This is a genomic window from Aquisphaera insulae, assembly GCF_011064615.1.
GTDB lineage: Bacteria > Planctomycetota > Planctomycetia > Isosphaerales > Isosphaeraceae > Aquisphaera > Aquisphaera insulae.
Genome location: NZ_JAALJH010000062.1, coordinates 1 through 55,590, shown reverse-complemented (window position 1 = coordinate 55,590; position 55,590 = coordinate 1). Strand labels below are relative to the sequence as shown.

The 55,590-nt window shown below is 67.2% G+C and carries 39 protein-coding genes; 28 read left to right on the top strand and 11 right to left on the bottom strand.

What is annotated here, in order from left to right; genetic code table 11:
• On the bottom strand, positions 1-225 hold a 225-nt coding region (locus tag G6O54_RS26130; RefSeq protein ID WP_165229847.1), incomplete at its 3' end, for a hypothetical protein.
• Between the two features lie 511 nt (positions 226-736).
• Here G6O54_RS26130 and G6O54_RS26125 point away from each other — a divergent pair.
• The 13 genes from G6O54_RS26125 to G6O54_RS26065 all read left to right on the top strand — a co-directional run bounded on the left by G6O54_RS26125 (position 737) and on the right by G6O54_RS26065 (position 15,859).
• Positions 737-1,357, top strand: coding sequence for a hypothetical protein (locus tag G6O54_RS26125; RefSeq protein WP_165229844.1), 621 nt, complete (start codon positions 737-739; stop codon positions 1,355-1,357).
• Between the two features lie 87 nt (positions 1,358-1,444).
• A complete protein-coding gene (locus G6O54_RS26120; RefSeq protein ID WP_165229841.1) occupies positions 1,445-2,146 on the top strand; it encodes a DUF1326 domain-containing protein in 702 nt (233 codons plus the stop codon).
• A 69-nt stretch (positions 2,147-2,215) separates the two neighbouring features.
• The gene (locus tag G6O54_RS26115; RefSeq protein WP_165229838.1) at positions 2,216-2,899 is read left to right on the top strand and encodes a hypothetical protein; all 684 of its coding nucleotides are present in this window, start codon (positions 2,216-2,218) and stop codon (positions 2,897-2,899) included.
• Between the two features lie 95 nt (positions 2,900-2,994).
• A complete protein-coding gene (locus G6O54_RS26110) occupies positions 2,995-4,476 on the top strand; it encodes a M48 family metallopeptidase (RefSeq protein WP_165229835.1) in 1,482 nt (493 codons plus the stop codon).
• A gap of 305 nt (positions 4,477-4,781) precedes the next feature.
• Positions 4,782-6,413, top strand: coding sequence for a sensor histidine kinase (locus G6O54_RS26105; protein ID WP_165229832.1), 1,632 nt, complete (start codon positions 4,782-4,784; stop codon positions 6,411-6,413).
• Between the two features lie 108 nt (positions 6,414-6,521).
• Complete coding sequence (locus G6O54_RS26100) at positions 6,522-7,961, top strand: sigma-54-dependent transcriptional regulator (RefSeq protein ID WP_250847091.1); 1,440 nt, start codon at positions 6,522-6,524, stop codon at positions 7,959-7,961.
• Positions 7,962-8,146: 185 nt separating this feature from the next.
• On the top strand, positions 8,147-10,681 hold the full coding sequence (locus G6O54_RS26095) for a serine/threonine-protein kinase (RefSeq protein WP_165229829.1): 2,535 nt from the start codon (positions 8,147-8,149) through the stop codon (positions 10,679-10,681).
• A gap of 87 nt (positions 10,682-10,768) precedes the next feature.
• Positions 10,769-11,389 carry a sigma-70 family RNA polymerase sigma factor gene (locus G6O54_RS26090; RefSeq protein ID WP_165229826.1) on the top strand — a complete coding sequence of 207 codons (621 nt, stop codon included), beginning with the start codon at positions 10,769-10,771 and terminating at the stop codon, positions 11,387-11,389.
• On the top strand, positions 11,386-11,640 hold the full coding sequence (locus tag G6O54_RS26085) for a hypothetical protein (protein WP_165229823.1): 255 nt from the start codon (positions 11,386-11,388) through the stop codon (positions 11,638-11,640). Before G6O54_RS26090 ends, G6O54_RS26085 begins: the two co-directional genes overlap by 4 nt.
• Positions 11,641-11,695: 55 nt before the next feature.
• Positions 11,696-11,923, top strand: a complete 228-nt coding sequence (locus G6O54_RS26080) for a hypothetical protein (RefSeq protein ID WP_165229819.1) — start codon at positions 11,696-11,698, stop codon at positions 11,921-11,923.
• A 97-nt stretch (positions 11,924-12,020) separates the two neighbouring features.
• Positions 12,021-13,073: a DUF1559 domain-containing protein gene (locus G6O54_RS26075; protein ID WP_165229862.1), complete on the top strand. Its 1,053-nt coding sequence runs from the start codon at positions 12,021-12,023 to the stop codon at positions 13,071-13,073.
• 39 nt (positions 13,074-13,112) lie between these two features.
• Positions 13,113-14,174 (top strand): TlpA disulfide reductase family protein, encoded by a 1,062-nt coding sequence (locus G6O54_RS26070; protein ID WP_165229816.1) that lies wholly within the window; start codon positions 13,113-13,115, stop codon positions 14,172-14,174.
• A gap of 146 nt (positions 14,175-14,320) precedes the next feature.
• Positions 14,321-15,859 (top strand): hypothetical protein, encoded by a 1,539-nt coding sequence (locus G6O54_RS26065; protein ID WP_165229813.1) that lies wholly within the window; start codon positions 14,321-14,323, stop codon positions 15,857-15,859.
• Positions 15,860-15,954: 95 nt separating this feature from the next.
• On the opposite strand, the gene rnhA is transcribed toward G6O54_RS26065, so the two are convergent.
• Both rnhA and lexA read right to left on the bottom strand, forming a co-directional pair.
• On the bottom strand, positions 15,955-16,440 hold the full coding sequence (rnhA, locus tag G6O54_RS26060; protein WP_165229810.1) for a ribonuclease HI: 486 nt from the start codon (positions 16,438-16,440) through the stop codon (positions 15,955-15,957).
• Between the two features lie 130 nt (positions 16,441-16,570).
• A complete protein-coding gene (gene lexA / locus G6O54_RS26055) occupies positions 16,571-17,179 on the bottom strand; it encodes a transcriptional repressor LexA (protein ID WP_165229807.1) in 609 nt (202 codons plus the stop codon).
• 287 nt (positions 17,180-17,466) lie between these two features.
• Between lexA and G6O54_RS26050 the strand changes: the two genes are divergently transcribed.
• Positions 17,467-18,249 (top strand): PIG-L deacetylase family protein, encoded by a 783-nt coding sequence (locus G6O54_RS26050; protein ID WP_165229804.1) that lies wholly within the window; start codon positions 17,467-17,469, stop codon positions 18,247-18,249.
• A gap of 20 nt (positions 18,250-18,269) precedes the next feature.
• Here the strand turns inward: G6O54_RS26050 and accD are convergent, their stop codons facing one another.
• Together accD and G6O54_RS26040 are read right to left on the bottom strand one after the other, a co-directional pair.
• Positions 18,270-19,115, bottom strand: coding sequence for an acetyl-CoA carboxylase, carboxyltransferase subunit beta (gene accD, locus G6O54_RS26045; RefSeq protein WP_165229801.1), 846 nt, complete (start codon positions 19,113-19,115; stop codon positions 18,270-18,272).
• Between the two features lie 88 nt (positions 19,116-19,203).
• Positions 19,204-19,800, bottom strand: coding sequence for a histidine phosphatase family protein (locus tag G6O54_RS26040; protein WP_165229798.1), 597 nt, complete (start codon positions 19,798-19,800; stop codon positions 19,204-19,206).
• 298 nt (positions 19,801-20,098) lie between these two features.
• Between G6O54_RS26040 and G6O54_RS26035 the strand changes: the two genes are divergently transcribed.
• Together G6O54_RS26035 and G6O54_RS26030 are read left to right on the top strand one after the other, a co-directional pair.
• The gene (locus G6O54_RS26035) at positions 20,099-21,898 is read left to right on the top strand and encodes a DUF885 domain-containing protein (protein WP_250847090.1); all 1,800 of its coding nucleotides are present in this window, start codon (positions 20,099-20,101) and stop codon (positions 21,896-21,898) included.
• A gap of 369 nt (positions 21,899-22,267) precedes the next feature.
• Complete coding sequence (locus tag G6O54_RS26030; protein ID WP_165229795.1) at positions 22,268-22,531, top strand: hypothetical protein; 264 nt, start codon at positions 22,268-22,270, stop codon at positions 22,529-22,531.
• 128 nt (positions 22,532-22,659) lie between these two features.
• Here G6O54_RS26030 and G6O54_RS26025 read toward each other — a convergent pair whose 3' ends face one another.
• From G6O54_RS26025 to G6O54_RS26000, 6 genes are all read right to left on the bottom strand, one after another.
• Positions 22,660-23,880 carry a hypothetical protein gene (locus tag G6O54_RS26025; protein ID WP_165229792.1) on the bottom strand — a complete coding sequence of 407 codons (1,221 nt, stop codon included), beginning with the start codon at positions 23,878-23,880 and terminating at the stop codon, positions 22,660-22,662.
• 167 nt (positions 23,881-24,047) lie between these two features.
• Entirely contained in the window at positions 24,048-24,410 is a 363-nt protein-coding gene (locus G6O54_RS26020) for an FHA domain-containing protein (protein WP_165229789.1), read from the bottom strand.
• Positions 24,407-25,015 carry an FHA domain-containing protein gene (locus tag G6O54_RS26015; protein WP_165229786.1) on the bottom strand — a complete coding sequence of 203 codons (609 nt, stop codon included), beginning with the start codon at positions 25,013-25,015 and terminating at the stop codon, positions 24,407-24,409. The genes G6O54_RS26020 and G6O54_RS26015 overlap by 4 nt, the downstream gene beginning before the upstream one ends.
• A 795-nt stretch (positions 25,016-25,810) precedes the next feature.
• A complete protein-coding gene (locus G6O54_RS26010) occupies positions 25,811-26,830 on the bottom strand; it encodes an NAD-dependent epimerase/dehydratase family protein (protein ID WP_165229783.1) in 1,020 nt (339 codons plus the stop codon).
• Positions 26,827-28,920: an ArnT family glycosyltransferase gene (locus G6O54_RS26005; RefSeq protein WP_165229780.1), complete on the bottom strand. Its 2,094-nt coding sequence runs from the start codon at positions 28,918-28,920 to the stop codon at positions 26,827-26,829. Before G6O54_RS26005 ends, G6O54_RS26010 begins: the two co-directional genes overlap by 4 nt.
• 14 nt (positions 28,921-28,934) lie before the next feature.
• Positions 28,935-30,509, bottom strand: a complete 1,575-nt coding sequence (locus G6O54_RS26000) for a UxaA family hydrolase (protein WP_165229778.1) — start codon at positions 30,507-30,509, stop codon at positions 28,935-28,937.
• A 446-nt stretch (positions 30,510-30,955) separates the two neighbouring features.
• On the opposite strand from G6O54_RS26000, the gene G6O54_RS25995 reads away from it, so the two are divergent.
• From G6O54_RS25995 to G6O54_RS25940, 12 genes are all read left to right on the top strand, one after another.
• The gene (locus G6O54_RS25995) at positions 30,956-32,707 is read left to right on the top strand and encodes a GspE/PulE family protein (RefSeq protein WP_165229775.1); all 1,752 of its coding nucleotides are present in this window, start codon (positions 30,956-30,958) and stop codon (positions 32,705-32,707) included.
• 319 nt (positions 32,708-33,026) lie between these two features.
• Positions 33,027-34,139: a type IV pilus twitching motility protein PilT gene (locus G6O54_RS25990; protein ID WP_165229772.1), complete on the top strand. Its 1,113-nt coding sequence runs from the start codon at positions 33,027-33,029 to the stop codon at positions 34,137-34,139.
• 284 nt (positions 34,140-34,423) lie between these two features.
• Positions 34,424-36,139 carry a GspE/PulE family protein gene (locus G6O54_RS25985; protein ID WP_165229769.1) on the top strand — a complete coding sequence of 572 codons (1,716 nt, stop codon included), beginning with the start codon at positions 34,424-34,426 and terminating at the stop codon, positions 36,137-36,139.
• Positions 36,140-36,299: 160 nt separating this feature from the next.
• A complete protein-coding gene (locus G6O54_RS25980; protein ID WP_165229766.1) occupies positions 36,300-37,544 on the top strand; it encodes a type II secretion system F family protein in 1,245 nt (414 codons plus the stop codon).
• Between the two features lie 178 nt (positions 37,545-37,722).
• Positions 37,723-38,877, top strand: coding sequence for a type II secretion system protein (locus tag G6O54_RS25975; RefSeq protein WP_165229763.1), 1,155 nt, complete (start codon positions 37,723-37,725; stop codon positions 38,875-38,877).
• 80 nt (positions 38,878-38,957) lie between these two features.
• On the top strand, positions 38,958-40,712 hold the full coding sequence (locus G6O54_RS25970; protein WP_165229760.1) for a type II secretion system protein: 1,755 nt from the start codon (positions 38,958-38,960) through the stop codon (positions 40,710-40,712).
• Positions 40,712-42,271 carry a prepilin-type N-terminal cleavage/methylation domain-containing protein gene (locus G6O54_RS25965; RefSeq protein ID WP_165229757.1) on the top strand — a complete coding sequence of 520 codons (1,560 nt, stop codon included), beginning with the start codon at positions 40,712-40,714 and terminating at the stop codon, positions 42,269-42,271. Before G6O54_RS25970 ends, G6O54_RS25965 begins: the two co-directional genes overlap by 1 nt.
• Before the next feature lie 98 nt (positions 42,272-42,369).
• Positions 42,370-43,806, top strand: coding sequence for a hypothetical protein (locus G6O54_RS25960; RefSeq protein ID WP_250847089.1), 1,437 nt, complete (start codon positions 42,370-42,372; stop codon positions 43,804-43,806).
• 56 nt (positions 43,807-43,862) lie between these two features.
• Entirely contained in the window at positions 43,863-46,013 is a 2,151-nt protein-coding gene (locus G6O54_RS25955) for a PulJ/GspJ family protein (RefSeq protein ID WP_250847088.1), read from the top strand.
• Positions 46,014-46,062: 49 nt separating this feature from the next.
• The gene (locus tag G6O54_RS25950) at positions 46,063-52,104 is read left to right on the top strand and encodes a ribosomal eL19 family protein (protein WP_165229754.1); all 6,042 of its coding nucleotides are present in this window, start codon (positions 46,063-46,065) and stop codon (positions 52,102-52,104) included.
• A gap of 184 nt (positions 52,105-52,288) precedes the next feature.
• Positions 52,289-53,563 carry a DUF1559 family PulG-like putative transporter gene (locus G6O54_RS25945; protein ID WP_165229751.1) on the top strand — a complete coding sequence of 425 codons (1,275 nt, stop codon included), beginning with the start codon at positions 52,289-52,291 and terminating at the stop codon, positions 53,561-53,563.
• A 355-nt stretch (positions 53,564-53,918) separates the two neighbouring features.
• Complete coding sequence (locus tag G6O54_RS25940; RefSeq protein WP_205679044.1) at positions 53,919-55,271, top strand: prepilin-type N-terminal cleavage/methylation domain-containing protein; 1,353 nt, start codon at positions 53,919-53,921, stop codon at positions 55,269-55,271.
• The last annotated feature ends 319 nt before the right edge of the window (positions 55,272-55,590 follow it).

Here is a 55,590-nt window from a genome sequence, read left to right as displayed (position 1 = left end):
TTGCGGGTCATCGACGACGAGCTCGGGCGGATCGAGGCCCTGGACGGTGATGCGGACGCGGCTGGCCGCGACGACGATGCGGCATTCCTGGCGGAGGCCGAGCTCGAAGGGCCGAGGCGCGAGGTCGCGGCGATGAGCCGGGAGCTGATGGAGGTCCTCGACGAGCTCTGCCGGCTCCGCAAGGGGAGGGGGGCTCCCTCGGTCGGAGCCGGCTCGGTCCGTCAACCGGGTGAGCCCGACCCGGAGTCGTCGCCGGGGGCCTACGGAAATGAGAATAATGGGACCACAAGCGTGCCGTCTGAGACGCCGCAAGTCGATTGCAGGGAAGGAAATCCGGGATGCATTCAAGAGCCTTTATGCGACGAACGAAGCCAAATCGACGGCGCGGGGGGATCACGTCGGGAGGTGGGCCTATGCCGACGAAGGGGAGCGGGAGAGACAGTTGAGGCTCCGCCCCGGCCGGAGGACGAATCCGGCGTCGGGACGGCTCCTCCCCGCGATGGCCGGGGCTGGATTGGTGGGGAAGGTGGTGGTCGATCCTGGTCCCGAGACTGGCCTTGCCCGAAGTCCGGTTCTGGGGTAGTGATGCCGTGGATCCTCGGACCGGGTCCGTCAACGCCCTTCCCGCCGGCCGTCGGCGTGGTGGTGCAGCCGACGTCATGTCTTTTCACGGTCCGGCCATCGCCCGATCACGGCGATCAAATCGCGATCGCCCGCGAAAGGAGCTCGGATAAGAGTGGCCCGCGCGCATGGACAACCGGGTTGGAGGCGGCTCGCCCTGGCGGCGTTGCTGGCCTCGCTCTCGGCCGCGCAGGCGGGCTGCTCGCTGGCGACGCGCTCGCAAGTCGCCGAATGCCGGCGGTTCAGCCAGGAGGTCCGGGCGGAGAATGCCCGGCTCAAGGACCAGGTGCTCGCGCTCCGGACCCAGAACGAGGACTATGCGGAGCGGGCCGTGGACGACGGCAAGCGGCTGGCCCGGCTCGAGGATGCCAACCGGGAGCTCGAGACCTCCGTCGTGGCCTTCCAGGAGGATCGGAGCCAGCTCGAGGCCGCCTACCAGGAGCTGCGGGCGAACCTCCCCGGCGCGCCGCAGACGCAGCTCTCGCTCCGGGACAACGAGAAGGACACGCCGCCCGAGGTCCGCCCGGTCCCCCGGTCGAAGCCGATACCGAGGTCGCCCACGCGGGTCGCCGATCGGGGGGAAGACCCCGGAACCGACCCCATCGCGCCGGAGGACGATCCACCCCGGCCGCGGGCGAAGGAGTCCTCCCGGGGAACCGACCGCTGGATCCCGTCCGGCCGGAGTCCGGCCCGGCCGATCCGCCAGGACGAGCCGGCCGACGTCGGCGCGCCTTGACTTGTCGGCGGCACGGCTCGGATAATTCGGACCAGGACAGCGTCGAGACTCGCCCAGCTCATCCTTCCCACCAAGGAGCCTTGCATCATGCGGTATTCGCCGGCAGCCCTTTGCGGTGCCTTGCTCCTCGCCTGCGCAACCGCCAGGGCCGAGGGGCTCGAGGGGGATTATGTCGAGGCGCGGACGGCCGACGTGTTCACCGGGCCGTGCATCTCCAATTCCGAGATCTTCACGACGGGGCACCAGGCGGTCCTCGCCTGGAAGGTGCGGGAAGGCGCGTGGAAGGGCGTGGACCTGACGGGCCTCTGCGTGGCCGCGGCCGTCGAGGGGACGACGACGTTCTCGAAGGACCGTCAGGAAGCGGCCTCCGCGATCCTGATCCTGGACCGGAAGGCCAGCCCCGAGCAGCGTGAGGCCCTGGCGGCGATGGCCCGAGAGCTCGGCGGCGCCCGCCTGAAGAACATCCGGGCCGTGAAGACGGCGTCGATGACGCTCAAGCTGGAGGAGCACGCCGCGTCCGAGGCCGACTCGGTGCACAAGGCCCACGGCATGCCCCAGGCCCCGCGGGCGTCGTTCTGGGCCGCCGGCCTGGCGCAGATCGTCACCCGGCCGCTGGACGAGACCGACCACTTCTGCGGCAACGAGGTCATCGCCTATCAGCCCCTGTCGCAGGGGGTCAAGGCGCAGCCGGCCTACACGCTGGGCCACGAGTTCAAGGGGGAGGGCCTCCCCTCTCGCTGGAGCGACCCGAATTGCCGCAGCAGCTTCGTGGGCCGCTTCGCCCTCTGAGGCGGCCCGGGCTGCGGCCGCCGCGTCAACCTGAAGATGACAGCGTAGAGGCGTTCAATGATGCGATCGATGCGAGCGGGTGCGTTCTGCGTGATCATGGCCCTGGGGGCGGGCGTGTCGATCGCCCAGGATGCCTTCAAGGTCGAGGAATCGACGGAGGCGGCGCCGGCGGGCCTGGCGCCCGACGTCGCCTCCGCCCTGAACCCGCGGGGCTACAAGGTCTCCGATCCGGAAGGGAAGCCGCTGGCCACGCTCTGGCTCCGCAAGGAGATCCCCGCCGCCACCAAGCCGGAGGCGCCGAAGGGGAACATCCAGTTCCCGTTCCTGGCCGAGAGCGAGCTGATCGGCGCGATCCGGTTCGACGGCGAGGGGCACGACTACCGCGACCAGGCGATCCCGAAGGGGCTGTACACGGTCCGCTACGGGCTCCAGCCGGTCAACGGCGACCACCTGGGGGTCAGCCCGTTCCGCGATTACTCGCTGCTCCTGCCGGCGGCCAAGGATCGATCGGTCGCCGTCCTGGCGAAGAAGCAGTTCGAGACCCAGAGCGCGGAGGCGGCCGGGACGAGCCATCCGGCGATCCTGTTCATGCTGTCGGCCGCGCCGGACGCCAAGGCGCCGGCCATGATCCACGACGACCAGAAGAACACCTGGCGCGTGGTCGTCCCCCTGAGCCTGGCCGTCAAGGGGGAGGCGAAGCCGGAGTCGTTCCCGGTCGCGATCGTGGTCGTCGGGGCCTCGGAGGGGGCTTGAAGACGGCGTAATGTTGCGCATGTGGGTGAACTGACCTTGATGGACTCCCTTCGGTTGCCGGCCCGCCGCGGGGCCGTCGCGAGCGAACACCAGACATGCCGATCTCCTTGCTGATCGCCCTGCTCATCGCCTTCGGGATCGACCTGCCCGGTCCCGAGGTCCCGGGCTCGCTCGTGCCGTTCCGCATCCTGGAGGCCGCCGGCGGGGTGCTCCTGATCGCGGTGATGTCGTTCGGGCTGGGGGGCTGGGTGGCGTCCCGCGTGGCCCACGCCGGCTACGCCTCGGGGCGGGTCTTCCGGCGATACATCCAGGGGTCGCGGCTCTTGACCATGGCGGGCCTGGGCATCTACGCCTGGATCATCCACGGCGTGGGCTGGTCGGGCCTGGTGCTCTCCAACTGGAAGCTCGAGGGCTCGATCCTGGTGGACGACCTGGCGATCTTCGCCCCGTTCCTGCTGATCCAGCTCGCGACCTGGAGCGGCCTCTACCTGGCGGAGCGGGCGCTTCACGGCGCCCGGAACTGCCCCCCCTGGCACACGTATTTGACGCTGAAGTCGCGACAGGCGATCGGGCTGACGCTCCCCGTGATCCTGATCTTCGTGCTCCGGCACGACGTCTTCGGCCGGCTCTGGCCCGGCTGGCACCGGCACCCGGCGGCCGAGCCCATCGAGCTGGCCTGCCTGGGGCTCTCGATCCTCTTCGCCTCGCCGCTGTTCATCCGGCTGGCCTGGCCGACGCGGAGCCTCCCCGACGGCCCGCTCCGCCGCCGCCTGGAGCGGGTGGCGAGGCGCGTGGGGTTCCGGTTCACCGACTTCCTGGTCTGGGACACAGGGGGGATGATGGTCAATGCCTGCGTGACCGGGGTCCTGCCGTGGTTCCGCTACGTGCTCCTGAGCGACGCGCTCCTGGACTCGCTCAGCCCGGCCGAGGTGGCCGCGGTCTTCGGCCACGAGGTCGGCCACGTGGCCCATCGCCATCTGCCCTACTTCGGCTTCTTCTTCATGGGGAGCCTGGCGTTGATCTCGCTGGCGGCCGGGGCGATCTCGATCCCCGAGGCGTGGGTCGCGGGGCTGCCGTGGATCGACCCTTCCGACGTCTCCCAGGCGACCGAGATCGCCGAGGCCGGGCTGCTGCTGGCGGCGGCCGGCGTGTTCTTCTGGCTGGTCTTCGGGCACCTCTCGCGACGGTTCGAGCGGCAGGCGGACGTCTTCGGCTGCAAGGTGGTCTCCTGCGGCGACCCCGACTGTCCCCCGCACTTCGACTTCGATGAGGAGGGCTCGCCGCCCGCGGAGGGACGGCCCCGCCCGCTGGACGGCCTTTGCCCCGTGGGGATCCAGGTCTTCACGGATGCCCTCTCCTGCGTGGCTCGCCACAACGGCCTGGACATCCGGGCCAGGTCGTGGCGGCACGGGAGCATCGCCAGCCGGATCGACTTCCTCCGCGGCCTCCAGGCCAACCCTCGCGGCGAGCCCGCCTTCCAGAGGAGGGTCCGCGCCCTCCGGGCGACGGTCGCGGCCCTCCTGATGGCGACGTTCGCCGTGGCCCTTTTCACGCATTCCTGGGAGCTGTTGCCCTAGGGCTTTGTCACGGCTCAACGGTGGGGATGACTACGTGACAGGCAAGAACGCCTACTACGTGACAGGCAAGAACGCCTACTACGTGACAGGCAAGAATGCCTGTCCTCCGGGGGGCAGACATTCCTGTCTGCCATTCCATCCTTTCCCTCGGACTCGAGCAGGAACCTGGCCGTGGAATCCCGCCGAGTCGGTTTGAGCCATCGGGCGACTTCTGGTATAAGCTCCGGCGGCCGCCCGGAGACACCCGTCCCGGGCACCCGCCCCAGCACCACACCGCAGCCCAACCGAACGACAGGGAGGTCGTCATGGTCCGATGGCCCATTCGCATCAAGCTCGTCGCCGGACTGAGCGTGGTGGTCGGGATGATGCTCATCCTCCTCGCGGGCTCCGCCTTCGGCCTCCATTCCTTCCACATTAGCTACCTGACCCAGTCGGATCAGCTCGTCGAGATGGGGGCCTCGGTGGACCTGATCGACCGCGTCTTCCGGCTCCAGCTCCACGGCGAGGGGACACCCGAGGAGCGAGCGGAGCTTGCCGGCCGGGTCCTGGAGGCACGCGAGGCCCTGCTGACGTACTTCCGGCTGCTCAAGCAGAACACGCTTCGGGGCAACCGTGCCAACAGCGGGCTCGACGAGCTCGGCCTGGCCTTCCGGATCGATGACGACCTGGCCGCGATCCTCGCCGAGCTTTCGCCGGAGAAGGCGGCCGGCCCGATCCTGCCCGGCACGACTTACTACGTGAAGGAACGACCCGACCTGCTCCCCCAGATCGAGCCGGCGACCGACCTGAAGTCTCGCCTGGCCCGCCTCAACCGCACGGTGATGCTCCTGCCCAAGGAGCTTTTCGGGGACTTCAACGACATCCTGGTCCTCTCCAAGGGGCAATACCTGACCAGCCGGGCGATCGTCTGGACGTCGGCCCTGATGGTGATGGCGATGCTCGCGGTCCTGATGCTGCTCTTCCACCACTGGGTGCTCTACCCGGTGCGGCTCCTCCAGCGCGGGGTGCGGCGGGTGGCGCGGGGCTCTTTCGACTACAAGATCGAGCTCAACACGGGCGACGAGATGCAGGACCTGGCCGAGGCCTTCAACGACATGACGGCGAAGATCAGCATGACCTACGCCGACCTGGAGCAGCAGGTCAACGAGCGGAGCCGGCAGCTCGTCCGCTCGGAGCGGCTGGCCGGGGTGGGGTTCCTGGCGGCGGGCGTCGCGCACGAGATCAACAACCCGCTGGCCTCGATCGCGTTCTGCTCCGAGGCGCTGGAGAACCGCGTGGGGGGGCTCCTCAGCGGCTCGGACCATCCTGATCACAGGGTGATCCAGAACTACCTGAAGATGATCCAGGAGGAGGCGTTCCGGTGCAAGAACATCACCGAGAAGCTCCTCGACTTCTCGCGCTGCAACGACATCCAGCGCGAGCGGACGGACATGGTGGGCCTGATCCAGGGGGTGGTGGACATGATCCGCCACATCGGCAAGTACCGGGGCAAGACGATCGCCTTCCAGCCCAAGGAGGCGGTGATGGCCCACGTGGACGGCCAGGAGATCAAGCAGGTGGTGCTGAACCTGGTCGTCAACGCGCTGGACTCCATGGAGACCGGCGGGGTGCTCCGGATCGAGGCGCGCTACGGCCACGGCATGGCCGAGATGGTGTTCGCGGACAGCGGCTGCGGGATGCCGGCGGACGTCCTGGAGAACATCTTCGAGCCGTTCTTCACCCGGCGGCGGGTGGGGAAGGGGACCGGCCTGGGCCTGTCGATCACCCATCGGATCGTCAGCCAGCACCACGGCGAGATCATGGCGAGCAGCCCCGGCGAGGGGCAGGGCTCGACCTTCAAGGTCCGGCTGCCGATCCACCCGTCCGAGGTCGACGAGGGGCGTCCCCCGCGCGAGTCGCCCGCGACCCGGGGCGCCGTGCTGGCGGCCGCCGGCTGAGGTCGATTCCGAACACGATATGATCATGATAGACTGCGAACGGATCGGGCGGCCGGGGCGCCGGGAAGGAAACCGGCGGGAGACGCGGGCCGATTCAGGGAGGGATCGATGATCGAGAAGTCACGCCAGGGGGGCCTGCGGATCCTGTTCGCCGACGACGAGGCGCACCTCCGGGACCTGATGCAGATGGAGCTGCCGCGGCTCGGCCACGAGGTCGTGGTCTGCCCCGACGGCGCCGCGGCGCTGAAGGCCCTGGAGCGGGGGTCGTTCGACGCCGCCCTGCTGGACATCCGCATGCCCGGCATCACCGGCATCGAGGTGCTCAACCAGGTCAAGCAGGTCAGCCCGGACACCCAGGTGATCATCCTCACCGGCCACGCCACGGTGGACACGGCGGTCCAGGCCCTGAGGCTGGGCGCGTTCGACTACCTGACCAAGCCGTGCAAGTGGGCGGAGCTGGAGGTCCTGCTCCAGCGGATCGTCGAGCGGCGGGACCTGACCAACAAGACCGCCGCGCTCGAGACCCGGCTGAAGATCGCCGAGGGGACGCCGATGCTGATCGGCGAGACGCCGTCCATGCAGCAGGTCCATCGGCTGATCGACACGATCGCGCCGACCGAGGCCACGGTGATGATCCTGGGCGACACCGGCACCGGCAAGGAGCTCGTCGCCCGCAACCTCCACGACAAGAGCGAGCGGGCCTCGCGGACCTTCATCCCGGTGAACTGCGGCGCCCTGCCGGAGAACCTGGTCGAGAGCGAGCTCTTCGGCCATCGCAAGGGGGCCTTCACCGGCGCCGAGTCCAACCGCAAGGGGCTCTTCGAGGTCGCCAACGGCGGCACCCTGTTCCTGGATGAGGTGGGCGAGCTGGACAAGAGCGTGCAGGTCAAGCTGCTCCGCTTCCTGGAGTCCGGCGAGATCCGCCGCGTGGGCGAGAACGAGCCGTTCCGAGTCGACGTGCGGGTCCTCTGCGCGACCAATCGGGACCTCCGCGAGATGGTGAAGACCGACCTCTTCCGGGAGGACCTCTTCTTCCGCCTGAACACGTTCGAGATCATCCTGCCGCCCCTCCGCGAGCGGAAGGCCGACCTGCCGGCGCTCTGCCGCCACCTGCTGACCCGGTACACGTCGAGGCGGGGGACGGGCCACATCGAGATCAGCCCCGAGGCGCTCGACATGCTGTCCTCCCACGACTGGCCGGGGAATATCCGCGAGCTGGCCAACGCCATCGAGCGGGCGGCGATCCTCGCCGGCCGCGGCCCGATCCTCCCCGAGCACCTGCCCGCGCAGCTCCCGGCCAGGTCCGGCCGCTCCGCCCAGGCCGCCCCGGCCCACGCGGCGATCGGCTCGCCTCATTTCGCCATCCCCGAGGGGTCGCCGACCCTCCGCGACGTCGAGATGAGCTACATCCAGGCCGTCCTGGAGAAGCACAACGGCAACAAGGTCGCCGCCCACAAGGAGCTCGGCATCAGCCTGAAGACGCTCTACAACAAGATCAACCAGCTCCAGCAGACGTGGACCGCCGCCGGCCGCCCCGAGGGGGGCTGAGGCTCGCCGGCCCCCGGCCCCGGCCTGGATAGAATCCGAGGCGCTCCGGTATGCTGGTATCGGCTCGAGGGCGGGTCGACCGCCCGACGATCTCGAGCCACCTTCGATCGCGCCGGATCCCCGTTCGCCGCGCGGGAGGAGGGCCCGCGGAGACGGCCGGGGGATCGCCGTCGGAGTCCATCCCGATGCCGGATCAGGTGCTCGATGAGGGGCGAGCTCGGGCCGACGCGAACGTCGGCCCGTCGTCGTCATCGGGACAGATCGATCCGGGCCTGGCGCGGCTCTTCGAGGACCTGCTGAAGCGGCTCCAGGGCGGCGGCACGATCGACGTCGAGGCGGCGGCGGGCGAGCACCCGGCATGGGCCGACGAGATCCGCAGGATGGCCCCCATCCTGCTCGACCTGGCGATGCTGGGGCGGGGCGACTCCGCGAGCATCGCCAGGGGGCGGGAGATCGGCGGCTTCCGGATCGATCGCGAGATCGGCCGGGGGGGGATGGGGATCGTCTACGAGGCCGAGCAGTCGGCGCTGGGGCGGCGGGTGGCCCTGAAGGTCCTGCTGACGGCGGCCTCGCTGGACTCGCAGTCGCTCCAGCGGTTCCAGCTCGAGGCCCGCGTCGCCGGCCTGCTCCAGCATCCGCGGATCGTGCCCGTCTACGACGTCGGGCTGGCGGACGGCGTCCCCTACTATGCGATGCAGCTCGTGGAGGGGGGCAGCCTGGCCGACCTGATCGCCACGATGCGAAGCCTGGACCGCAACGGGGGCGGTGCGGGATCCGAGGCCTCGGCCCTCGACGCCCTGGCCGGCGGCCTGCTGTCCGGGCGGTTCGCCCCGGGGGCGGTGCGGGAGGCGGTCCGATCGGTGGCCGTCGCCCACGGATCGATCCACGAACCGTCCTACGTCCGGACCGTGGCGAGGCTGGGCGTCGAGATCGCGGAGGCGCTGGGCTACGCGCACGAGCAGGGGGTAACCCACCGCGACATCAAGCCGGCGAACCTGCTGCTGGACCATCGGGGCGACGTGTGGGTGGTCGACTTCGGGATGGCCGACGTCCAGGGGGGGGCCGGGCTCACCATGACCGGCGGCCTCCCCGGCACGCTTCGCTACATGAGCCCCGAGCAGGCATTGGGGCGTCGAGCCCTGGTGGACCGTCGGACCGACATCTATGCCCTGGGGGTGACGCTCTATGAGCTGCTGACGCTTCGGCCGGCGATCGAGGGGGGCGATCGGCAAGAGATCCTCCGCCGGATCGCCGAGGTGGAGCCGGCCCCGATCCGTCGCCTCAATCCGGGCGTTCCGGTCGACCTGGCGACGGTGGTGGGCAAGGCGATGGCGAAGGGCCCGACCGAGCGCTACGAGACGGCCGGCCGACTGGCCGACGACCTTCGCCGGTTCCTGGATGGCCTGCCGATCGCGGCCCGGCCGGTCGGCCCCGCCGCCCGGGCCTGGCGCTGGTGCCGCCGCAAGCCGATCACCGCGTCGCTGATCGCGGCGCTGGCCGCCTCCCTGATCCTGGGCCTCGCCGCCGTGACCTGGGGTTGGCGACGGTCGGCCCGCCAGGAGCGGCTGCTCGCGGCCTCCGAACGGGCGACCCGCCTCGAGGCGGCCAAGCTCGCGGCCGTCCATCGCTTCCTGGTCGATCGCCTGCTCGGCCAGGCCTCGCCGGAGATCAACCCCGACGGGGGCCGCACGACGATCCGCGAGGCGCTCGACCGCGCCTCGACGGACGTGGGCCCGGCCTTCGTGGGACAGCCCGACGTCGAGGCCGCCGTCCGGCTGGCGATCGGCAAGGCGTATCACGGTATCGGCGACTACGCGACGGCCGAGCGGCATCTCCGCCTGTCCCACGACCTGTTCCGCGGCCTGTCGGGCGAGCCGGCCGACGAGATGCTCGAGGGCGAGGCCGAACTCGGCCATGTCCTGGCGCACCTGGGCCGCCTCGACGAGGCCGAGCCGCTGCTCATGGACGCCGTCGACCGCTCCCGCCGGCGGCTCGGCGCGGATTCCCCGACGGCGCTGCAGGCGTCCGGCTACCTCGCCGAGTTGCTTTCGACCCGGGGGCGGGGCGAGGAGGCCGAGGCCGAGTATCGCCGGATCCTGGCCGTCGGCGACGCCGCGCCCGGGGTCTCGCCCGACGTGGTCCTCTCGGCCCGCAACGACCTCGGGGACCTGCTCCGCCGCCGCGGCCGGCTCGACGAGGCCGAGGCGATCCTGCGGCGGACCATCGACGACGCGACCGCGCTCCGCGGGCGCAAGCACCCGGCGGCCCTGTCCGCCCTGAACAACCTGGCCGCCGTGCTGGAGAAGCGGGGCAAGGACGAGGAGGCCGAGAGGATCTTCCGCGAGTCCCTCGAGACCAATCGCGAGGTCCTGGGCCCGGATCATCCCGGCAGCCTCACCGGGGAGTACAACCTGGCCCACGTCCTGGCGAAGCTCCACCGCGACCGGGAAGCCGAGTCGATCTTCCGCCGCGTCCTGGAATCGCATCGGCGCGTCGTCGGCCCCGATCATCCGTCCACGCTCTTTGTCTCCAGCAGGCTGGGCGAGTTCCTCCATTCGCGGGGCCGGACCGACGAGGCCGAACGCCTCCTTCGGTCCACGCTGGAGGCCCAGCGGCGGGCCGTCGGCCCGGAGGATTCCGCCACCCGGCTGACCGCCGGACGCCTCAAGGCGTTGCTGGACGAGCGAGCCCTGGCCGCCCACCGGCCGTCGCAACCCTGACGGCGTCCCCGGGGCTTTCTCGCCGAATCCGAGAAATTCCGCGTAAGGACGCGCCTCCGTCCGCGGGGTAAGCCTTGGGAGAGGACGATGACCACCGAGGGAGTCGGGGCCTTGGATGCGCTGATCGAGAGGACCCTGTCCGGCGACGCGTCGGCACGCCTGGAGTTGCTGGAGCGGCATCGCGACGACCTCCGGAGGATGGTCAGGGCGCGGCTGAACCGCCGGCTGGCGTCGCGGATCGACCCCTCGGACGTCGTCCAGGACGCGCTGGCGGACGCCTCGCAGCGGCTCGACGAATATCTCCGCGACCGGCCCCTGCCGTTCCTCGGCTGGCTCCGTCAGCTCACGGCGGATCGTGTCGTGGACGCCCACCGGCGGCACGTCATCGCCCAGGCGCGGAGCGTCCGCCGCGAGGCGCCGGAGCCGATCTCGTGGGACGATTCGGCCTCGGCCCTCGGCCATAGCCTGGTGGCCAACGACACCAGCCCGAGCGCCCGGATGGCCGTCCAGGAACGGCTCGAACGCGTCATGGGCGTGCTCCAGGCGATGGCGGAGAAGGACCGGGAGATCCTGGTCATGCGACACATCGAGCAGCTCCCCGCGGCCCAGATCGCCGAGGCACTCGGCTGCACGGTCGGAGCGGCGGAGGCCCGCATCTATCGGGCACTCGTTCGGCTTCGCGCCGGACTGGAAGGTCTCGAGCTATGAACGACGGCCCACCGCCCGAAGACATCGTCGATCCCGCGCTGGCGGGCCTGGCCGAGGAGATTACGACCCAGCTCCAGGGGGGAAAGGCGAGGGCCGTCGAGGCGATCATCGAGCGCCATCCGGCCGAGGCCGGTGCCCTGCGGGCAATGCTGCCGACGCTCCGCCGGCTCGCCGAGCTCGCTCGCGTCGTCTCGCCGAGGAATCCTCGCGGGCGGGACTTCTCCGATCGTCGGCCCCCCGTCGATGCCTGATACGGATCAAAGACCGCAAATCCAGAACCCCGGGACAAGGAGCCCACGCCACCCGATGAACGCCGAGAGCCCACGCAAATTCACGCCCGCTGCCTTCATCCTCCCCCTCGTCGTGATCCTCGGCGCGATCGCCGGATGCGGCGACGAGCCCTCGCGGAATGCCGGCACGATCGACATGCCCGAACGCAGCACCGCGAAGCCCGACCTGAAGCAGGCCGCCGCCGACGCCAAGGCGAGGGCCAAGGAGGCGAAGGCCGCCAAGGCCGCCTCGCCGAATCGCTGACGCCTCGATCCTCCCCACGGAACTCCTGCGGCGCCCTCTCTCTCCGGGGCGCCCGCGCTTCCCATCACCCCGTCCCCGTTCGCATGGAGCCCTTCTCATGTTGCGTCGTCCGACCCCGGAGCCGCGTCGTCGCGGCTTCACCCTGATCGAGTTGCTGGTGGTCATCGCCATCATCGCCGTCCTCATCTCGCTGCTGCTGCCGGCGGTCCAGTCCGCCCGCGAGGCCGCCCGGCGGATGCAGTGCACCAACAACCTCAAGCAGCTCGGGCTGGCCGCGGCGAATTACGAGTCGTCCAACGGGTCATACCCCCCGGCCAATATCTACACCCAGCAGGGCAATTCGCAGTTCGGCTTCTCGGAGTTCGTCCGCATGGCGCCATTCATCGAGCAGGGCGCCGTCTACAACTCCGCAAATTTCAACTGGAGCTACGCCGCCCCGTGCAACAGCACGCTGGCCTCGGTGAGCCTCACCATGCTCCTCTGCCCGAGCGACCCCACGGCCGGTACCCCCTCGAATGTTGATGCCGCGATCTACGGCTTCTCCGGGGTCTCCATCCTTCAGGCCCGCACCTACTACTCCGGCTGCGGCGGCCCGTGGAACGCCAACGGCTTCCAGGTCATCCCCACGCTCGGCGCCGATCCCTCGCTCACGCAGTACCAGAAGGGGGTCATCGTCGACCAGGGGCCGGTGAAGATCGCCTCGATCACCGACGGCACCAGCAACACCATGGCCTTCTCCGAGAACGGCCACGGCTTCATCAATCCCAAGTCCGCCGACTATTACCACAACTGGAACGACGGCGACCCCAGCGTCGGCGTCTTCGAAGCCAGGTTCCCGCCCAATAGCTGGAAGAAGTACAAGGGCCTGCCCAGCTACTGGGTCATCTGCAACCCGATGAGCTTCCACCCGGGGGGCGTGAACGTCTCGTTCGCGGACGGCTCGGTCCGCTTCATCAAGGACACGGTCGACTCCTGGCAGATCGCCACGCCCGTCTCCAACGGGCTGCCCATCGGCGCGAACGCGGAGATGTACTCGAACGTCGGCCCCGGCGACTACGGGTTCACGCTCCAGAACGGCGCCTACATGGGCGTCTGGCAGAAACTCTCGACGCGCAACGGCGGCGAGGTCATCAGCGCCGACCAGTATTGAGCCGCCACGCCTGGCCATCCCCACCGGAGCCCGCCCGACATGAACCTCCCGCTCGTCCGGACCGTCGTCCTCTGCCACTGCCTGACCGCGGCCGCCCTCGCCGACGGGCCGGCCCGGTCGCCCGCCCAGATCCTCGCCGATTTCGACGCCGTCCTCGCCCCGACCCTGGATCGCTCCAGGGGCGGGGACAAGGACGCCATCAAGGTGTACCGCGAGGAGGCCGTCCGGGCGTCCCGCCGCAAGGGAGAGCTCGCCCTCGAGCTCTTCCGGGCCGATCCCGATCACCCGCGAGTCCCCGCCATGCTCATCGGGCGCTGGATCGAGACGATGATGGCTCCGGCCACGGCCGGGGCGACCATCGCCGAGGTCGACCAGGCCCTGGCCCACTTCAAGGACCCGGGACAACGCAAGACCGCCCGCCAGATGAAGGCCATCGCGACCGTGGTCTCCCACCCCGACGATCCCCGCGCCGCGCTCCCGGAGGTGGATCGTTTCCTGGCGGATTACCCGAAGGACCCGATGGGCGCCAATCTGCTCAACGGCTTCGCGATGTCCGTCAAGGATCAAGAGCTGAAGAAGTCGCTCCTCCTGAGGCTTGCCGCGGAGTTCCCCGACTCGCCGCTCGCGAAGTCCGCCGCCAGGGCGCTTGCCGCGCTCGACCTCGTCGGCAAGCCGCTCGATCTCGAGTTCGTGGACGCCGTGAGCAAGCAGCCCGTCTCGCTCAGGGGCCTGAAGGGGCAGGTCGTCGTGATCGACTTCTGGGCCACCTGGTGCGGCCCCTGCGTGGCCAGCATGCCCGCCCTCAAGGAGCTGAACGACCGGTACAAGGACAAGGGCCTCTCGGTCCTGGCCGTGAACCTGGACGAGGGGGACGAGGGCCGCGAGAAGATGGCCGCGTTCGTGGCGAAGAATGGCCTCCCGTGGCCCCAGTACCACGACGGCAAGGCCTGGGAATCTCCGCTCGTCGAACGGCTGGGCGTCACCGCCATCCCGGCGCTGGTCGTGATCGACAGGGCCGGTAAGATCGCCGAGCTCGACGCGCACGATCGCCTTGCGGAGATCCTGCCGCGATACCTGGCCGCCCCGGCGCCCGCCCGATAGGCCGGGCCGCCCGGCGAGATCCGTCGGGGCCGGTCCCGGAGCGGGGGTATCCCGGGATCGCCCGACCTGCGTAGAATGAGCGCCATTCGATCCCGATGGACCGCATTCCCCGCGCAACCTCTCCCCCATCGCGAAGGGATACCATCATGAGCGACAAGCTCCCGCGGCGGGACTTTCTCCAGGCCGCCTCGGCCTTCGGCCTCGGCGCGGGACTCGGCCCGGTGGAGGCCCTCCGCGCGATCACGCCCGCGACGGCCGCCGAGGCGAGGGTGGATCCGGAGATCGTCCGGTTCCGTCCGGAGATCGAGCCGGTCGTCCGATGGATCGAGGAGACCCCTCGCGACCGGATCTTCGACCGCGCGGCCGAGGAACTGAAGGCGGGGCTCGGCTACCGGCCGCTGCTCGCGGCGCTCTTCCTCGCCGGCATCCGCAACATCAAGCCGCGCCCCGTCGGCTTCAAGTTCCACGCGGTCATGGTGATCAACTCCGCCCATCTGCTGGCGCAGACGTCTCCCCTGGCCGATCGCCTGCTGCCGATGTTCTGGGCGCTCGACAACTTCAAGGCGTCGCAGGCCGCCGACGTGAAGGAAGGGGACTGGTCGCTCGGCCCGGTCGACGATTCGCGGATCCCGCCCCCCCACCTGGCAAGGCTGGAATACCTCCACGCGATGGAGACCTGGGATGCGGAGGCGGCCGACGCGGCCATCGCCGGCCTCTGCCGGTCCGCCGGTTCGGCCGAGACCATGGAGCCGGTCTGGCGGATGGCCGTCCGCGACCAGCGGAATATCGGCCACAAGGCGATCTTCGCGGCCCAGAGCTGGCGGACCCTCCAGGCGATCGGCTGGGAGCACGCCGAGCCCGTCCTCCGGTCGCTCACCTACGGCATGCTCGACCTCCAGGGGGACAAGCCCGCACCGATCGGCCCGTATGAAACCAGCCTCGAGCAGGCCGCCAAGATCCGCCGCGACTGGCAGGTCGGTCGGGCCGACCCGGGCGCGACCCGTTCGCTCCTGCGGGCCCTCCGCGAGGCCACCCCGGAGGCCGCCGTGGCCGAGGCCGCGAAGCTCCTCAACGAGGGGATCTCTCCGGGTGCCATCCTGGACGCGGCGGCCCTCTCCGCGGGCGAGCTGATGATGCGCAACCCCGGCATCATCAGCCTCCACGCCACCACCGCGACCAACGCGCTGCACTACATCCACGAGTCCAGCGGCGACGACACGACGCGGAAGCTGGCCCTCCTGCAGGCGATCGGCTGGCAACCCCTCTATCGGGACCGCTCGAGGGCCGCCGGCCGTGTGGAGATCGACGGCCTGGCCTCCGCGGAGAAGCCCCCGGTCGGCCCGGAGACCACCGACCGGGCGAAGTCCGAGGAGGCGATCGGCGCGATCCTCGCCTCGCTCGACGGCCATCGCGATCAGGCCGTGACGAAGATGATCGACTTCCTCTCCCGCGGCGGCTCCTCGATGCGACTCTTCGCCGCCGTCCGGAAGGTGATCCTCCACCGGGCCACCGACAGCCACGATTACAAGTTCGGCGCCGCGATCTGGGAGGAATGCCTCGCCGCCACGGACCCGCGGTGGCGTGCCCCGCTCGCCGCCGCGGCGCTCTACCAGATCCCCGGCCCGTCGGCCGGCGATAGCCCGCTCATGACCCGCGCCCGCGAGGCGATCGGACGAGCCATTTAGGTCCCATTATGGGTGCATTCCATGCATCCCGCGGGAGCCGGCGCGGTGCGGTACGGTACGACGGCCGGCCCTGCCGCGGCCGGCGCGATCCGCCTCTAACGCCCGTTCCGCTTCAGCTCCTTGTACGCCTCCACGGCCATGCGGTCGCACGCCTCGTTCTCGGGATGGCCGCGATGGCCCAGGACATGGGTGACCTTCACCTCGTGCGAGGCGAGGAGCTCATCGAGCCGCATCCAGAGGTCGGAGTTCATGACGGGCTTGAGCTGGCCCTTCTCCTTCCGCTTCCAACCCTGACGCTTCCAGTTCGCCATCCACTCCGTGATCCCCTTGGCGACATACTGGCTGTCGGTGACGAGCTCGACGCGGCACCGGCGCTTCAGCGACGCCAGGCCCTCGATGGGGCCGGTGAGCTCCATCCTGTTGTTGGTGGTGTCCCATTCCGCGCCGGAGTCGTTCTGCTCCTTGCCCGTCGCCGGATGCTGGAGGATGTACGCCCAGCCGCCGGGGCCGGGGTTGCCGCTGCATGCGCCGTCGGTGAACAGCCTGACGAGGTCGGCCGGGGCCGAAGGGTCCGCTTCCATGACGTGTCCATTGCGGGCGACGATCGTGACGCCCCTCCTGAAAGGCGGCGACCGCCGAGATCCCTCGGCGGTCGCGGTTGGAGTTCGGGCGTCCATGATGGGCCCGTGGGGGCGGCCCGTCAAGCGATCCTCAGTACTTGCGGACCACCCCGACGAGCACGCCGAGGATGTTCACGTGATCCCGGAAGATCGGCTTCATCGTGCGGTTCGCCGGCTCGAGCCGGAAGCGGTTCTTGTCGCGGAAGAGCTTCTTGAGCGTGGCCTCCCCCTCGTCGTCCCGGACCGCCACGATCTGGCCGTCCCGCGCCTGCTCCTGTTTCTTGATGATCACGAAATCGCCGTCGGCGATGTGCTCCTCGATCATCGAGTCGCCGGAGACCTGGAGCGCGAACCGATCGGTGGCGTCGGTCCACTCGGAGAACGTCAGCTCGTCCTGCTGCTCGATCGCCTCGATCGGCTGCCCGGCCGCGATCCGCCCCACCAGCTTCACCCCGGCATGACCGGCCGCGGTGGGCGGATCTTCCAGGAGCTGGATCGCCCGCGACATGTTCGGCTCGCGGTGGATCAGCCCCTTCTTCTGCAACGCCTTGAGGTGGCACATCACCCCGTTGGGGCTCTTGATCTGGAAATGCACGCCGATCTCGCGGACCGTCGGGCCGTAGCCCCGGCCCTGGATCTTGCTGCGGATGAAGCCGTAAATCTCGCGCTGCTTCGGCGTCAAGACTTCCAGGTTGGCCATTCGAGGTCTCCTCAATCAAATCAATATGTCATGTCATTCTATTCGCATGTGCCCCTGCATGCGAACTGCGGGACACGGACGAACACTACGTGGCCCTTTGGTGGCTAATGTACACAGGTCGTCTAGCGCACGCGAGAACATTTTTCCGGTTGGTCGATTTTTTCCATCAGTGGGGAACGACTTTACGGCATCTGACGGTGGGATGGGGGTTGAGCGGGGGCCGCGAGGGCCTTTAACCTGGGCGAGTTCCCGGCCCGCCGGAATCGCCACCCGTTCGAGGATCTCCCATGCAGAATGACATCCGAATCCTGGCCATCCATGCCCATCCCGACGACGTCGAGTTCCAGTGCGCCGGGACCCTCGCGCTGCTCCGGGAGTCGGGCTGCGAGGTGACGATCGCCACGATGACTCCCGGCGACTGCGGCAGCGCGGAGCACGACTGCGAGGCCATCGCCGCGATCCGCCGCGACGAGGCCGCCAGGGCCGCGGCCCTGATCGGGGCCCGGTACGTCTGCCTCGAGTTTCGCGACCTGGCCATCTTTAACGACGACGACTCCCGCCGGCGGGTCACCGAGGCCATCCGGAGGGCCCGGCCCGACGTGATCCTCACGGCCCCTCCGGTGGATTATCTCTGCGATCACGAGATGACCAGCCTGCTGGTCCGCGACGCCTGCTTCGCCGCGCCCTGCCCGAACTATGCGACCCGGCAATGGGATCCGGCCGGCCCGCTGGCGCGGATCCCGCACCTTTACTTCGTGGATGCCCTCGAGGGCTCCGATCGCGACGGTCGCCCCGCGCCGGTGGACTTCCACGTGGACATCTCGCGGGTCTTCTCGACCAAGCGGGAGATGCTCGCCTGCCACGCCAGCCAGCGGAACTGGCTGCTCCGCCAGCACGGCATCGATGAGTACCTGGACAGCCAGGCGAAGTGGGCGGCCCATCGCGGGGCGGAGATCGGCGTCGAGCGGGCCGAGGGATTCCGACAGTACCGGGGGCATGCCTACCCGCAGGACAACCGGCTCCTGACGCTGCTCCGCCAGGACGGCCGGGGCGGCGCCGTCGGCCGATGATCAGGGGGCCGCGAGGATGATCAGGGCGCCGCGAAGTTGATGACCTGGGCGATCATGCTCCGCAGGTCGTGACGGTTGACGATCCGGTCGATGAAGCCGTGCTCGAGGTGGAACTCGCTGGTCTGGAAGCCCTCGGGCAACTGGACGCGGACGGTCTGCTCGATGATCCGAGGGCCCGCGAAGCCGATCAGGGCCTTCGGCTCGGCCAGGATGATGTCCCCGAGCGAGGCGAAGCTGGCGGCCACGCCACCCATGGTCGGGTTGGTCAGGACGCTGATGAAGAGCCCCCCGGAGGACCGGAAGCGTCCCAGCGCCGTGGAGATCTTGGCCATCTGCATCAGCGAGAAGATCCCCTCGTGCATGCGGGCCCCGCCGCCCGAGCCGCTGACGATCACCAGCGGGAGGCGCTGCTTCATCGCCTCTTCCACGGCCCGGGTCAGCTTCTCGCCGACGACCGAGCCCATCGAGCCCATGATGAAGCTGCTGTCCGTGATCCCGAGGATCAGCCGGATCCCCTTGATGAATCCCTGGCCCACCAGGGCCGCCTCTCGCAGCCCGGTCCGGGCCTGCTCGGCCTTGATCCGCTCCGGATAGGGGCGGCGGTCGTCGAACCCCAGCGGGTCGGCCGGGAGCAGGTCGGCGAACCACTCCTCGTAGGTGTCCGGATCCAGGAGCTGCTGGATCCGCTCGACGGCCGTCACCGGGAAGTGGAAGTTGCACTCGGGGCAGACCTTGGCGTTCTGCTCCACCTGCTTGCGGAAGAGCGTGGCGCTGCAGCCGTCGCAGCGCATCCAGACTCCCTCGGGGACCCGCTTGGTTTCCGAATGCCCCTGCCAGGCATTCGCCGATCCGCCTTTCTTGGCCATGGCTCGCTGCTCTCCCGGCGGCGTGGCCGCCCCTGTTCCGGCCCGGTGCGAGCCCTCAAACTCCCGTTCTCGCGGGCGATTGTCAATGTCAAGAGAATCCGCTGGCCAGCAGGTCGGCGGGCACGTCGATCCGCTCGCAGCCGCAGCAGGGGAGCTGTTCGTCGAGCTGGAAGCGGGACGTCTTCCGGAGGAAGCAGGAGACCAGGCGGGCCAGCGGCTCGCCCACGACCAGGCCGATCAGCTCGCCATCCTGATGCCGCCGGATCAGCGGCTTGAAGGCGGCCTTGACCCGGTCCAGCGCGTCCTCGATGGTCTCCCCCTGGGGCGGGCAGATCGTCCGGGGATCTTCCATCCATTGGCGGAAGAGCCTGGTGTTCCGCCTCCGGATCTCCTCCACCTGCAAGCCCTGCCAGAGGCCGTGATCCAGGTTCCTCAGCTCGTCGATCCGCCGGGGCCGCAGCCCCAGGGCCCGGCCGATGATCTCCGCCGATTTCAGCACGCTCTCTCCGGGACCGCAATAAAGGGCGGTGATCGTCTCGGCGTCGGGTGTCTCGGCGAGCTCCTCGGCCAGGCGAGAGACCCTCGCCCGCCCCTCGTCGCTCAACGGGATGTCCAGCACGCCCTGGACGCGATTCTGTTCGTCGTAGATCGTCGCGCCCGGGCGGATCAAAAGTACTTGTGCCATCGAAGCGGCCATCGGTCTCCCAGATTCCGCGGCGCCGTCGATCGTCTCCCTGGCTAAAGGGTCGATCACGGCAGGGCTCCGCGCCTCGTGTGCTATTTTCCCAAACCTCTCGGGTTTCGGCAACGCTCAACCCGCCGGTCGATGCCTCCATGCCTCCCCGCGAGGCGTCGTGGAACGCCACCCAGGCCGTGTGTCGCCGACAGGCGGTGTCCGCCGTGATCCTCGACGAGTAGAATCGGCATCCGGCGGATACCGCCCTTGATCGAAATGTCCCACCGCCCTTGCGGAGTTGTCCTCGATGCGTCTTCCCCTCGTCGCGATGGCCGGTCTGGTGCTCTTCATGATCTCGAATGCGGCCCTGGGCGGCGAGACGGCCGGTCCGTCGGCGGGCGGGGACGATCGCCTGAATGCGATCTTCCAGGGCTATTTGAAGGAGCTCTTCCGCCGCGAGCCGATGACCGCCACCATGCTCGGCGATCACTCGCAGGACGACCGGCTCGACGACATCACCCCCGCGGCCCGGAAGGCCAATCTCGAGTTCAAGCAGTCCATCCTCGCCACCCTCTCCCGCGAGGTCGACCCGAAGGGCCTCTCCGACGACGGCCGCGTCGACCTGGATATATTCCGGAGCGCCCTGGCCCGCGATATCTGGCTGACCGAGAACTTCAAGCCGTTCGAGGAAGACCCGCGCGTCTACGGCGATTATGTGACGTCGAGCGTCTACCTCCTGCTCACCCAGTCGTCGCTGCCGAAGGACCTCAACCTGGCTCACGCCATGGCCCGCATCGAGCAGGTCCCTCGGATCCTCTCCGTCGCCCGCGCGACGATCAAGGTCCCGCCGAAGGTCGTCACCGAGACCGCCATCCGCCAGGCCGAGGGGGCCGTGGCGTTCTACACGACGGATCTCTTCGAACTCGCCGGGCAGAAGCCCGGAGAAGGCCCGCTGGGCGCGAAGGCTGCCGCGCTCGTCCCGGCGCTCAAGGCCCACGTCGAGTTCCTCAGGAAGGAGGTCCTCCCCCGGGCCGGAGAGAACTGGCGGATCGGCCGCGAGAAGTTCGTCAAGAAGCTGGACCAGGAGCTCGACGCGGGCCTCGGCGCCGACGAGGTCCTCGCGGAGGCGCGGCGCGAGGCCGATCGGGTCCAGCGCGAGATGGAGGTCATCGCGCGACAGGCCTGGGGCAAGCTCTTCCCCGGCAAGGTGATCCCGGCCGACGACCGTGAAGGCCGCCGCGAGCTGGTCCGCCGGGTGCTCGAGAAGGTCGCGGACAACCACGGGTCGGCGGAGACTCTCGTCGACGAGGCCCGTGCCACCGTCGGCGAGATCAAGGCGTTCATCCGCGACCGCAAGATCCTGACCCTGCCCGAGCCCGACCAGTGCCGGATCATCGCAATGCCCGAGTTCATGCGGGGGAACAGCGTCGCCTACCTGAACCCGGCCCCGCCGCTGGACACGCGCGGATCCAGCGAGTACGCCATCAGCCCGCCGCCTTCCGACTGGACGAAGGCCCGCGCCGATAGCCTGCTCCGCGAGTACAACCGCGCGATGCTCAAGATCCTGACCATCCACGAGGCCTACCCGGGGCACTACGTCCAGCTCGAATACAGCAACCGCTGCCCGTCGATGATCCGCAAGGTCCTTTCCTCGGGGACCTTCGCCGAGGGCTGGGCCGTCTACACCGAGCAGATGATGCTCGACCAGGGATTCGGGGACGGCGACCTCGGATTGCGGCTGAACCAGCTCAAGTTCTACCTCCGGGCCGTGGTCAACGCGATCCTCGACCACGAGATGCACGCCGGCTCGATGACCGACGAGCAGGCCATGGACCTGCTGATGAACCGCGCCTATCAGACCGAGGGGGAGGCCGTCGGCAAGATCATCCGCTCCAAGCAGTCGTCCTGCCAGCTCTCCACCTACTTCGTCGGCCGGATGGCGTTCTACCGCCTCCGCCAGGCGATCCAGAAAGAGCAGGGGGAGTCCTTCGACCTGGGCCGTTACCATGAAGCCGCCCTCGCCCACGGGACGATCCCGGTGAAGCACCTGCCGGGGCTGGTCCGAAAGACGCTGGGGTTGCCCGATTCGGGGATGCCTCCCCGGTGAGTCATCCCGCAGATCGGGCTGCCGTGGGAATCGCGGCGGGCGGAGAGTCCTTCGTGATGCACGAGGATCACCGTGGCAAGGAATGGCGTCTCCTGGACCATCCGAGGCCTGATGATCCTGACGGCCGTCGCGGCATTGCTGTTGCGTTGGTGCCCTGTCTCCGCAGTCCAGCTCGTTGTGATCGTCGTCATGTGGAACTCACGACAGCGACTTCAGGAGCGGAGCGGAAGACTCCTCTATCGTTTGGTCAGTCCGGGGCGGAGCTGGCTCCTCGGTCCCGTCCTGTGTTTCCTCACCCTTGGGATGTCTGTTGCCGGCTTCCTCCTATTTCCTGGTTCTCCCGATGATCTGAAGATCTCGCCTCTCTTCATGGCTGTTTACTACGGCTTGATCCTTCGATGGGCTCGACTCGAGCTGCGAGAACACGGTCTGCTGGGCGTAACCGGTTTCAGCACCTGGGAGAGCATCCTGGGGTGGTGGTGGGGACGAGACCACACGACACTCCATATCAAGATGCCGCTCGCGCTCTGCTCTCTTCGCGTCATGGCGAACGACACGGACCAGATCCAGGCGATCCTCGAGGATCGCCTGGGAGCCAGCAAGCAGTTCCGACCGGAGTTCGAGGCCGGTTAAGAGAGGCGAACCGACTGATACGTCCTCATGGTGAGTCATCCATCCACGACGAAGGCCCGCCGTCCAGCTCCGGGAGACAGAGCCAGCAGGCGGGCCATTCGGCCTTGTAGCAAGCTCCGCTGCGGCGATCACTTGGGCTGCCGATTCTCCTTCAGCTTCGGGACGTTCCCTCCGCTATCGCCGGGGTTGGGAGGGGCCGGTGTCGGGGCGGCGGCATCCTCTCCGCTGGGCTGGGCCTGCCTGCGGCCCTCGATGTGGTCGATGTCCATGGCCGAGAAGAAGTCGTGCAGCTTCGCCTTGCCCGCGCGGCCGGCACCTTCCTCGTCGAGCTGGGCTTCCTTGACGATCCGGTCGCGAGTGCGATCCAGCTCCGGGAAGATCGTGGCGTAGGCCTGCTTCTGGGAGGGTGTGGTGGCCGGCCCGAACCTCAGGTTGAAGGTCTGCATGAACGAGATCAGGTTGCCGACGCTCGTCTTCTCGATCTTGGAGAGCTCGCCGAGCACCTTGTCGATGTCCGGCTTCTCGAGCATCCGCGTGAGCGCCGAGACGGTCTTCACGAACTTCTGGGCCTCGAGGTTCTCGGCCTTGTCTTGCAGGGGCATGGCCGCGAGCTTGTCCTTGATCCGGCTATTCACGCCCCGGAGCCCCGCCAGGGTTCTGGGCGAGATCTCGCCCTTCTCCGCGTTCTCCTTGCGGACCTCGTCCACGAGCGCCTCGAAGTCCTTACGCTCGGATTCGAACCGCGGCTCGAGGAGGACGGCGGGCCACTGGGAGGAGGCCTTGAGCTGGGCCAGGCTGAACGTGATGGCCTCGGTCGCGCTCCGGAAGGGGACATCGCGGATCAGCTTGGCGTCGATCGACTCGTTGGCCGATCGCAGGACGGAGGAGTGGATCCGCGGGTCGGAAAGCTGGTCGAGGGCCGCGTTGAGGGCGTCGCCGGACTCGACGTCACGGGGAGTCGGCTCGTCCTGGACCCGCTTCATCATCGCGTCGTAGGCGTCCTTGTCCCGGGCGATATCCGCGTTCCTGCGCGCGTAATACTCGCGAGTCCCCTCTTTCTGGGACTCGTAGACATACTGGTTCCACCGCATGGCGGTGTCGGTGTTGATCGAATTGGCGACGGCGGTTTCCTGGTTGTAGATGCCCGCGCCCATGTTGAAATAGCCGAGGCCGCGGGCGATGTCCCCCTCGGCCGTGCCGCCATATCCCCCCAGCCCCCAGCCGCCCCAACCATATCCGCCATAGCCGGCCGGGTAATAGCCGTAACCGAACTGGGCCCGGGCCTGGCCCGGGAAGGCCGCCAGGGAGAGCAGGGCCCCGGCGGTAAGAGTCGTGATCGCGCGTCGCATCGTGGTCCCCTCGCGAGACGAAGGCCGTCCCGAAACGGCGACGGGACCGTCCCCGCATCCGCGGACCGATCCCGCGGCCAGGCGGCCCCTCGATCCTCGTACGCACATACCATTCCGGAAAAAGGGCACGCGCCGCGGAATCGGCCATGGGGGCCCGGCCGAGATGATCAGTCGATGGGCACCAGCCCAGGCTCCCCTTCGCCGGGACGGGGACGGGCGCGGGCGGGGACGGGCGGGGCCGTCGCCTCGGCGATCAGCCGATAGATCAGCGGGCCGATCGCGACCTCGTCGCCGGGCCGGAGCCGGGATTCCTCGACCGGCCGCCCGTTGACGCGGACGCCGTTATGACTTCCGAGGTCTCGAATCAAGATGCGATCATAGGCCATGACCAGGCAGCAGTGGCGACGCGAGATCTTGGGGAGATTGATCCGGACGTCGCACTCGGAGTGTCGGCCGATGAGCAGGACCGGACGCTGGAGGGAGATGACGGGCTGGGGGCCCTGCTGGACGGGGACTAGCTGATAGCTCATCCCGCGGGATTCTCCGGATCCGGCCTGGGCTTGGCCAGCAGGGCTGCCGCCTCGCCGTTGGGGGCCTCGTCTCCGGCCATCTGGACGATGACCTGGATCCGGCATTTCTCGGCGACCGAGGACGGGAGGATCTTGCGGACCGCGGCGGCCAGCGCGTTCTCCTCGGCGGGGAAGGGACTCAGGGGGAAGGGATCATCCGAATTCGGATTGGAGTTGCCCCGGCCGGTATCGTTCCCGTCGATCATCGGCAGGCGGGGCCCCGGCGAGGGGATCGGCGGCGATGAGTACGGGGCGGGACCGTCGGCGAGGGTCTGATCGTGCCCCTGACCCGTGTCCAGTCGATATCGAATATGTGCTATCGAAAGCTCGTCGTTCGCCTTGAGCCGGCCCATCTCGACGCGCTGGCCATTTATTCTGATGCCATTGGTGCTACCAAGATCGCGAACCACCACTTCGCCATTCTCTTGCATCATGCAACAATGATGGCGTGATACGCGTAGGGAATCTAACCGAGCATCGCAGGCGGGATGTCGACCGACGACGACCATGGCACGGTCCAGGACGATATCCGGACCTTCATCAAGCGCCACGAGTCGTGCGGTCATGGATAGTAATCCCGGGGTTGAGACCGATCGCAACATTTCCATGACATCTACACCCGGATCATGATTCATTCTAGTCGTAAGGGGTGTGGTCGCACAAACCTAAAATCCTCGTTCCGAGCGATCCCGGCCTGACTTCGAAGACCGGATGCCGCGACGGCCGAGTCGAAGCATACGCGATTCGGAGAGCCCCGGGCGAGCCGAGCGGGAGCCTATCCCAAGTATAAACCGCAATATCCCATCGCGTGCGACAGAGGAAAAGGAATTGCAAGATCCATACCCAGCCGACCAGGTTTACCGCCGAACTTGCCAGGTCGGAATCGCCGGGAATCGAGCCACTCCGGCTGCCCCGAGACGGCACGGCTGGACCGCGTCCCGGCTGCCGACGCGGACGGAGCACCGCGATCGATCCCTCTTGCTCGATAAAGCGGTGTCCACGGGTTCAGACGGGGTTGAATTCCGGCAACCCGACCGCGACACATCGGACCGAATGATCCCCCGCTCCCGTGCCGCTTCAACTGATCTGGTTTGAACTTACGGTTCGACCGCGGCTCGAGGGATCCTCCCCTGTGGTGGCGAAGATGGAACGTCATGCGGCGGTCGCCAGTTTGGGAGGGCACGCGGTCTCATCGGCGCGTGCCGGGTTCTGATTTTCAGATCTGGCGTATGTAACAAATCAACTGGCAGAAAGCAAACCCGAACCGGGCCCCTGCTTTTTGTTTTTAGTCGTTCAATCAGGGGGCGTATCTGTCCTCCGTGAGCCGTTCGGCGCGGGGCCTGTCCGTGCATCCCGGGCCGTCAGCCCGATCGACCCTCTTTCAACCGGCGGGCAAGGTGGCCCATCCCGACCAGCCAGTTCACCGCGTCGGCCAGCGATTCCCGGATCGGCCGGGGACGAAGCCCGAGGACGGCCAGGCTCTGCGAGGGATCGAAGTGCATGATCCGTCGGGCAAGGCGGACCCCCGTGACCGACGCTCGGGGCGGGCCGCCGCCGAGGTGATCCGCCCGGAACTCGCTGAGGTGGGCGATCGCCAGCGCCGCGGCGTAGGGGACTCGCCACCGGGGCGCCGGCACGCCGCAGATCCCCGACAGGATCTCCAGCAACCCCGCGAGGGTCAGGTTCTCACCGGCGAGCAGGTGGCGGCGGCCCGGCTCTCCCCGCGCCATGGCCAGCTCGAGGCCGGCGGCCACGTCGCGAACATCGATCAAGTTCAAGGTACAATCCATGATCACCGGTAATTTTCCCCGGCAGAAGTCGAGGATCAGCCTCGACGGGGGCGAGAGCCCGCGGTCGCCCGGGCCGATCGGCATCGTCGGGTTGACGACCACCACCGGCAGCCCCCGCCGCGCCATCCCCATCGCCGCGTCCTCCGCCCGCAGCTTGGAGAGGCAGTAGGGGCCCACGGCATCACGCTCGTGGATCTGCACGTTTTCATCGATCGGGCCGGCGGAGTCGCCGCGGGTGAGGATGCTCTCCGTGCTGGTGTGGACGACCCGGCGTGCCCCCGACTCGAGCGCCAGCTCCAGGACGTTGACGGCCCCGACGTGGTTCACGGCGTCGAACTCGCCGCGGTCCCGGGCCCAGAGGTTGGGGTTGGCGGCCAGGTGGTAGACCTCCGCCGCCCCTCGCAGCGCCGGGGCGAGCGTCCTGCGGTCGCGGATGTCCGAGTAGCGGACCTCGACGCCGGCGGGGAGCTCGCCCAGGTCCGCGCCCGGCCGCTCGATCACGCGGACCTCGCGGCCCGCCTCGGCGAGCCGCCGCACCAGGTGGCTGCCGATGAACCCCGCCCCTCCGGTCACGATCGCCAGGTCGCTCATGGCACCTCGTAGAGCTCCTGCTCGGTTCCCACCGGCGCCGGCCGCCCGAGCACGCCCGCCCGGGTCCAGCCGGCGAATCGCTCCGGGGTCACGAAGTCCGTGAAGCCGTATCCCCCGGGCGCCCGGTGGCGGCGGACTTCCTTCCAGTCCACGTAGACGTGGGTGATCCCCCGATCCTTGAGGGCCCGCCGGAACTCCTCGTCGGTCTTGCCGGCCGCCAGGCCCTCGATCGTCTCCGGGTTGAACACCGTGTTGTAGACGACTTCGTGGTCCATGTGGAACACCGCGGCCTGGCCGACCAGGAGGATCCTGGCACCCGGCGGCAGCTCGCGGTCGATGGCCGCCAGCGGGGGATTGAGCCGCCGGGGCAGGTCGCGGCGGAGCATCGCCAGGTCGCCGGTCCACTCGTTGAGGCCCGTCAGCGCGGTCGAACAGTCCACGAAATTGCAGGCGATCGCGACCGTCAGGAGGAACCCGCGGAGGGGCCGCCAGCCCGGGGCCTCCGACCAGTCCGCCCCGATGCCGGCGAGGACGGCCAGACCCGGCAGCATCGGCAGCCAGAAGCGGTCCAGCCGATGCGTCAGCAGCCACCACGTCACGAAGAGATAGGCCGTGTAGCCGAGGATCGCCAGCACGATTCGCCGCGATCGCCGGGACGCCAGCGCCAGGGGGACGAACGCGACGTAGAGCGGAGATTGCCAGTCCGACCGGCCCGCGACGTCCACGACCGACTCGGCCAGGGCCCGGGCCTCCACCGGCCGAGGCCCGTGCGCCCGGGTCCACTGGGCCTCTCGCGACGCGTCCCAGGGATGGCCGCCGAACACATGATACCCCAGGGGATACACGGGGTTGCCGTGGTCCAGCACGTTCTTGCCCAGCCACGGGGCCATGACGATCGCCCAGCCGACGGCATAAGCGAGGATCGGCCGGGCCGTCCTCCCTCGCCAGCCATCGGCCAGCGCGAGCAGTCCGAACGGGATGACCGCCGAGATCAGGGCGGGGTACTTGCATGCCATGGCGCCCCCAGCCAGCAGGCCGATCAGCCCCCACCAGGGACCCCGGGGGAGGTCGCGATTTCCCCACGCCAGGATCGACGCGGCGATCAGCCCGGCGTGGTAGTAGCAGAGCGGCCCCTCCACGTAGGCGATCACCGCCAGCCGGTAGATCCAGGGCGTCGAGAGGTAGATGGCGGCGGAGAGCCAGGCCGCCCGCGGTCCGCCAATCCGTCCCGCCGCACCGGCGATCAGGATCGCGGCCATCGGCGCGAAGAGGGCGACCAGGAGCTGGCCCGCGAGCGCCCCCCACCACCAGTCCCCCATCACCTCCATCGCCATGACGTGGAGCATCTCGACGCCGAACGGCATGTTGGTGTAGACGTTGTGCGGCAGGTCAACGATCCGCCCGGCCAGGAAATACTCCTTCGGCCCCTGGATGTGGTATTCCAGGACGTCGAAGTCGATCGCGGGCAACATCGCGCCCAGCGCCATGACCACGACGAACGGCACGGCGATCGCCGCGCCCGGCCAGAGCCCCTGCGGCCAGGTCGATCTCACCGCGCCGGCTCGGTCCCGCCGGCGCCAGCTCACGACCAATCCCGCCAGGGCGATCGCCGCCAGGCCCGCTCGGAAGGGCCACGGCGAGAGCATGCCGGCCCGGCCGGCTGCGAGCGTGAGGACGCCGAGGCCCGCGGCCCCGACCCCGAACGAGACCGCCACCCGCTCGGCCGCGGCGAGAGGGCCCCGGATCCGGAGGCCGGCCAGGGCCAGTTCCCCCAGCCCGATCGCGGCCATCGCGATCAGCCCGGCGACCGCCGCGATCGGCAGCCGCTGCGGGAGATTCTCGAAATGGCTCAGCTCGGCGGCCGCCTGGCCCAGGAGCGACTCCGCCCAGGGCGTGTCCGGGACGACGTGCGGGAAGGCCTTGAGCAGGAGGATGCCGCGTCGGAGCGTCCCCGACTCCTTCGGGAAGTTGGGCATCGGGACGATCAGGAACCAGGCCAGCCAGGCGAGCTGGAGGACCGCGATCGCGATCAGAAGGGTCGCGGGCAGGCCGGCGGGCGACGGCGGACGGGCCGAGCCCTTCGGCGTCATGCGTGCCGGCCCGGTCACAGCGTCGGCCCGATCGTCCAGGGGGCGAACTCCTCCTCGCCCACACCGAGCCGTTCGCTCCGCGTCGGCTCGCCGCCGGCCACCTCGAGGATCCGGTCGAAGAGCCGCCGGCCGACCGCGTCCACGGGCTCGCCGTCGAGGATCGTCCCCGCGTCCATGTCCATGTCGTCGGCCATCCGCTCGTACATCGGCGTGTTCGTCGCCAGCTTGATGCAGGGTGTGGGCCGCAGCCCGAGGACGCTGCCGCGGCCGGTCGTGAAGACGAGCACGTTCGCGCCCGAGGCGACCAGCCCGGTGGTGCAGGGGGGATCGTATCCGGGCGTGTCCATGAAGACCAGCCCCGGCTTCGTCACCGGGGCCGCATAGTCGACGACGTCCACCATCGGGGTCGAGCCCGCCTTGGCGAGGGCGCCCAGGGATTTCTCGTAGATGGTGGTCAGGCCCCCGGCCTTGTTCCCGGGCGACGGGTTGTTGTCGATCGTGGCGCCGAAGACGCCGGTATACCACTCCCACCACTTGATCCGCTCGACGAGCTTCTCGCCGACCTCGCGCGAGGCCGCCCGCCGGGTAAGGAGGTGCTCGGCACCGTAGATCTCCGTCGTTTCCCCGAGGACGGCCGAGCCTCCCTGGCCCACGATCAGGTCGGCGGCCACCCCGAGCGCGGGGTTCGCCGTGACGCCCGAGTTGCCGTCCGACCCGCCGCACTCCATCGCCAGGCAGATCTTCGAGGCCGGCTGCTCGGTCCGCCGCCAGGCGTTCGCCCCCGGGAGGAGCTGGCCGACGGCGCGGACCGCGGCCTCGACCGTCCGGGTAATCCCCCCCTCCTCCTGGATGTTCAGGACGGTCGGCGGAGGGCCCTCGGCCCCGAGCATCCGCGACTCGACGCTGCCGGCGGCCGGTCGGAGCGTCAGGTGACGCGATTCGACCAGGTGCTGGGCGTAGGCGCCCTCGCAGCCGAGGCCGACGATGACGTAGGCGGCCACGTTGGGGTGGCGGGCGAATCCGGCCAGGACCCGCTCGAGGATGGCGTGATCCCCGCCCTCGAATGGGAGGCCGCAGCCCCCCTTGTGAGTGATCGCGAAGACGCCGTCCACGTTCGGGAACTCATCCTTGAGGCGGTCGTCGCGGAAGCGGTCGGCGATCAGCCGCGCGACGCTCGCCGAGCAGTTGACCGTGCTGATCACCGCGACGTAATTGCGGGTCCCGACCCGGCCGTCGGGGCGGAGGAAGCCCCGAAATGTCCGCGGCCGCTCCGGCTTCGGGACCGGAGGACGGTCGGTCGCATGGGCATAATCCCGCGCGAAGAGGTCGGCCCGCAGGTTGTGGACGTGCACCAGGCTCCCGGCCGGGATCGGACGGGACGCGAAGCCGATGATCTGACCATACTTGCGCACCGCGCGGCCCTCGGCCACGTCGCGGACCGCGATCTTGTGGCCCAGGCCGATCGGCTCCCTCGCCGTGACCGCTCCCCCGGGGAGCTCGACGGTCGCGCCGGCCGGGATCGGTCGGGCGGCGACCGCCACGTCATCCTCCGCCCGCAGCAGCACACCACGCGGAGAATCGCTCGACATCACTACCCCCTGTCACGCCGTCGAAATCGACCACTCGGCTCCAGCATAACCCGGGGAGAGTCTCCGGGTGAAGCACTCTATCCCCCGCGGCCGCTTATCGTTCGGATGGAGCACCGGGACGCGGCGGCGCGGATAGCAACTCGCGGGCCGGGAGCCGGAAATCCTCGGGAGCTAGTTGCTTGAAGATTTGGCAAGTGGTAGTTTTAAGTTTCTCGGAGAGGGGGCCGATAGGATCCGATCTTCTCCTCTACGTTGCCCCCTTGCTCCCGGTTCACTGTCACGCTTTTCATCGTGCCCCGGTATATCTCGTTACGCGCCGGTGCCGCGCCGTCCGGAAACACCGTGCTTCGCCGCGGTCGACCGCCCCGGAACGGGCTGCCGAGCCCGACGGGCGTGTCGAACTCGCCTGCTCACCGTCTGACGTTCCGTCTGGGAGCCCAATTACCATGGCCAAGAGTCGGGATTGGACCGAGATCCTGATCCGCCGCGGGATCATCGGCCCGGATCAGCTCAAGGAAGCGCAGCGATCCGGCGCCGCCGTCGAGGATGCGCTCGTGAAACTCGGTTACGCCGAGATGGACGACATCGTCAAGGCGAAGGCCGAACAGCACGGCCTCCCCTTCGTCGAGCTCCGCGAGGTCGAGATCCCCGCCTCCGTCGTCGGGCTCGTCAATGAGGCGCTGGCACGCGAGAACATCGTCATGCCCCTCGCCGAGGGGAACGGGACCATCAAGGTCATCATGCATGACCCGATGGGCTTCGAGACGATCGAGAAGCTCCGGTTCGTCCTCAATCGCGAGATCGAGGTCGCGCTGGCCCCCAAGGAGGCGATCGTCGAGGCGATCAACAAGTATTACGGCGCCTCCGGGACGGAGACGGAGTCGGTCGACTCCATGCTCCAGGAATTCACCGACACCGCCATCGACTTCGCCGAGGACGGCGGGGGGGGGACGAAGGCCGGGACCACCAATACCCTGGAGGAAGGGGACGCGCCGGTCATCAAGCTCGTCCACCTCATCATCCAGGAGGCGGTCACCAACCGCGCCTCCGACATTCACATCGAGCCGTTCGCCGACCGCGTCCGGATTCGCTACCGGATCGACGGCGTCCTCATGGAGCGCGACTCCGCCCCTCGCCGGCTCCTGGGCGCGATCGTCAGCCGCCTCAAGATCATGGGGCAGATCGACATCGCCGAGAAGCGACGGCCCCAGGACGGCCGGATCAAGATCCTGGTCGCGGGGAAGGACATCGACCTGCGTGTCAGCATCCTTCCGACCACGCATGGCCAGTCGGTCGTCATGCGGATCCTGGATCGAGAGAACATCAAGGTCGGTCTCCAGGACCTGGGATTCGCCGAGGATGACTTCGGCCGGTTCAAGGGGCTGGTGAAGCGTCCCAACGGAATCCTCCTGGTGACCGGGCCCACCGGATCCGGGAAGACGACCACCCTATACGCCGCCCTCAACGAGTTGAATCGGCCGGACGTGAAGATCATCACCGCCGAGGATCCGGTCGAGTACTACCTGCCGGGGGTGAACCAATGTGAGGTGAAGGCGAAGATCGGGATGACCTTCGCCCGGATCATCCGGGCCATGCTCCGGCAGAATCCGAACATCCTCCTTGTGGGCGAAATCCGCGATCTGGAGACGGCAGAGACCGCAATTCAGGCCAGTCTGACAGGACACCTGGTTTTCAGTACTCTGCACACGAACGATGCGCCCAGTGCTGTTACACGGCTGGTGGATATTGGTATCCAACCGTTCCTGGTGGCCAGCTCCGTGCTTGCAATCATGGCGCAACGCCTTGTCCGCAAGGTGTGTCCGAAATGCAAGGTCCGCTACGAGCCCCCCGCCCACGTCCTGGCCGGCCTGGGACTCCGCCCCGAACTGGCCAAGAAGGCCAACTTCATGAAGGGCAAGGGTTGCAACAATTGCAACAAGAAGGGCTACCGGGGCCGGATGGGGATCTACGAGCTGATGACCATGACCACCGGCATCCGCGAGCTTGCCTTCAAGGGCGAGTCCACGATGGCACTCCGTAAACTCGCTCGCAAGCAGGGGATGCGTACGCTCTTCGAGGACGGGATCATCAAGGCGATCAAGGGGCTGACCACGCTCGACGAGGTCCTCCGGATCACCAAGAACGACGTCATGAGCGACCCGGTCCCGGCGCCCAAGAAGGAAGTGAAGCCGACGTGAGGCGGATCCGTCGGACGCCGCGCGAGCGGTTTGAGTCGGGCCGCCCGCGCCACGCGGACCCTCCCTCGACCGTTCGGCCGCGTTATCGGCCGCCCCATTTTGCGTAACCAGATGTTGCAGCGAGCCGTCGGGTCCCTTGATTCTGGTCCGCGACCTCCGAAATAATGAGGAGGAGCGAGGAGAGCCGGGTCTTCTCCTAACTCCGCTCGACAATTTCGGAATTTATCGGCCACCTGGTCTTCAGGACAAAGTCAATACCCCGCGGATGAACAGGTAGATGGACCTTTTCTGAGAATCCCTGGGGAGGTGGGTGAAGACCATGGGCACACTGCTCATCGACAAATTGCTCCAGACGGTCTGCACGCAGAAGGCGAGCGACCTTCACCTAACGGTGGGTAGCCAGCCGGTGGTGCGGCTCCACGGCCACATGCGGCCGCTGGCAACCAAGGTGCTCGAGGCGCCCGACACGGTCGCCCTCATGAAGAGCATCACCCCGGAGCGGTGCCAGCAAGAGCTGCAGGAAGTCGGGGGGACGGACTTCGGCTTCGCCTTCGGCGAGATGGCCCGGTTCCGGGTGGCGGTCTTCAAGCAGCGCGGGAATGTCGGACTGGTGCTCCGGCGGATCCCGAACGAGTTCCTCACGTTCGAGCAGCTCGGCCTGCCCACGGTCATGGGCGAGCTGATCCAGCGGCCGCGAGGCCTGATCCTGGTGACCGGCCCCACGGGGTCGGGCAAGACCACCAGCCTGGCCTCGATGATCAACTGGATCAACAACAACATGGACCGGCACATCATCACGATCGAGGACCCGATCGAGTATTTCCACAAGCACCAGAAGTCGCTGGTGAACCAGCGCGAGATCGGGATCGACGTGCCCGACTTCCCCGAGGCGATCCGCCGGGCCCTGCGGATGGACCCGGACATCATCCTCGTCGGCGAGATGCGAGACCTCGCCACGATCCAGGCGGCCATCACGGCCGCCGAGACCGGGCACATCGTCTTCGGCACGCTCCACACCAACTCGGCCGAGGGGACGGTCAACCGGATCATCGACGTCTTCCCCAAGGAGCAGCAGGACCAGATCCGCACCCAGCTCTCGGTGGCGATCATCGGCGTGCTCGCCCAGGCGCTCCTGCCCCGCAAGCCCAAGGGGCTGGTCGCCGCCTACGAGATGCTCGTGGTCACCCCGGCCATCTCGAACCTGATCCGCGAGAACAAGACGTACCGCATCGACTCCTCGATCCAGACCGGCCGCAAGCACGGCATGATCCTCCTGGACGACAACCTCTTCCAGCTCTGGCGGCAGGGCCTGGTGGAGGAGGCCGAGGTCATGTACAAGGCCCGCAAGCCCAACGACCTCCGGGAGCGGATCGAGAACGCCAAGAAGGGCATCTTCGAGGACGACGAGGAGGATGGCGACGAGGAGGAATGAGCCGCCGCGGCCGTCACGAGGCCGCCCGGCTCGCGTAAACGTCCGGGAGCTTTGTAGAATCACGATTCGGTTGATCGCACGCATTCGTTGATGAGTCGTCGCCGCCCCGGTCGCCGGGGCGGCGGCCCGTCCGTTCTGTCCCTCGCGCGGCCCGTTCGGCGCCGTCGCACGCGGTTTCTTTCTTCTTCTACACTCGACAGTACGGCGGCCTATTTTAACCCGCACGGGGGTGCGTCCGGCCCTCGCGCATCGACTTCGATCCACCATCAGATTGGGACGCTGGCATGGCTCGACGACTCGGCACGATCATGGTGGACATGGGCTACCTCGACGAGGATGGCCTGTGGAAGGTCCTCGAGGAGCAGAAGCGTTCGGCCAACGAGCTCCTCGGCAAGGTCGCGGTCCGGCTCGGCCTGGTGAAGGAGGACCAGGTCCTCAAGGCGCTTGGCGAGCAGCTCGGCATGAAGGTGATGAAGCTGGCGGACACCACCATCCCGGCCGAGATGACCGAGCTGGTCAACGAGAGCATGGCCACGGCCTACAAGGTCGTGCCGGTCTCTCAGAACAAGAAGGACAAGAGCGTCACGGTGGCGATGGCGGAGCCCCAGAACCCCTCCACGATCGACAGCCTCCGGCTCTTCCTGGGGGTGGACGTGAAGGGGGCGATCGCCTCCGAGAGCGACGTGATGTCCACCATCGAGCGGCTCTACGCGGGGCATCACGAGTCGATCCAGGACGTCGTCAAGCAGATCGAGCAGGACAAGGGGCTCGCCTCGTTCGCCGGCCGGAACCAGAACACGATCGACCTCGAGGCCATCGAGGAGATGGCCGAGGCCGCGCCGGTGCGGAAGCTCCTGAACATGGTCCTCCTGCTGGCGATCAAGGACAAGGCCTCGGACATCCACTTCGAGCCGTTCGAGGAAGAGTACAAGATGCGCTACCGGGTCGACGGCATCCTCTACGAGCTGGTGCCGCCCCCGCGGCACCTGGCGCCGGCGATCTCCAGCCGCATCAAGGTCATGTCGAACCTGGACATCGCCGAGCGGCGGCTCCCCCAGGACGGCAAGATCCAGCTCGCGCTCGGCGGCAACAACGTGGACATCCGGGTCTCCACCCTGCCGACGATGTTCGGAGAGAGCGTGGTCCTGCGGATCCTCGACCGCTCGGTCGTCCAGCTCGACCTCCGCAAGCTCGGCATGCCGGAGGACACCCTGGCCACCTGGATGTCGGTGATCCACAAGCCCAACGGCATCATCCTGGTGACCGGGCCCACGTCCTCCGGCAAGACGACGACGCTCTACGCGACGCTCAACGAGCTGAACAAGATCGAGGACAAGATCATCACCACCGAGGAGCCCGTCGAGTACGAGATCGAGGGCCTGATCCAGGTGCCGATCAACCCCGAGATCGGCGTCACCTTCGCCAACTGCCTGCGGGCCATCCTGCGGCAGGATCCGGACAAGATCCTGGTCGGCGAGACCCGCGACCTGGAGACCGCGGAGATCTCCATCCAGGCGTCGCTCACCGGCCACATCGTCTTCACCACCCTGCACACCAACGACGCCCCCTCGGCCGTGACCCGGCTCCGCGACATGGGGCTCCCCACGTTCCTCATCACGGCCACGGTCGAGGCCGTGCTGGCGCAGCGGCTGGTGCGGAAGATCTGCGTCAACTGCAAGACCGAGTTCACCCCCAGCCCCGAGGTCATCATGGAGCTGGGCCTGACCCCCGAGCAGGCGGCCGCCCAGAAGTGGTTCTACGGCAAGGGCTGCGAGCGCTGCAACAACACCGGCTACAAGGGCCGCATGGGCGTCTACGAGCTCGTCGTCATGAACGACGTGCTCCGCGACATGGTCGTCTCCGAGGTCTCGCTCGACGAGTTCAAGGACGCCTGCCGCAAGTACGGCATGCGGACCCTCCGCGAGTCCGGCCTGCGGGCCATCAACGACGGGATGACCAGCATCGACGAGATCATGCGCGAGACGATGACCGAGATTTGATGCGTGCGTCGCACGCGGCGGGGAGGACGGGCGGGAATGCCCGTCCCCCGGCCAACCCGAAATTCAAGACCACACGACAGAGCAGGCCAGCGAACACGCGAGACACCCGACCCGCACCCGAGACGACACGGGCCCCGGCCCTTCCCGGAGGGAGCGCGAGATGCCGACGTACCAGTACGAGGCGATGGACCACACCGGCCGCGAGGTCAAGGACTCGATCGACGCGTCCACCCAGGAGGAGGCCGCGCAGCTCATCCGCCAGAAGGGGTTCTTCGTCACCAAGATCGCCGAGAAGGCGAAGAAGAACACCCGCAAGGCGGCGGCCAGGAAGGGGGGGCGGAAGAAGAAGAAGTCGTTCACCATCGGCCGGATCTCGACCAAGCAGCTCTGCACGTTCACCCGCCAGCTCTCGACGCTCCAGGACGCCGGCCTGCCGATCCTCCGGAGCCTGAAGATCCTCGAGGGCCAGTGCAAGCCGGGCGTGCTCAAGAACTCGCTCGGCGACGTGGTCGAGGACATCGAGAGCGGCATGACGCTCTCGGAGGCCTTCGCCAAGCACCCCAAGGCGTTCGACCGGCTCTACTGCAACATGATCAAGGCGGGCGAGGCCGGCGGCGCCCTCGAGGCGATCCTCCAGCGGCTGGCCGACTTCAAGGAGAAGGCCCAGAGCCTGAAGCGGCGGATCAAGTCGGCGATGGTCTACCCGATCGTCGTCATCTCGGTCGCGTGCATCATCGTCGGCTTCATCCTCTACTTCATCATCCCCAAGTTCGAGTCGATCTTCAAGGATTTCGGCGTGCCGCTGCCGGCCATGACCGTCTTCCTGATCGAGGCCAGCCACTTCCTGATCAAGTACTTCTACCTGGTCTTCCTGTTCCCGATCTTCGTCTGGATCTTCATCAAGCTCCTCTATCGAAATAAAACAGGAGCTTATGTCTGCGATCGAATATTATTGATGATCCCCGTCATGGGGACCATCGCCGAGAAGTCCACGGTGGCGCGGACGATGCGGACGCTGGGGACGCTGGTGCAGTCGGGCGTGCCGATCCTGGAGTCGCTGAACATCGTCCGCGACACGGCCGGCAACGCGGTCTTCGAGCGGGCGTTCACGCGGATCTACGAGAGCATCCGCGAGGGCGAGACGATCGCCCAGCCGCTCCGCGAGTCGCGGATCGTGGACGACATCGTCGTGAACATGATCGACGTCGGCGAGGAGACGGGCGAGCTCGACACCATGCTGAACAAGATCGCCGACAACTACGATGAGGAGGTCGAGACGGCGGTGGAGTCGCTGGTGAGCCTGCTGGAGCCGATCATGATCGTCGTCCTGGGCGGCATCATCGGCTTCATCGTCATCGCGCTCTTCCTGCCGCTGATCACCCTGATCACCAAGCTGTCCGGCTGATCGACGGGCCGGGCGGCCGAGAGGCCGCACGCCGCGGGGCGATTCGGGCCGAATGGCCCCGCGGCGACCCTTGAAAAAACGCGTGGCATTCGTAATTCAAAGGATGACAACTCCACCCGACGGCGGCGCGGCGGGCCGAACCAGCGCCCCGCCCCCCACTCCACGGAGACCCGACCCGATGACCCGCCCCCGCCCGATCGACGCCAGTCCCGGCCCGCGAGGCCCCCGCGGCTTCACGCTGGTGGAGCTGCTGATGGTGATGGCCGTCCTCGCCCTCCTGATCGCGCTATTGCTGCCGGCGATCAACTCGGCCATGCGTACGGCAAAGTCGGCGGCGACCGGGGCCGAGATCAACCAGCTCGCCCAGGCCCTGGCGGCCTTCAAGTCGAAGTACGGCGACTACCCACCGAGCCGGATATACCTCTCCGAGCGCGGCTACTATCCCGTGACGGACACCACCAACCTGGCCAAGGTGGCGGGCACGACCGACATGACCGGGGGCCAGCTCGCGCAGCGGTCCCTGGCCGCGATGCGGAAGTTCTTCCCGCGGGTCCAGTTCAGCACGTCCGGCACCGCGCCGGGCATCACGGCGAGCAACTTCTACGATTTCAACGGCAACGGGGTCCTCGATACCGACGGATACATCCTCTACGGACACGAGTGCCTGGTCTTCTTCCTGGGGGGGATCCCGCTGGCGACCACGTCGGGTGTGTCGGTCTCCGGCTTCGGCAAGGATCCGCAGAACCCCTTCAGCAACGCCAATCCGACGGCCGCTGGCATGTACAACGCGAATCGGACGGCGCCTCTTTTCGAGTTCTCCCCGAATCGACTCTTCCTCGACGTCAATCACACCGGTGCGCTCAATCCCGCGTATCTCGACTCCCAGGGGAATCCGGCGCCGGTGGCACCCGCGTCGGCCCCCATCAATTTCTACGTCTACTTCTCTTCGTACGGCAACAACGGGTACGACCCGAATGACGTGAACTTGGCGGAGACGGCGCCGGCCGGGGACGGGCCCATCGCCCTGGGCTTCCGGGTGGGATTCCCGCTCTACAACAATGCAACCTCCTGCATCTCCCCGGCTCCCAATCCCTACACATCGACCTCTTCATACCCAGCGTCCGGCGCCATCAGCTTCATCAATGCCCAGTCGTTCCAGATCATCTCATCGGGAGTCGACGGCCAGTATGGAGTCGGCGGCCAATACAGCGCCGAGAGCAATTCCCAGGTCCTCCCGTTCGATGCCACGCGCATCGCCGGAACGACCGACACCAGCGTCCGATCGCTGGAGAAAGACAACATCACCAACTTCCACAACGGACGCCTCGATTGATCGACGGATGCGAGTGCGACGATCATGCGGGGTCGGTGGAGAGGCGTCGGGATCGGGCTTTGAGGAATGAGGTTGCGGATATGCGATCAGTCTCGGGCCAGACGCGTGGGAAGGCCATCGCCGGTGGTCCCCCGGGGTTCACCCTGGTGGAGCTCCTCGCGGTCATCGTGATCATCGGCATCATCCTGATGTTCATCCTCAAGTCGGCCATGGATGGAATCCGTCGCGCCGAGGAACGAGCCACCCAGTCCCTGATCATCAAGCTCGAATCGGGATTGAACGACCGCCTTGATGCATTGCTTCAAAACCTGCCGACGCCGAATTATGCCCATGCCTACCTGGCGGGCATTTACCCGGCCGGATTGGGGACGGAGGCGGATAGTGGGCCGATCATGCTCCCGGCCGCCATCGATCTGTCCTCGGGTGCCCCGAATCCGAAATGCCTGACGCTTCAGCGTGCCCAGGTGATCGCCGCTTTCGACTTCATCAGGGCAGAGATGCCCGACGTCTTCTATCTGGATCCGTCCTTCGTCGCCAATCCCAATTCGTACAGCGGATCTTATGCGATCCAGTTTACGGGCCTGCCTTTCCCTGGGACGGCCCTCGTGACCGGCGGGAATTACATGCTCCCCCTCGGGCACATGGTGACCGGGCCGCGTAATAACCTTGGTGCGACTTACGGCTGGACGTCCGGGTTCGGGGATGGACACATCGACCCGCAGAGCGGACGGCTTGTCTCGACCCACCCGGAGTTCGGCTTCACCGGTTCGGGCATCAACGGAGCGTCCTACCCGGCGGCTGCCGCCCTTTACAAGGGCCTGGGGATCAGCACCCGGGGCTACGACATGGTGGACAACGACGGCAACGGCCTGGTCGATGATTTCGCCGAGTGGTTCAACGGCGTTTCCGCCACGGACAGGTCGGCCATCGTCACCAAGCTGGCGGCGCACACGCACAAGACCGCCAGGGCCGAGATGCTCTATGCCCTCCTCGTCGAGGGGGTGGGGCCGCTCGGGTCGGTCTTCAACCGGGACGATTTCACCGACCGGGAGGTCCGCGATACCGACGGCGACGGCCTTCCCGAGTTCGTGGATGCCTGGGGCGAGCCGCTCCAGTTCTTCCGCTGGCCCTTGCTCTACCACTCGGACCTGCAGCGCGGGCAGCGCATGATCGCGACGACCGGGCAGTCCTGGACTCTGGTCCCGCCCTACGGAGATCCGAATACGGGCAACGGCGGCAATTACGACCAGCGCGAGCAGAATCCGCTCGACCTCAACCAGCAGCTCATGGCGCCGGCCTGGTGGTCGACTTCGGGGAGTGGAGGGCTCGCGGCCAATGGCGCCTCGCCGATCGCGCCGGTCGTGGGGATCGCCAGCCCGCCCGGGATGAGCAGCGCGGCCCATTTCTTCGCCTCATACTTCCACCGGCTCTCGGACGCGACCACGCCCGTGGGAGGAGGCTTGGACTGGGACCGGGCCGGGGGTTCTCGCCGTGCCTTCTACACGAAGTTCCTGGTCCTCTCGGCCGGCGAGGACAAGGTGCCGGGGGTTTTCCTCTACAGCAGCGCGTACCTGAACTCCCTGGGTTCCACGGATCAGATCGCGCTGCGCCTGCTCGCCAATGAGAATGGCGCGATGCCCTTCGGGTGGAACGGGACGTCGGGACCGGCGGTCGATTTCGTCTCGACGGCGTCGATCTCCGCCGCGACCTCGATCGGTTACAGCCCGGCCGCCGACCCGGAGCATCCGTCGACGTCCGACGTGCTCCAGGCCGCCCAGGACGACATCACGAATCAGAACGTTCAATCCACGGGCGGGATCGGAGGGTCGGGCTGATGAAGTGCTTCCGCGGGATCAACTCTCCGTTCCCGGATCGGATGGGATGGCGCCGGCGGCATCGGGCGTTCACGCTCGTCGAGCTGCTGGTCGTGATCCTGATCATCCTGATCGTCAGCGCCGTGACGCTCCCCTCGATCATCTCGGCGGTGAGTCACCGCCAGGTGAGCGAGGCCGCTCGGCTCCTTCAGGCCTCCATGGTCGCCGCCCGAGACACGGCGGTCCGCACCGGCTCGCCCACGGGGGTCCGGCTGATCTCCGACCCGACCATCAGCGGCATCGATCCGTCCACGAACATGGTGGATATCAACCTGCCGCTGGCATTCAACCGGATCATGCCGTTGGAGTCGGCCCCAGACTACACCGAGGGCATGGTCAGCATCATCAAGGATCTGCCGCTTTTCTCGCCGTTCCCCGCGGCGATGAGCACCTATCCGCCGGCAGCACATTTGCCCTACGTCCTTTATGCCTCCAACCCGGTGAAAGTGCTGATGGTCGAGGAATGTCCCATCGACACGAGCTCACCGGTTGGCCTGGCCAATACGCCGACCTCCTGGTTCTGGAACGTCCGGATCGGCGACAAGATCCGGATCGCGGATAGCGGGCATATTTATACAATCGTTGGTCCAATGGTCCAGTTCAACCCCGAGCTCTTCGTGAACGATGGACCGGCCGGATCTCCGACCCAGCTCCTGCGGACCTATCTGCCGAAGGGGTTCACGGCCGGCATCGATTTTCGCGTGGAATATCTCTTCCTGATCAACGGGCAGGACGACGACACGCCAGTCCCGGACGGATTCATCGACAACGGCTGGGACGGCATCGACAACAATTTTAACAACACGATCGACGAACCGGCCGAATGGACCGAGACCGAGACGTGGATCGGCACGATCGGGGGGAGACTCGCGGGAGTGAACTCGACGGTACTGAGCCTTCCTCCGATCCCGCCGAACCCCCCCACGACCGGCCTCCTCAACCAGCCTTACACGATCACGAGGCGGCCGATCCCGAGCTCGGGTTCACGCGAATTGTCACTTCCGTCGAACGTGGTGATTGATGCCACGACCTGGGCGAGCACCCGTGAGCGCTCGCGATTCCCTCTTCCGGCGATCACCCTTGGGGCCTCGACCGCGGCGCCCACGTCGTCCCAGGTCCTGAACCCGTTCTCGGGGAACGTGGACCTGATGGTCTATCCGGACGGAGCCGTGGTCCCCACCACCATCTATTCCTCGCCCTCCTCGTTCGGGCTGAACGGGTCGTTCATTCACCTCTGGCTGGCCGAGCGGAGTGACGTGGTCGCGCCTGCCGCGGTGTCGGCAACCGTACCCTGGGCGCTACCGATCCCGTCCGGCTTGACCCTGCCGGCGGCGGCGACCGGCCGGGCTGAGCTCAAGGGTGAGAGCAGTTTGATGACCATCTTCTCACGGACCGGCCGGATGGTGATCAACACGCCGCCGCGGTTCGACGATCCGGCGAACCCCGCGAACGGGACGGCGTACAACCTCAATCTCCCGTTCCTGGAAGCCCAGCAGGGTGTCAGGGGGGCCAACCAATGATCCGGCTACAGGAAAAAGCTCACGGTCGGTCCTCCGCCGCACCCCGGGTACACTCCAGTCGACCGGGGATCACGCTCACCGAAGTGTTGATCTCGATCATGATCATCGGTATCGGACTGGTCTCGTTGGCGACGCTCTTCCCGCTTGGGCTGCTTCGCCTACGAGAGGCCCAGCGCCAGTCGCGTTCGGCCTACCTGACCGAGTCGGCGGCGGCCGACATTGCGGCGCGGGGACTATTCCGTGCGGACACGTTCGCGGCGGCGGACTTCCTGAATTCCTACCCGCCGGCCCCGTGGGCCGCCGGGAGTTTCAATCGGTGGTTCTATTCGCCCGTGAAGGCGTCTCTGGACCCTGCGGGAGACGGCAGTTTCAACCCGCTCTTGCAGGACACGCCCGGTTACACGGTCGATCCATACTATGTGAATGGGCCGATCTATTCCCCGCAGGGGGCGGTTGCCGTCAATCGCGGGCTTCCCTTCGCCTATGATCCCCTGTGGCGATGGCAGACGGACCACGTCAACGGGGGGATCTATCTCCAGGATACCCACAATCCAAGCTATGCCACGACTCCGGGGATGACGCCCGAGGCGCGGTTCGCGGCGGGGAATGTCCTCCGGACGGTCATCCCCTCCGACTACGACGGCAACGGCGAGCCCAGCGCCCACGGCCTCCAGCGGCTGACAAATTTCAACCGACCGGCCTATACGAATGCGGCGGGAAACCTCGTCATGCCGGTGATGCCGTCCGCAAGCACCGTCCCGGGGATCTTCGTATCGCCCGAGGACATGGTGGTCCAGGATCCGACTGTAATCCCGCAGGCGAGCCCCGTCGTGCCGGACTTCAGCATCTCCGGCAACGACAGCCTGGGGAGTCCTCAGGTGACGTTTGACTGGCGGTTCAGTTGGATGATCACGGGTCGCCAGACCAACACGGCCAACGGGGCCGCGTTCGACGGGAACGTCGTGATCTTCGAGAACCGTGCCTTCGGGCTTGACCTGGTGCCGGCGGGAAACACCGGCACGAGCGTCTACCAGGCATCGGGAGAGATGGTCTACGAGGGGATCTTCGGCTACAGCCAGAACGTGGTCACGGCCCCCGGTTACGCCGTGGGTTATGCGTCAGGCGCGGATCGCGTCGTCCTCGTCCGCTGGCCTGCGGGGATGGAAGACCCCGTGATCAAGGTCGGGAACTGGATTGCGGACGTGACCTACGAACGGGTCCAGAGCGTGGCCAACCTCCGTTGCTCCAATTTCCCGGATCCGGTCAGCGGAGTCCTCGGCGGTGTCCCCAACATGCTCAACAATGGCGAGTGGGACAACCTCCCGGCCCAGCGTTGCATCTGGTATCAGGTCCAGAAGCTGGGGCCGGTTCAGAACGACCCCCTCGGCGGCTACCGAGCCATGGTCGTGTATGTCGATCGCAAGCTCGAGGCCCGGACCCTCCTCCAGCCAGGCGGGGCCCCGGTCTATCGAAATGCAGTTCTCGTCGCGCCTCATGTGGTCAACGTGATTCCGCAGTCCTTCTTCCTCAGGTAGGAATTCCCATTCGGCCACAGGCATGCCGGCGACGGCCTTCGCTCGGGGACCACGACGTGAAACGATCTCATCGAATCGACCGACGACATGGGGCTCACAGCCGGCGCGGCGTGACGCTCATCGAGATGCTCGTCACCCTGGCGGTGCTGCTGCTCATGATGACGGCCGTCGTCAAGATCTTCCAGGCGGCGACGAGCTCGCTGAACTCCGCGCAGGTTTACCAGGAATTGGAAAACCAGCTCCGCCAGCTCGACACGACTCTCCGAATGGACCTCTCGGGCGTCACCTGCAAGATGACGCCGCCCAACGATCCGGCCAACAATCCGGGGTATTTCGAGTACGGGGAGAACGAGTTCGCCGACGGCCAGGGAGAGGATGGGGACGACTACATCCGGTTCACGGCCAAGGCCCCCGCGGGCAAGCCGTTCACGGGGAGGATGTGGATACCTCCCCATGGCTTCCCTGGCCTGGTCAACGCCCCCTATCAGCCGATCACAGTGACCAGCGAGTTCGCCGAGATCATCTACTTCCTGCGGAATGGTAACCTCTACCGGCGCGTCCTGCTGGTCGCGCCCGAGCGGCAATCCACGATCGTGCCGACGCAGTCTTTCACCGGGGGGACGAACAATCAGGGGACGATCAGCAACGGTGTCGGCGGGACGGTTAGCTTCAATTTCCTGCCCAATGCTCTGGGCGGGTCGCTCCAGACGAGCTGGCAGGGGATGAACGACTTCTCGGCCCATCCGGCGCCGTCCGGCCCGGATCCGAATATCGTGCTCAGTCACAATGCAATCGTCCTGAACACCCTGGGGCACCTGGCGAACCGCGAGAACCGGGCCTTCCATCAGCGCTTCGCCAACGACTTCCTCTCGAACGTTAACCCGTCGGTGACGTCCCCGGACAACGTGGCCGACGACGTCAACGGCGATAACGTCCCCGACTATTACCCGACACTCTACCCCGAGGCGTACGGACACGCGGTCGGGGCGGGCCAACTGATCTACGAGCCCTTCTACGGGAGCTTCGGTCGATACGCCGTCGGCGTCCGATTCCCGTATGTGTTTCCCGGTGCCTATAGCTGGCCGCAGCTTCTCGACGGAGGCGTGGCGCCTTACGGTTGGATCCATTCGCCGAATCCTCAGTATTACAACGCGGCGACCAACTCCGCGGTGGCCTTCGACACCAATCCGCTCCTGTACCTCCAGGGACTCAACCATCATCCGGTCGACCTGGGCGACAGCCTGCCGATACCTCCTTTCGGCGCGGCCGCGACGGGCACAATCTACAACACGACGTGGTGGGGCTTCCCGACGTGGCGAGAGACTCTCTCCCCGAACTGGGTCGATCCATCCTGGCAGGTGAATGGCGTGAATTTGAGCCAGCCCTATGGCCTGCCGCCCCGCCCGGCGAATGTCTTTCCCACCACGGACGATGTGAACTTCCTGCCGCCCATGCGGTACGACGGCTTCACGGGGGATTTCGGGATCTATCGGCGAAATCCCGATTTGTTCTCCGACTCGCTTGGGAAGATGAGCTACTTCTGGGGCGGGGCGGCAATCAACCAGGCTGCGCTCTGGCAGTTGAGCTGGGAGGACGACCTGATCATGACGGGCGTCCGCAGCTTCGATGTGAAGGCCTACGACCTCTGCCGCGGCGACTACGCCGATCTCGGCTGGGGAGACGATGCGCGGATTACCGGGATCACGACTTATCCCCCCTATCTGAACCAGACCCCGACGGTCACGACGTGGAACTATCTCAATTTCGATACGTTCAAGCAGACGTTCGCGCACGAAGGTCGGATGCCTCCGCTCGTGAACGACAACCGCCTCGACGCGTCGTATCCCAACCCGACCTACATCAGCCCCACGTCGTTCACGCCGGAGTACGCGGGTTACCCTGAATACTCGAGCAACGTGGGGGATAACACGGCGAGCGTGGTCCGGCTGCGGCGGGTGTGGGATTCGTGGTCCACCGACTACACGCGGGCGCCGGCGAACGGGGTCTACCTCAACAAGGCCAATCCCTCGGATACGATGAACGGCTTCCCCTGGGGGCCGCCGCTCTCGCCGCCGGTCTACCCGTCGTACCCGCCGCCGTATCCGGCCCCCCTGAGGGGGATCCAGATCCAGGTACGCGTCACCGACCCGACCAACCAGCGTATCAAGACATTGACGATTCGTCAGGATTTCACCGATAAGCTGTAAGCTATCGGGTGTGAGTGCAGGGTGTCCTGCAAGACCGGGAGGCACGATCATGCTCGCCAGTTCGACGCGAAACCGGCTCCGGAGACGAGGGGTCATCCTGATCCTCGTCCTCGGACTGCTCGGTCTGATGGCCCTGATCGGCGTGACCTTCGCCACGTTCTCCGGTCAGGCCCGCCAGAGCGCCCGGAGCTTCGTCCAGTCGAAGTTGCAGCCCCCCAGCGACGAGCTGATGGACTACGCGCTGGCCCAGCTCATCAGCGATACGGCCGACGTCCGCTCGGCCATCCGCGGCCACAGCATGGCCCGTGACATGTACGGCAACGATGCCAATCGGAACGGCTACGTGGACGCCCATCCGACCAACGGCACGTTCCTGACGGTGACGGCCTCGAGCACGACCGGCGCCGACACATATTTGACGACAAACATCCAGCTCGGCGACCCGGCGTTCTATGGATATGATTTCACCCGGTGGACGATGCGAGCGCACGTGCCCGGTGCGGTCGATTCGTCGCTGGAGATCCTCGATGTGACTTCTCCGTCGGGTTACCTGGTCTTCCATGTGAAGATCACCGCGACCGAATCAGGGACATCACTGTACAACCCGAACCTTGGCACGACGGTCCCTGCGGCCGCCTATTACTTGCTCCAGGCCAACTTCAACCTTGGCGGGTCCAACCCGGTGCCCCCCTACCAGATTGTGCTCGATGGTCGGTGGATGCACGCGTTCAACGGCCCGGGAATCGGGGCGTTGTCCTCTCGGGGCAATTTCCGCTTCAACGGCCAGTCGCCGGCCACTCAGGGCATGGATGAGGACTACGACGCGGCCGATCTCGAGAACTGGTTCCTGGCCATGCAGAGCGCCGACGGCCAGGTGATCATCCCCTCCTTCCACCGACCGGCCGCGATCCGCATCGATCCGGGGGCCACGGTCCCGGTCTACGACTGGGGCGGGACCGCCAACGCCACCTACGAATCCAACGCCGTCGGCAACTGGGCCAACTCCGCCTCGCGGATCCTCCGGCCTCGCGCCGCCGATGGACACGACTCGGCAACCTTCCCCGACCTGGTGCCGGATGCGACCACCAAAAAGCTCAACTTCGACGTCGACAACGACGGCGATGGCACCACGGACTCGGTCTGGGTGGACCTTGGCTATCCGCCCAGGAGGAACGCGCAGGGCCATCTCTTCAAGCCCCTCTTCGCCTTCATGGTCATCGGCCTCAACGGGCGGATCCCGCTGAACTCGGCGGGGAACCTGGCGGGGAGCATCAATCCCGGCATTCCGTTCCCGACGGTGAGCCCTACTTACCATTACGGGAACGGTGCCTACCACGCCTCGCATCTCGGCAATTCGGTCAGCGAGATCGACCCGAGCTATGCGTTGCAGAATGCCTTCGACCCGAACTACGACGTCGCCGCGGCGTTCAACTATCCGCTCGGTGTCTCGACCGACACCATGGTCAACACGCAGGTCGACAACGCCGGCGTCGACGTCCGGATCTCTCAGCTCCGAAACCTGCTCGCGGGGACCAGGCCCCCCACGACGTCGACCTTCGGGACCATGACCGACGCGGACAAGAACTACGTATTCTCTCAGCAGAATTCGGGGAGCGCCACGCAGAACCCGCTGGCCATGCCGAACGGAGTCGCCGATCCGAACGACACGGCCTACGGCGTCGACCCGGACAACGCGCCCGTCGTCCTGCGGCTGACGCCTTCGGTCCCGGGCCGGTGGGGCGAGTCGGGCTCCGTGCCGGGAGGGATCCAGGCGCCGTCGGCCCCCAGCCCGCCGGCCATCGGCGGCTACCTCAACCCGGTTCGGGCCACCTATCTGAATCCCGTCCGCGCCGGCTACTCGTACGACTCGACGGACGTCCTGACGGGCACGGCCCGCGACGCGGCCGACGACAATTACAACGGCTTTGATCCGGCCCCGCTCGGTCATGGAGGAGAGGTGGCCGATTCGGACGCCTACGACCCCGCCGGCGCCCTGCTGCTCCCCGTGGACCGGATGCGGCGGTTCGTCACCCCGGCCGACATCAACGGGACCGGCTCGGTGACGCCGTGGACGACGACCTACCAGGCCGGGGCCGACGCACTCGGCCGGGTGAGATTCTCCAGCTACTATCGCCCCCCCGGGACGCCGGGGTCGGTCACGCCCTATTCAGCGTCCACGCCGCCGACCACGGGGGAGGTCTACTACCCCGTCAGCGGAACCACGGGGAATTACTTCTACACCAACGGGCCGACGAACAACCCGAACAGTCTTCCCTTCCCGACGTATCTCCCCGACGTGACCAACAATCCCTTGCATGCCTTCGAGTTCTTCCGGTTGCCGCCCGTGATCGCGGGCGGGGGGCCGGGGCACACGCCGAGCGGGACCTGGACCTTCCAGTTCCAGCGGAGCGGAGGCATGCCCGTCAACAGGACCCTGGACACCGCCGGCCACCTGTTTCCGATCCAGTATCCGACCTATGACGCCACTGCCATGGCGAGCAAGTCGTCGGACGGCCTGAACGATGCGGACGAGATGAACCTCTATAATCCGAACGCGCAGGCAGACCAGGCGTTCGGCTATGGCGACCTGGAATGGCTCTATCGCCAGCAGGACGTGGACGGTTCCTCGCTCTCGAGCAGGCTGCCCCAGCTTGCCCCCATCAGCTTCGCGAACGCGGTCGACGCCCAGCGGCGAAGGCGGCTCTTCTCCACCGACGTGTGGGAGTCGAACGTCTTCTCGTGGGCCCCGGACAATCCGAACAGCGCGTTCCCGAACAACCGGCAATTTTCCTCGCCGACGGCCGACGCCAGCCTGCGTAACTTGAGCCTGCCAACGCCGTCGCTGGCGCACCGGGACCGGAAGATCAACCTCAACATGCCGCTGCCGGTCTCGAACGACCCGGACGAGCCGGTTCGTCGGAAGTGGATCAGCGACGCCTACCAGTTGCTCAAGTCGGTCCTGCCGCCGAAGGCGACGGATACGCCCGAGGAGAAGGCGCAGCTCAGCCAGTTCCTGGTCAACGTCATCGACTTCCGCGACCCGGACGGCACGATGACGCACTTCCAGAACCCGGACGTGATGATGGTACTGGGCGACGCCTCGACGACCCCCATGAAGCCGAGTTACCTGGTCCCGGCCGGGGCGACGGTGGCCGCCGGGTCGCCGGTGATCCCGCTCCACCAGTTTGGGATGGAATACAACCCGGTCGCGATCAACGAGGCGATGGCGAGCTCGTACCTGATGAACGGGACGGGCGCGGCCAACAGGTCCAATCGCTTCATCGTGGAGCTGGTGAACACGCTCTCGCAGTCCGCCATCAGCTTCCTGCCGGCAAATAGCTTCAACCCCACGATCGCCAATCCGCCCGACGTGTCCCAGCTTGACCTGTCGGTCGCGAATTACGACATGGTCATCGCCGGCGACGATCCGGTCAGCCGACCCGACCCCTACGTCGGGCAGCTCCAGCCGATCGTCACGGCGAGGTATTACGGGCAGATGCCATTCAACCAGGCGACCGGGGCGACGCCCCTGTTCTCCCCGGCCCTGACCACGGGGACCGTGCAACTGCCGCCGCTCTATTCCTACGGGGCACCCGTAGCGGCCGCGGGAAGCCCGTTCTCGGCGGCCGACTTCCCGACCAACTACTTCTACACGATCGGCAGCGCCCCGCCGTCCGTGGCCGCCACGCCGGTCATCCCGCTGGTCGGCACGCTGAACTCGGCCTTCGATCCGTTCAGCTCCACGGCCCCGCCGGCGACGGTGCCCACTACGGTCATCCCGCCGGCCTGGACCAACGGGATGACGGATACCAAGGGCACGGCCGTCGGAATCCCGACCAAGGCGTATCCCGCCAAGATCACGGCCGCCCCGCCCACGGGCGGCGCGCAGTATTACTGGGCCTGCCTGAGGCGGCCCGCCAACCTGTTCGCGCCCCCGCAGCCGAATCCGGCGATCGCGGGCTACAACCCGATGGTGGTTGTCGATGCGATGCGTTTTGCCTTCTCGGAAGGGGGCGGGACGATCGCATCCGGATCTCCACCCACGATCAACCTCGGCACTCAGCGGATCTGCTCCAGCCAGCGCTGTCAGCCGTTCCGCGGGGGGCACGCCGTCCGGCTGCCCAGCGATACCACGACGGGGGTCGCGCCACTCTACACTCCCTACGGGTATTCCGAGCAGATGGCCGCACCCACCTCGGCCTCGACGGTTGGTAACTACAACGACGGGACGACAAACGGCGCCATCACGAGGCAGATGTACCACACGTTCGGGTTGATGAACGACCAGTCGGAACTCTGGGATTATTTCCCCTTCAACGACCGGGACTTCACGAGCGTGGCCGAGCTCCTGCTCGTCCCCGGCTGCCCCCCCGGCCTGTTCACCAAGCAGTTCGTGGAGCTGGCGCCTATGCCGCCGACTACCGGGGCGGTGGCCTCTGTGCCGATCACGTTCCCGGTGCCGTCGACCATGCCCCCGAATCCCCCCACGGCGGCGACCACGCCATCCGCCGCGCCGACGTCGCCTAACGCGGCCCTGCGGGCGCCGGTGCCGACGGCGGGGACCGTGTCCCAGCCGCGGACCTTCCCCTACCTGGTCGACAAGTTCTTCTATACGGGCTATGGCAACACCACGGCCCCGGTGCCGGCGATCGGAAACGACCCCGGCGGCAAGGTGGGCGGCCACGCGGCCGACGGCTGGTTCAAGATGATGGAGTTCTTCGAGGTGCCCAGCCAGGCGATCGGCGCCATCGGCACGGTCGCGGCGGGGACCAACTTCGATTGGGCGCGGCAGGACGCCCGGGCCGGCCAGGTGAACCTCAACCTGATCATCGACGAGGAGGTCTTCTTCGCGGTCTTCGGCTCGCAGTCCGTGAACATCACGAACGGCGCCGCCCTGAGCAACACGGACTCCTTCACGCAGACGCTGCTCAGTTTCGCCCAGGTCTCCGGGGGACCGGGAGTCACCCCCGAGATCGTGACCTCGTCCAAGTCGGGCGGGGCGCCGAGCACGTCGTACTCGATGTGGGGAGCGAGCTCCCATCCCGGCATCGTCGCCAACGACCCGGTGGGCCACGGCGGCGGGGCTTACAACGGCATGAAGGCGGCCTTCGCCCAGTTCCTCTACCTCCGCCACGGCGGCGACCGGTTCCTCTTCGGCGCCAACAACACGGAACGGCCGTTCCACTCGCTCAGCTATCCGGACATCGATTACACGATCATGAGGCCCGCCAACCTGCCGCCGACGGCGACGTCGACGCCGGCGCTGGGCTACACGGCCCCCACGGGGACGCCCGCGGGATACTACTTCAGCAATACCACCGCCGGGTACGTGGGCGACCCGGGGCTGAGGAATCCCTACCTCAATCCCTGGGGCCCGGTGAGTTCCGTGGCCACCGCGGGCGTCTACGGACCCACGAACACGTATCAGCCGGGAATCAACATCTACAACTCGACGCCGGCCACGTCCGTGACCATGACGATGCCGCCGCCGATCCCCCCGCGGCGCCTCTTCCAGCCGCCGGACGCCTACGGCTCGAACGCCTTCGGCACGCCCCCGACGCTGCCGCCGACGGCGCCTCAGAGCAACGCGAGCGACTCGGGAGATCCATTCGTCAATCGGGCCCTGACGGCCGCGAACGGTGCCCTCCCGGTCCTGACCGGCGGGCTGTACGCCAACAGCGGCTATCCCAACATCTTCTGGTCGGGCAATGCGCCGGCCCCCGGCATCCCGGCCACGGGCGTGTACCTGGGATCGAATGTGACCCCGAAGCCGGACCTGAGCCAGAGCCCTTACTGGCGGACCGAGATGTTGCAGAAGGTCATGAACCTGACCACCGTGCGCACACATCAGTACGCGGTCTGGATCACGATCGGATTCTTCGAGGTCAAGCGCGAAGGGGACCTCGGCATGCTGGCAACCGCTCCCGTCCTGGCCTTCGACCTGATGGGCCCGGAGATCGGCGCCGCCGTCGGCCAGGCAACCCGCTATCGCGCCTTCTTCATCGTGAACCGATTGAAGCTCACGGGCTTCGATCCGAATACGCCCGGCAGTTTCCGCCCGGCCGTGGTCTATCGCCAGAGAATTGAGTGATCGACGAGTTTTCTCGGAGGGAACCCTCGCTCTCGCGTATCCTTAGCAATAAAGAGCGCGGCTGGCTCCGGTACTCGGACCGGACGAGTTCGCCGCCGGCTGTCCAGCATAGCATCTTGTTCGAGGCCGGCGGAGCCGTCTAGAATCAACCTGATCCCGTCGTCAACCCAAGAAAGGACCGATCATGACCCCCCGTCGTCGTCGAGGCTTCACCCTGATCGAGCTGCTGGTGGTGATCTCCATCATCGGCGTGCTCGTCGGCCTGCTCCTGCCGGCCATCAATTCGGCCCGCGAGGCCGGCCGCCGCGCCCAGTGCCAGAACAACCTCAAGAACGTTGCGCTGGCCATCACGCAGTTCTCCACCGCCAAGAACGCGTTCCCCGCCTCCGGCACGTTCTTCGAGGCGACCACCGTCAACACGACGGACCCCACGACCTCGTCGATCTACACCGCCATCAACAACCCGACCGGCTCGGTGCCGGCCAGCTATGCCCGGAGCTGGGTGGTTGACATCCTCCAGTACCTCGACAATGTCGAGCTCGCCAACGCCTGGGACCGTGAGAGCCCCTATCTCTCCACGAACCAGACCGCCGGCACCGCCGTCAGCAACCTGACGATCTCCAAGACGGCGCTCGCCATCCTCCGCTGCCCGGACGACCTCAACGCCCAGGACAACCAGGGCAACAACAGCTACGTCGTCAACAGCGGCTTCACCCGCTTCCCGGCCGCTCCGACCCAGTGGGTCGGAGGCATGACCGACGGCGCCCCGGCGAACGGCTCGACCGTGCTCTCGTGGCTGCCGACCGTCACCAACGGCGCCCCCTGGCTCACCAACCAGGGCATCGGCCAGAAGCTCGGCGTCATGTTCCCCGCCTCGGTGATGCCCTCGAGCGTCGCCGGCGGTAGCGCGGTGAACTTCCCCTGGAACGTCAAGACCACCGTCAGCGGCGTCGTCGATGGCATGAGCACCACGCTCCTGCTCAGCGAGAACACCCTGGCCGGATACGCCCCCGCGGGCGCCAGCATGCTTCCCAACATCGACGCCAACTGGGCCTGCCCGCACCCCAACTTCACCTCGTTCCTCGCCTCGGACAACGTCTGCGGCACGGCGGGAACCTGCTCGACCATGAGCCTGGGCCCGGTCACCGATACCGCGTCCGGGACGCAGACGGACGGGCCGGACTGGGAATGGGCCAACAAGCCCGGCACGTATGAGAACATCGGCTATGGTCAGAACCTGACCATCAAGGGGTCCTTCCCGTTCATCAACAGCGGACACCCCACCGGCTTCAATGCGGCGATGTGCGACGGCTCCGTCCACTTCATCCGCAACACGATCAGCGGCATCGTCTTCTCGAAGATCGTCAGCCCCGCCGGCAGCAAGCTGCCGCCGCCGGTTGGCACGACCTACAAGGGTCTCAAGCAGCTCCCCGTCAGCCAGGATGACATCGGCGGCTGATCCTCCAAGCTGCCCTCAAGCGTTGCGTCCTTCGTTCGACGACCGGGTATCAGAAGCCCGCCAGCCTCACCCCTTCGGTGCAGGCTGGCGGGTTTTTCGCTTTCAGCAGCAGGGTCTTTACTCTGCATTCGTCGATGTCATGATGGGAGCCTGAGTGCCGACGTTGGCACTCCCGCGTGAGGATGCTCTTGCGCCGATCCGTTTTGCCGGCGTTCCGTGTCGAACGCATCGAGGCGCACTCCGGTCCATTCGCCGGGCTCGAGTTCTCACGCGGCGGGATCGTGTTCTAGGGTGCTTCAAGGAGGACGACCCGGGGATTCGCCGGTGTGCTGCTGCGCCGGCGGAGGAGAGCACCATGATGCGCATCAGTCGCCGGTATGGCCCCGATCGGGGCCTGCGCCGAGGGTTCACGCTCATTGAGCTGCTGGTGGTCATCGCCATCATCGGCATCGTCTCGGCCATCGGCCTGACCGTCGTCTCGCACGGATCGACGGCGACGGCTGCCGCCGCTCGATCGCTGCAAGCGGCCCTTGTCGGAGCCCGAGATGCCGCGATCGCCACGGGCCGGCCGCACGGCATCCGCCTGCTGCTCGATCCGGCCTTTCCGATCTCCCGCCTGTCCGACGGCTCGATTGATCCCTCGAAGCCGCTCTGCGCCAACCGCATCATCCCGATCGAGGTGGCACCGGACTATTCGGAGGGGCTCGTCGTCGGATGGGGTGCCAACTATGAGTCCTACAGGCGGGGGTTCCCGGGCAAGCTACCTTGGTCATCCTCCGAGGTGTATCCGTACCCGGACAGGCTCCTCATGATCCAGGAATGCTCGGTCGACCTTGCCACGAGCGTGATGAGACCACCCACGAGCTGGTTCTGGAACATTCGCGTCGGAGATCGGATCCAGATCGGCGGGGTTGGGACCTGGTACACCGTCGTGGGACCGATGACCACGCCGAACCCCGAAATGTTCGTCAACTGCGGGAAGCCGGGCGTGGATTTCACGGGGGTCAGGAGCCCTCTCGTCCTGTTCCTGGCCGAGTCCATGCAGTTTGTGGAAGGCGACTACCTGTTCCTCGTCAACGGGCGCGACGACGACGGGAACGGCTTCATCGACGACGGTTTCGATGGAATCGATAACAACCACAACGGCCTCGTGGACGAAACCGCGGAGGGAGAGGAGGAGAAGGCGGGCCCCGATCTGAGGAAGACCTACCTCGGGGAATATCCCTACGTCATCAGGCGGCGACCATCGCCGTCGCCGGGGGGAATTCCGGTCACGCTCCCCTCGGGAACGGTGATCGACCTGTCCACCTGGAACACGACAAGGGAACGATCCCGGCTGCCGATCAACACCTATTCGGGCGAGGTGGACATCCTGGTCAACGCCCGCGGCGAGGTCGTCCCGAGCACGATCTACTCGACCCCGGCGAGCACCCCATTCGGCCCTCCATTCCTCCATTTCTGGATCGGCGACCGGAGCGACGTCTTTGACCCCGACCCGACCGCCACCCCCCATCTGCCGACCCTCGGCGCCGATTCCGGTCCCGCGCGGTCCATCAAGGGCACGCCCTACCTGGTCTCGATGAATGCCCGCTCGGGCCGCATCGAGACCACCACGCTGGCCCCGATCAAGGCCGGCGGAATGGCTGCCGCCAGCTCGGCCTACGATCCCAACCTGATCTTCCGCCCGGTCGAGCAGGGCGGGCGCTGACCCGTCCCGTCCGCCCCTCCTGCACCCATTTTCGCCCCGGGTCAGGAAAATCGACGGCCGCGTGAAACTCGAAGGCGAAAAATCGGGATCTTATTAGGATGAGCGGGGAGTCTTGCGCGCCCGGCCCGTCGCGTGAATCGTTCCGATCCAGGATCGACGAGCGACGATGGGAAGACTGCAGAAGGTACCAACGCGCCCAACCGCCACGCGAGCGTCCCGACGATCTTTGGCAATTCGTAAGACGGTCGGAAAGGAGTCCACGCCAGCCCGCCAAGGAGACGCGGGAGGGCAGAAAAAAGAGGAAAATGGAAGGGCAAAG

Coding starts and splice junctions, on each gene's coding strand:
- G6O54_RS26035 (WP_250847090.1), top strand. CDS start 20,099: ATGCGTCTTCCCCTCGTCGCGATGGCCGGTCTGGTGCTCTTCATGATC.
- G6O54_RS26050 (WP_165229804.1), top strand. CDS start 17,467: ATGCAGAATGACATCCGAATCCTGGCCATCCATGCCCATCCCGACGAC.
- G6O54_RS26040 (WP_165229798.1), bottom strand. CDS start 19,800: ATGGCACAAGTACTTTTGATCCGCCCGGGCGCGACGATCTACGACGAA.
- accD (WP_165229801.1), bottom strand. CDS start 19,115: ATGGCCAAGAAAGGCGGATCGGCGAATGCCTGGCAGGGGCATTCGGAA.
- G6O54_RS26110 (WP_165229835.1), top strand. CDS start 2,995: ATGCCGATCTCCTTGCTGATCGCCCTGCTCATCGCCTTCGGGATCGAC.
- lexA (WP_165229807.1), bottom strand. CDS start 17,179: ATGGCCAACCTGGAAGTCTTGACGCCGAAGCAGCGCGAGATTTACGGC.
- G6O54_RS26005 (WP_165229780.1), bottom strand. CDS start 28,920: ATGACGCCGAAGGGCTCGGCCCGTCCGCCGTCGCCCGCCGGCCTGCCC.
- rnhA (WP_165229810.1), bottom strand. CDS start 16,440: ATGGAAGCGGACCCTTCGGCCCCGGCCGACCTCGTCAGGCTGTTCACC.
- G6O54_RS25945 (WP_165229751.1), top strand. CDS start 52,289: ATGACCCCCCGTCGTCGTCGAGGCTTCACCCTGATCGAGCTGCTGGTG.
- G6O54_RS25995 (WP_165229775.1), top strand. CDS start 30,956: ATGGCCAAGAGTCGGGATTGGACCGAGATCCTGATCCGCCGCGGGATC.
- G6O54_RS25965 (WP_165229757.1), top strand. CDS start 40,712: ATGAAGTGCTTCCGCGGGATCAACTCTCCGTTCCCGGATCGGATGGGA.
- G6O54_RS26120 (WP_165229841.1), top strand. CDS start 1,445: ATGCGGTATTCGCCGGCAGCCCTTTGCGGTGCCTTGCTCCTCGCCTGC.
- G6O54_RS26000 (WP_165229778.1), bottom strand. CDS start 30,509: ATGTCGAGCGATTCTCCGCGTGGTGTGCTGCTGCGGGCGGAGGATGAC.
- G6O54_RS25970 (WP_165229760.1), top strand. CDS start 38,958: ATGCGATCAGTCTCGGGCCAGACGCGTGGGAAGGCCATCGCCGGTGGT.
- G6O54_RS26065 (WP_165229813.1), top strand. CDS start 14,321: ATGAGCGACAAGCTCCCGCGGCGGGACTTTCTCCAGGCCGCCTCGGCC.
- G6O54_RS26080 (WP_165229819.1), top strand. CDS start 11,696: ATGAACGCCGAGAGCCCACGCAAATTCACGCCCGCTGCCTTCATCCTC.
- G6O54_RS25975 (WP_165229763.1), top strand. CDS start 37,723: ATGACCCGCCCCCGCCCGATCGACGCCAGTCCCGGCCCGCGAGGCCCC.
- G6O54_RS25960 (WP_250847089.1), top strand. CDS start 42,370: ATGATCATCGGTATCGGACTGGTCTCGTTGGCGACGCTCTTCCCGCTT.
- G6O54_RS26030 (WP_165229795.1), top strand. CDS start 22,268: ATGGCTGTTTACTACGGCTTGATCCTTCGATGGGCTCGACTCGAGCTG.
- G6O54_RS26075 (WP_165229862.1), top strand. CDS start 12,021: ATGTTGCGTCGTCCGACCCCGGAGCCGCGTCGTCGCGGCTTCACCCTG.
- G6O54_RS26015 (WP_165229786.1), bottom strand. CDS start 25,015: ATGACCGCACGACTCGTGGCGCTTGATGAAGGTCCGGATATCGTCCTG.
- G6O54_RS26105 (WP_165229832.1), top strand. CDS start 4,782: ATGGTCCGATGGCCCATTCGCATCAAGCTCGTCGCCGGACTGAGCGTG.
- G6O54_RS25940 (WP_205679044.1), top strand. CDS start 53,919: ATGATGCGCATCAGTCGCCGGTATGGCCCCGATCGGGGCCTGCGCCGA.
- G6O54_RS26020 (WP_165229789.1), bottom strand. CDS start 24,410: ATGAGCTATCAGCTAGTCCCCGTCCAGCAGGGCCCCCAGCCCGTCATC.
- G6O54_RS25990 (WP_165229772.1), top strand. CDS start 33,027: ATGGGCACACTGCTCATCGACAAATTGCTCCAGACGGTCTGCACGCAG.
- G6O54_RS25950 (WP_165229754.1), top strand. CDS start 46,063: ATGCTCGCCAGTTCGACGCGAAACCGGCTCCGGAGACGAGGGGTCATC.
- G6O54_RS25980 (WP_165229766.1), top strand. CDS start 36,300: ATGCCGACGTACCAGTACGAGGCGATGGACCACACCGGCCGCGAGGTC.
- G6O54_RS26095 (WP_165229829.1), top strand. CDS start 8,147: ATGCCGGATCAGGTGCTCGATGAGGGGCGAGCTCGGGCCGACGCGAAC.
- G6O54_RS26070 (WP_165229816.1), top strand. CDS start 13,113: ATGAACCTCCCGCTCGTCCGGACCGTCGTCCTCTGCCACTGCCTGACC.
- G6O54_RS26090 (WP_165229826.1), top strand. CDS start 10,769: ATGACCACCGAGGGAGTCGGGGCCTTGGATGCGCTGATCGAGAGGACC.
- G6O54_RS26100 (WP_250847091.1), top strand. CDS start 6,522: ATGATCGAGAAGTCACGCCAGGGGGGCCTGCGGATCCTGTTCGCCGAC.
- G6O54_RS26115 (WP_165229838.1), top strand. CDS start 2,216: ATGCGAGCGGGTGCGTTCTGCGTGATCATGGCCCTGGGGGCGGGCGTG.
- G6O54_RS26025 (WP_165229792.1), bottom strand. CDS start 23,880: ATGCGACGCGCGATCACGACTCTTACCGCCGGGGCCCTGCTCTCCCTG.
- G6O54_RS25985 (WP_165229769.1), top strand. CDS start 34,424: ATGGCTCGACGACTCGGCACGATCATGGTGGACATGGGCTACCTCGAC.
- G6O54_RS26085 (WP_165229823.1), top strand. CDS start 11,386: ATGAACGACGGCCCACCGCCCGAAGACATCGTCGATCCCGCGCTGGCG.
- G6O54_RS26010 (WP_165229783.1), bottom strand. CDS start 26,830: ATGAGCGACCTGGCGATCGTGACCGGAGGGGCGGGGTTCATCGGCAGC.